This window comes from Mesorhizobium sp. L103C105A0 (assembly GCF_000502215.1).
Lineage (GTDB): Bacteria > Pseudomonadota > Alphaproteobacteria > Rhizobiales > Rhizobiaceae > Mesorhizobium.
On record NZ_AYXF01000020.1, the window covers coordinates 1 to 49,493 of the forward strand.

The window sequence follows — 49,493 nt, forward strand, 5'->3', positions numbered from 1 at the left end:
CTCCAGCAATGAAGAGACTGATCTCCCCCCTTGCGGGGGAGATGGCCGGCTGGCCAGAGGGGGGTGCTGTCCCGCTGACTTCAAAAGATCCAACACTGTCGGGGTGCGGCGTAGGAGCTGCTAATTATACAGCCGCATTGAAAATCGCAGCGAGGCCGGCAGCGGGTTCCACCAGCCGGTGCGCAGGCCGGCGGTGCGCAGGCCGGCGGCTGTCCAGGTGTTACAGCCGACAAGCGCGTTGAATTGGCCGTTCGCCTCGAAGAAGCGGTCGAAGCTGGAATAGGCGGCGTTCTCGATGACGACCGGACCATGCGGCCCTTGCTGGAAACTCGCGTCGATATAGTTGAGCAGCGCTGCAAAACGTTCCTCATCGATGTCGAAACCGGTGACAGCAGGGTGCGGCTCGGCGATGGTCCCGGCGATATCGACATGCATGACCGAGGCGTCCAGTGTCAGCGCCTTGAGGACGGGCACTGCTTTCAGCTGCGACCAGCTCGGCGTCTCCAGATAGAAGGCCCGGCCGCCCCAGCCAAAGACGATGTAGCGCACTTCCGGGGCGTCGACAGGGATGCCGGCAGCGACCAGGAAATGGAAGCGCCGGCGCACCTCGTCATCGACGGGAATGGCGATGTCGGTGTGGATCGGATTCTCCAGCACCAGAATATGGCGCGTGCCCTCACCCGCCGCTGACGCCGGCCACAGCGGACGCGGCACCAGCGTGCCGAGCGTGGCAGCGAGCGCGACCACGATAATCAGCATGGCCACGAAACGCAGGGCTTTTCTCATGCGGCGCCGGCTTTGTGTTTCAATGGAGAAGATCAACCCCGACCCCAGATAGCAAAAGAGCCCGGCCGCATTACGGCCGGGCTCTTTTGGTTCGCATGAAAATGCTCAGTGCAGGATCTGCGACAGAAACAGCTTGGTGCGCTCGTGGCGCGGATGGTCGAAGAACTCGGCCGGCGTGTTCTGTTCGACGATCTGGCCCTGATCCATGAAGATCACCCGGTTGGCGACCTTTCGGGCAAAGCCCATTTCGTGGGTGACGCACAGCATGGTCATGCCTTCCTCGGCCAGGCCCACCATCGTCTCCAGCACTTCCTTGATCATTTCTGGATCGAGCGCCGAGGTCGGCTCATCGAACAGCATGATGCGCGGGTTCATGCACAGCGAACGCGCGATCGCCACGCGCTGCTGCTGGCCGCCCGACAGCTGGCCCGGATATTTGTTGGCCTGTTCGGGGATCTTGACGCGCTTGAGGAAGTGCATGGCGATTTCCTCGGCCTGCTTCTTCGGCGTCTTGCGCACCCAGATCGGTGCCAATGTGCAGTTCTCCAGGATGGTCAGATGCGGGAACAGGTTGAAGTGCTGGAACACCATGCCGACCTCGCGGCGCACCTCGTCGATCTTCTTGAGATCGTTGGTGAGTTCCTTGCCGTCGACGATGATCTTGCCCTTCTGGTGCTCTTCCAGCCGGTTGATGCAGCGGATCATGGTCGATTTGCCCGAGCCCGAAGGACCGCAGATGACGATGCGCTCGCCGCGCATCACCTTGAGGTTGATGTCCTTCAGCACATGGAACTCGCCATACCATTTGTGCATGCCGATGATGTCGATTGCGACATCGGTGGTCGAGATGTGCATCTTCTTGGCATCGACCTTGATCTCTTCGGCGCTGACGGCGTTTTCTATGACCATGGCAGGTTCCCCTTTTTGTTCTGTCTTTTAGCTATGATGCATGTCGTTGTCCCAAAACCGCTAAACACTTTTGGGCGACATGCATCAACGTTTGTGGCCGGTGTCGAGCCGGCGTTCCGTGTACATCGAATAGCGCGACATGCCGAAGCAGAACAGCCAGAAGACGAAGGCTGCAAAGATGAGGCCGGATCTCGCGGTCTGTGGCGTCGCCCAATTGGCGTCCGAGAAGTTCTGCTTGACGACGCCAAGCAGGTCAAACATCGAGATGATGATGACGAGGCTTGTGTCCTTGAACATACCGATGAAGGTATTGACGATGCCGGGGATGACCAGCTTCAGTGCCTGCGGCAGCACGATCAGCACCATCTTCTGCCAGTAGCCCAGGCCAAGCGAATCCGCCCCCTCATACTGGCCCTTGGGGATCGCCTGCAGGCCGCCGCGCACCACTTCCGCCATATAGGCGGCGGCAAACAGCGAGACGCCGATCAGCGCCCTGAGATATTTGTCGAACGAAACACCGGCGGGCAGAAACAGCGGCAGCATGACGCTGGCAAAGAACAGAACGGTGATCAGCGGGATGCCGCGAACGAACTCGATGAAGACCACGCACAGTGTCTTGACGATCGGCATCTTGGAGCGCCGGCCGAGCGCCAGCACGATGCCCATCGGCAGCGACACGGCAATGCCGACAAAGGACAGGCTCAGTGTCACCAGCAGCCCGCCCCATAGCTGGGTCTCCACTTGCGGCAGGCCGAAGATGCCGCCGACCAGGAGCACGAACGCGATGATCGGCAGTGCCAGGAATAGAAGAATGGCGTTCAACCCCTTCCGCGGCACACGTGGCATCAGCAACGGCACCAGCAGCGCCACGAACAGGACGGCGACCAGGATCGGCCGCCAGCGCTCTTCCAGGGGATAGCGGCCAAGCATCAACTGGCCGAACTTCGCGTTGACGAAGGCCCAGCAGGCGCCTGACCAGCCGTCCGGCTGGATGCCGCCTTGCGCCACCGTGGCGCATACAGTCCGGTCCGGCCCCGTCCACTGGGCGTTGATGAAGGCCCAGTTGACGACGGGCGGCACGATCATCACCACCAGCGCAATAGCCACTACAGTCAGGATGACGTCGCCCACCGAACCGATCAGGTTCTTGCGAACCCAGGCCAAAGGCCCCCGCACGCCGGCCGGGGCTTGTTGAGCGAGTGCCATTTCGGTCCGCACCCAGGAGGTATCATGTTCCTGCATGGTCTTACCTCTCCACCAGCGCCATCCTGGCGTTGACCACATTCATCACCGCCGACGTCACCAGGCTGATGATGAGATAGACGACCATCATGATCAGCACACCCTCGACCGCTTGACCGGTCTGATTCAGCACTGTGCCGGCGATCGCCGTCAGGTCGGGGTAACCGATGGCAATGGCCAGCGACGAGTTCTTTGTCAGGTTGAGATACTGGCTGGTCAGCGGCGGGATGACGATCCGCATGGCTTGGGGAACGACGACAAGCCGCAGGATAGATCCCGGCCGCAGCCCCAGGGCGCCAGCCGCTTCGGTCTGACCCTTGCTGACGCCGAGAATGCCGGCGCGCACGATCTCGGCGATGAAGGAGGCCGTGTAACAGGACAGCGCCAAATAGAGAGACAGGAACTCCGGCCCGATCTGAAAGCCTCCGGTCAGGTTGAAGGTCGATTGCTTTGGAAAGTCGAAGCTCAAGGGAAAGCCGCTCAGCGCATAGGCCAGGAGCGGAAGGCCGACGATCAGCGCCGCCGAAGTCCAGAATACGGGAAACTGCTGGCCGGTTGCCATTTGCCGCTGGCGTGCCGTGCGCGCGACAAAAAAAGCCATGGCGATGCCGACAAGCAAGGCGACAAACATCAGCCAGGAGCCGTCGCCCCAGATAGCGCGCGGAAAATAGAATCCGCGTTGGTTGAGGAAAGAGCCGAACGGCAAATTGAAACTGTCGCGAGGCGCCGGCAGTACCGCGAGCACGCCTGAATACCAGAAGAAGATCACCAGCAGGGGCGGAATGTTGCGGAACACCTCGACATAGACCGTGCAAATCTTGCGAACCAGCCAGTTGCGCGATAACCGGCCGACGCCGACAATGAAGCCAATGATGGTCGCGGTGATAATGCCGGCAACGGCGACGATAATGGTGTTGATAAGCCCGACGACAATGGCCTGGCCATAGGTCGAATCAGAATCATAAGCGATGGGCCTGACTGGAATGTCAAAGCCTGCTCGGTTGTTCAGGAAGCCAAAACCGGAAGTAATATGCAGGCGCTGCAGGTTGACGATGACGTTGTGGACGATCCACCAGACGCCCGCCACCAGCAAGATGACAACCACCGCCTGGAAGAAAAACCCGCGGACTTTCGGATCGTTGATGAAGGAACCGCGGCTCGGCTCCTCGCGAAGAACTTCCTGCGATGCCATTGCTTCATCCCCTGGAAAGAGAAACCGGAAGGCAGATGATCTGCCTTCCGGATCACATTTCGATCAGCGGATCGGCGGTGCGTATTGCAGGCCGCCCTTGGTCCACAGCGCATTGATGCCGCGCGCGATCTTCAGCGGGCTGCCGGTGCCGACATTGCGCTCGAACATCTCACCGTAATTGCCGACTGCCTTGACGATGTTGACGACCCAGTCATTGCTAACGCCGAGATCGGTGCCGATCTTGGTTTCGGGTTCCTGGCCGAGCACGCGCTTGATCTCCGGGTTGTCCGAGGTCTTCATCTCGTCGACATTGGCCTGGGTGATGCCCAGTTCCTCTGCCTGCAGCAGCGCGAAATAGGTCCACTTGACAATGTGGTACCACTGGTCGTCCCCCTGGCGCACGGCCGGGCCGAGCGGTTCCTTGGAGATGATCTCGGGCAACACGACATGGTCTGCCGGCGCGCTGAGCGTCAGGCGGATGCCGTAGAGACCCGACTGGTCGGTGGTGTAGACATCGCAACGGCCCGCGTCATAGGCGGCGTTGACCTCTTCAAGCTTTTCGAAGACGACCGGGTTGTACTCCATCTTGTTCGCCTTGAAGTAGTCGGCGAGGTTGAGCTCGGTCGTGGTTCCGCTCTGCACGCAGACTGCCGCACCCGAAAGCTGCAGCGCCGAATTGACGCCCGGCAGCTTCTTGGCGTTGATCATGAAGCCCTGGCCGTCATAATAGGTGACGCCGACGAAGTTCAGGCCAAGTGCCGTATCCCGATTGATGGTCCAGGTGGTGTTGCGCGACAGGATGTCGACTTCGCCCGACTGCAGCGCGGTGAAGCGCTCCTTGGCGCTGAGCGGCGTGAACTTGACCTTGGTGCCGTCGCCGAAGACGGCGGCCGCGACCGCGCGGCAGAAATCCACATCGATGCCTTTCCATTCACCCTTGTCGTCAGGCGCAGCGAAGCCGGCAAGACCTGTGTTGGTACCGCACTGGATGAAGCCTTTCGCCTTGACGTCGTCGAGCGTTGTCGCCGACGCGGCCGAAGCCATCCATCCAAGCGCAGCGGCACCGAGAATGCCAATTGCAATGTGTTTCATAACCCACAGACCCTTTTCTGTTTTCAGGTAAACCCTGATCCTCAGGCAAATCCTGATCTTTTCCCGCGTGAACCCGGCTCCCATCCGGCTCATTCCCGGAACCCCGCGTCGTAACCGACGCCCGGCCCCTCCCATTCACGAACTGCATCGAAGGCGATTATCTCTGTGAGGTCAAGGGAAATGACCGTTTCACGACAGCTTTGAAAACCAATTGCCGCAAATGCCTGAATTGCAGACAACAGCATCAGGAAAGCAGCAAGCCCCGCAAATAAAACCGGCAAAGTCCGTCGACGCTAATCCACATCCACTCATGAAATCCGCGGCTCTGGATCGCCACGCATTCCAGACTATTCATGGGGGAATTGGCCTATGCAAAGGGCACCGCCTGGCGGGCGCCCGCTGTTGCACGGCCAATGCCGCCGCTCTATGGCTAGCGCTTTCACCACAAGGCGAAGAGCAATGGCGACTGACGGCAACGAAATGGGTATCAACACGCGGCTTGCCCATTCGGGCAACAATCCGCACGACTATTTCGGCTTCGTCAATCCGCCGATCGTGCATGCCTCGACCGTGCTCTATCCCAATGCGTCGGCGATGGCGGCGCGCAGCCAGAAATACACCTATGGCACACGCGGCACGCCGACCACCGATGCGTTGGCGCATGCGATCGACGCGCTGGAAGGCTCCGCCGGCACCATAATCGTGCCGTCGGGCCTGGCGGCGGTGACCGTCCCGTTGCTGGCGTTTCTCTCGGCAGGCGATCACATCCTGATTGTCGATTCCGTCTACCATCCGACCCGCAATTTCGCCGACACGATGCTGAAGCGGCTGGGTGTCGAGGTCGAGTATTACGCTCCGCATGCCGGCGCCGGCATCGCCAGCTTAATCAAGCCGAACACCAAAGTCGTGTTTACGGAATCACCGGCCTCCAACACCTTCGAGGTGCAGGACGTTCCGGCGATCGCCAAGGCCGCGCATGAAACGGGCGCCATCGTCATGATGGACAACACCTGGGCAACGCCGCTCTATTTCCGTCCGCTCGACCACGGCGTCGATATCTCGATCCATGCGGCGACGAAATATCCGGCCGGGCATTCGGACGTGCTGCTGGGCACAGTGTCTGCCAATGCCAACTGCTGGAAGCAGCTTTGCGAGACGTTCTACACGATGGGCTGCTGCGCCGGCCCCGACGACGTCTACCAAGTCCTGCGCGGCCTGCGCACGATGGGCGTTCGGCTGGATCACCATCAAAAGAGCGCGCTTGCCATTGCCGTCTGGCTTGAAGGCCAGCCCGGCGTGGCCCGCGTGCTGCACCCGGCGCTTCCCAGCCACCCCGACCACGCGGTGTGGAAGCGCGATTTTTCCGGCTCTAGCGGCATCTTTTCCATCGTGCTCAAAGGCGGCGGCCAGAGACAGCAGCATGCCTTCCTCGATGCGTTGAAAATCTTCGGTCTCGGCTATTCCTGGGGCGGCTATGAGAGCCTCGCCGTGCCGGTCTTCCTCGGCGACCGTACCGTCGCCAAGGGCCCCTATGACGGCCCGCTGATCCGGCTGCAGATCGGACTCGAGGATGTCGAGGACCTCAAGGCCGATATCCTGCGCGGGCTGGAAGCGGCCGCTGCGGCATGACACCAGCAAACTTGCGAAGCTGATTCCGCTGGTCCGCCCAACCCGTTGAAAGGATTGGCGAGCGACTTTCGCAGGCGATCGACGTCGCAAAGCCGCTCATGGGTCGACCAAGCGCAATGTTATTTCCCCAATGCGCGCTTTTTCGGATCGGTTTGACTTTCAAAATCGTCGGTCCAACGCCATTGCAGGCGCTGCGCGCACAATTCCAGCCGGACTGAGCTTGCCATGGCCTTTCGTCTCTTTGTCCCCATTCTCGCCGGCGCGACGCTGCGCGAGCGCCTCATCGCCTGCATCGGGGCGATGATCGGCATTGCGCTGACCGGCGCGATCGGCGCGCTGGTGCTTGGCAATGGCCCGCACGTGCCGCTGCTGGTGGCGCCGATGGGGGCGTCGGCGGTGCTGCTGTTTGCGGTGCCTGCAAGCCCGCTGGCGCAGCCATGGTCGATCATCGGCGGCAATACAATATCGGCGCTGGTCGGCGTGATCGTGGCCCATTTCGTCCATCAGCCCGTTCTCGCCACGGGCATTGCCGTGGCGATGGCGATCGCCGCCATGTCGTTCTCGCGCTGCCTGCATCCGCCGGGCGGAGCCGCCGCACTGACCGCCGTGCTCGGCGGGCCGGCCGTGATCGGTGCGGGCTTCCTGTTTCCGTTCGTGCCGGTGGCGCTGAACTCCATGATGCTGGTCGCGCTCGGCTATGCTTTCCACAGGCTGTCGCGACGCAGCTACCCGCATGTGCCGGCCCCTGCCCCGAAAAGCACGCACGGAACCATCGATCCGCCGGCTCAGGAGCGCATCGGCTTCCGGGCCGAGGACATCGATGCCGCGCTGGCTGCGCTCGACGAGACCTTCGACATCGACCGCAACGATCTCGAACAGCTGCTGCGACAGGTCGAACTGCAAGCGACGATGCGCGCACACCGAACCATGTTGTGCGAGGACATCATGTCCCGCGACGTGATTTCGGTCGATGAACACGCGTCCGCCGATCGGGCGCGTCATCTGCTGCTCGACCACAATATCCGCACGCTGCCGGTTGTCGACAAGGACGCCAGGCTGGTCGGCACCGTTGGATTGAGGGAATTGGCGCGAGCCGACGAAGCCGTCGGAAGCGTTACGTCGACAGCGTCGACCGCCGCCGCCGGTACGCCCGCCATGGCCCTGCTACCGGTGCTCACCGACGGCCGCACCCATGCAGTCATCATCGTGGACGGGGACAGCCGCATCCTTGGCCTGATCACGCAGACCGATCTGCTTGCGGCAACGGCGCGAGCGCAGGCTACTGACAAGCCGCTGGCGGAAGCAGTATTCTAGGCGCCGTCGGAGCCGGGCGAAAATGGCCGGGAACCTTTTGCCGGCGATGTAATCCAATGTCTTGATCGAGGTTTCGGACGGGGATTGGATCGAGGAACTGGCCATGCCTGCTATGTCTCTACCAATGCCCACTGCTGCTTCAAGCGAGATGCTTCTCGTGCGCCGCGCGCTGGCACGCGAAGGCAACGCCTTCCGCATCATCATGAGGACCCATAATCAGCGGCTCTATCGCATCGCTCGCGGGGTGGTGCGCAACGATGCTGAAGCCGAGGACATCGTCCAGGAGGCCTATGTCAGAGCCTTTGCCCATCTCGATGCCTTTCGCGGGGAGTCCTCATTGGCCACCTGGCTGTCGCGCATCGTCATCAACGAGGCGCTCGGCCGTCTGCGCAAAAGGCGGCGGACGGTGGCGAAAAACCCGCAAGCCGAAATCATCCAGTTCCCCCTCAATCCCAGCGACGATCCGGAGCGGACGATGGCGCAGCGGCAGATCCTCGAGTTGGTGGAACGGGCGACCGACAGCCTACCCGATGTTTATCGGACGGTGTTCGTGGCGCGGGTTATCGAGGGGCTCAGTATCGAGGAGACCGCCGAGCTGCTTGGCGTGCGGCCGGAAACCGTCAAGACAAGGCTACACCGCGCCCGCGCCCTGGTACGCAATGCACTCGACGACCAGATCGGGCCGGTGCTGCTCGACGCCTTCCCGTTTGCCGGCCGGCGCTGCGACAGGCTGACCAGCGCCGTCATGCAGCGGCTCGGCCTGGAGAGCTGATCATCGGCTGATTTGGCCGATTTCCTCGGGAACGTTTGCCGCCGCTGCGCATCCAATGACCGTCAACTGAAAAACATGGCCCGGCGCGATCCCGCGTCCGGGCGAAGGAGATGCCATGCTTACCCGACACACCGCCACCCTCGCAGCCTTGCTGCTGCTTGGCGCCGCCCCGCTTGCACAAGCCGCCTACAAGCCGACGGACCCGCAGATCGCCCACATCGCCTACACCGCAGGCGTCATCGATGTGGAAGCCGCCAAGCAGGCGATCAAGAAATCGAAGACCAAGGAGGTCGTGGATTTCGCCAACGACATGGTGCGCGACCACGAAGCGGTCAACGCGCAGGCACTGGAACTGGTAAAGAAGCTGAAGGTGACGCCGGAAGACAACGCAACCAGCCAGGCGCTGACCAAGGCTGCGGCCGAGGAGCGGGCGAAGCTCGCCAAACTCGACGGCGCAGCCTTTGACAAAGCCTATGTCGACAACGAGATCGCCTACCACAAACAGGTCGACGGCGCGCTTGAAACCCTTTTGATCCCATCGGCCAGCAATGCCGAGTTGAAGAGCCTGCTGCAGACCGGCCTGAAGATTTTCCAGGGCCATGAACAGCACGCCGAGCATGTTGCAGGTATGCTGAAGTAAGGACCAGGCCATGTCGAAACGGCTGCTATGGATTGCACTGGCGCTGGTCTTCGGGACCTCACCCGTGCAGGCCGAAACCATCCAGGTCACCATCGACAAGCTTGTCTTTTCGCCGGCCACCGTCGAGGCGAAGGTCGGCGACACGATCAAGTGGGTGAACAAGGACGTGTTCGCACATACGGCTACCGTCAAGGGTGGCTGGGAAGTGATGATCCCGCCGAAGGCAACAGCGAGCCTGACCCTGCGGAAGGCGGAAGCGGTCGAATATTTCTGCCGCTTCCACCCCAACATGAAAGGTCATGTGGCCGTGACGGCGCCTTGATCCCGGTCCGCAAGCCCGTCCTGCTGCGTTGAGGCTCGCCTGGCTTCATCCGGCCGGGTGATGTGCGTCCACGAGCCGTGACAGCCCGGCTGGCGGCGTGCGATCCAGGCATCCAGCCCTTCGCGCAGATCAGCGGTCGGAGCCATGCGGGCGAACTGCTCGGCCTCGACAGCCAAGCCTTCCGCGATGCTCTGGTTCAGGCCCCGCGCCACTGCTGTGAGGATTGAGGCAATTGCTGCAGGAGAATGTCTGGTCATGCGCCGGGCAAGATCAATTGCGGTGGACATCAGCTCCTCATGCGGCACCACCTGGTTGACGAGGCCGAGTTCGACGGCGCGCGGCGGCGGGAACCAATCGCCGGTCAACAGCAGCTCGAGCGCCCTCTTGCGCCCTGCCAGTCTCGGAAGCCGCTGCGTGCCGCCGAAAGCAGGCGGCATTGCAAGGTTGATCTCAGGCTTGGCGAACAAGGCGCGGTCGCTGGCGATAGCGAGCGGCACGGCTTCGGTGATCTCGCAGCCGCCGCCGAAGGCGATGCCGTTGACGGCGGCGATGACGGGCTTGCGGAATGCCTCCAGCCTTGCCGTCAGCCGCTGTCCGCGCATGACGAAGTCGCGCAGGGCAACGTCGACGCCGATGGCCACGCTGCCTGAGAATTCATGGATGTCGCCGCCGGCGGAGAAGGCGCGCTCTCCTGCTCCAGTGAGGATGACGGCGCGGATGGCGTCGTCGGTCTCGGCGGCATCGAGGAGCGCAAGCAGGCGATCAATCAGCGCATAGTTCAAGGCGTTGAGCTTTTCCGGCCGATTAAGTGTGAGGATGGCGATCCCGTTGCGGGCCTCGGTGAGCACAAGCTCGGTCATGTCTTTTCCTTCCCTGTGTTTGTCGACGGAGAGGATCAGGCTTTCGGTTGTATGTATATTCACTAGTCGGTATACTTGCGTATGAGCCAAGCACCAAGCCCTACCCGCAAACGCATTGTCGATGCCGCAACGAAGCTGTTCTATGCCGAGGGGATCGGCCGCGTCAGCGTCGATGCAGTGGCGGAAAAAGCCGGGCTGACCAAGCGCACGCTCTACTATCATTTCAAGAGCAAGGACGATTTGATCGCGGCCTATCTCGACGGTCGCGACCAGCCGAACCTCAAGCAGATGGCCGGCTGGTTCGAGATGACCGAAGGCGATGTCGAGCGCAAGGTCGAGGCGATTTTCACCAATCTGGCGCGCGTGGCGAAGCACCCGAAATGGAGAGGCTGCGGCTTTCTGCGCACGGCAGCCGAACTCGCTTCCATGCCCGGACACCCGGCCGTTAAAGCGGGGGCGCGGCATAAGCAGAATTTCGAGACCTGGCTGGCCGGCGAACTCACAGGCCACGGCGTCGACGAGCCGCAGACCCTGGCGCGCGAAATCGTGCTTTTGATGGACGGCGCGTTCTCGATCATGCTGATCCACCGCAACCCCGACTATGTCGAGGCGGCCGGACATGCCGCTGCAACGCTGGTTCGGGCAAGGTCAGGATCGGCGACTATCCGCTAGAGCGTTCACCGTTTAATGAAGACGGCGAAACACGCTATTTCTTTGACGCAATTCCGGACGGAGAACCGCTTCACACTTTTTCCTGGAATTGCTCTAGAATCCAGCCGCCAGCCATGCCGTCCCGACGGCAAGGGTCAGCAGCGTCAGTGGCAGGCCGACCTTGAAGAAGGCTGAGAAGGACAGCTGCGTGCCGGCCGCCCGCGCCTGTTCGGCGACGATCAGGTTGGCGACTGAGCCGAGCAAGGTGAAGTTGCCCGCCAGCGTCGAGCTCATCGCCACCACCAGCCAGGCACGCCCGGGGTTTTCAAGGCCGGGTATGAATGGCCGCAGCGCCAGCACGGCCGGAACATTGCTCATGATGTTGGAGAGCACCGCGGTGAAGCCCGATAGACGCCAGACGTCGTCCAGCCCGAGGTTCTTGGCCGAGGCGATGATGTCGGGCGTCAGCAGCGTCGTTTCGGCGCCGGCGACAACGATGAACAGGCCGGCGAACATGAACAGCAGCGGGCCGTCGATCTCGCGGTAAATGCGTGCCGGCTTGATGGCGCGGGTGAGCAGCAGGATGGCGCCGCCGATGAGCGCTGCCTTGGCAACCGGAACGCCGGCGAAGAAGGCGATGGCCAGGCCAATGCAGACAACCACCGCCTTCAGCACCTGTCCCGGCAGCATGCGGCCGCGATAGACTTCCGGGTTGAGATCGGCGGTGCGGGCGAATTCGGCGCGGTAGACGATGCGCACGATGACGACGACCGCGACGAGGCCGAAGAGGGCAACCGGCGCCAGGGCGGCCGAAAAGGCTGGATAGGAAATTCCCGACAGCGCGCCGATGACCATGTTCTGCGGGTTGCCGGTGATGGTGGCGACGCTGCCGCAGTTGGACGCGGTGGCGGTGGCGATCAGATAGGGAATGGGATTGCGATTGATGACACGGGTGACGTGGACGACGATCGGCGCCATGACCAGGCAGATGGCGTCGTTGACCAGGAACGCCGACAACACGCCGGTCAACAGCGTCACCATCACCAGCAGCACGAAAGGCGCGTGCGCATGCTCGATAGCGTAGGCGCCAAGCGCCCGGAAGGCGCCGGACACCTTCAGATGCGCCACCACGATCATCATGCCGAGCAGCAGCGTAATGGTGTCGAAATTGATGGCGCGATAGGCATCTTCCATACTGAGTGCGCCGATGGCGATCATCGCCGCACCCCCCAGCAAGGCGATCCCTGCCCGGTCGAGACGGAGGCCTGGAATACGCCCGATTGCGACGCCGACATAAGTCAGGACCAGGATCAAAAGTGCCGCTGCGCCCATCAATGTCATTGGCAGACATCCTTGTCCGAACGAACCGACGCAGGAACGGACTGTTCCCGCTCGGGCATTTGCTGGGCAGCTTTAACGCCGCTCCAGCAAAGCGAAAGCCTATAACGATCCGAATGCGAAAATCGGTGGGCAAAATCGCGGGTCGACCGATGCCGGGAGCAACCGGAGCTTGATCTTGAGACGGCCGAGATTGGGAATGAGACACGCGCGGCGGACTGCGGCGGACTGAGATCGCCATCCGCGAAACTTCCCCCTCGGGAGGCTCGTGGCTTATGTGATTAAATTCTAATTTAGGCTTTCCGGGTATGGATAGCTTAGCTATATTTCGGCCTTGGGGTTTCAGATGGTCCAGGTTCTTGAGAGGGAATGCCGTGTCTCGGAGAACGAGGCTCTGCTGGCGCGTCCGATAGAATGTCCACAATGCCACGGAACCCGCAAGGTGTTTGTCTGTGCCCGGTGGGCGAGCTCGAACGGCCATTGCTGCCCCGGAGGAACACACCGGCTCAGTTGCCCCGGTCACAGCGTCGCGTGCATGGAGTGCGAAGAGAACCTTGAGCCTATCTGAAAGCGAGCGCGACTATTTCCTGTCGGGAAAACGCAAAAAGCCCGCTCCGGCGAACCGGAGCGGGCTTTGCAACCATACGCCAAGAGTACCCTGCTGAGACCAGTACCCTGCCGAGAGCCGACCCGCTTTGCGTTTCCGCCACCGCAATAAATTGGTAGCGGCACTTCCAGAAAAAGCGATTGTTGGCTAACCGCCGTCGAATTACTCGCCCGACTGGCCGTCGCCAGTCACACTGCTGCCCAGAATTCCAAAGTCCTGAGACTTAGTTCCTTGTCCCGCAGTCAGGAATCCATCCGCATCCAGGCCGCGCCGCAGCAGTTCCCGCACTGCCGCGGACCGGCTTGGCATGCGCTTTTCGAAGCGCCAGTTTTCCAAGGCAGCCAATTCCTCGGCTGTCAGCATGATCTGCAGTCGCTCGGGTCGTTCCAGCTCGGCCATTCGCGCCTCCAACCGTCAAGACCAAAAATATGGTGAGTTAGTATGTGTCTCAATTGCAGTATAGCTAGGGGTCCCCGTGCAGCGCGTCAAGAGAGGCTGATGGGTGACTCACATACAAGACCAACGATGAGGAAGACACGCCGATAGCACAACCCTCGCAGTCTGCTAACTACTTGATTTACTTGAGAATATTTTATATTCTTCTTGCCATCTGAAGGTCGTTGGCGCATCTTGATCACGACGGGACAACCGGCTCCTGAAAGGAAGGTTTCCATGCGCTACGGATATTCGGCTCGGCTACGGGAGGATCTCAATTCACGGGTCCTGGGCGCGCTGCGCTCGCGCGGAATGGTCAATATTGCGGTGGTTGCCGAGGACATACGATTGCGTAACCTGGACGAGAACGTCGCCCTTGAAGACGTCGAGCGGCTTGTGATGCAGACGGCCCAACTCTACGGCGCGGTGATGGAATTGGACGGACTGACCTCCGTCGAGGCGGGGAGATTGACTTCGCTTGCCGACGATAAGCACGAACTGTCTGGCATCGGCAATTCCGACACCACAGGCGGCCAAACCGCTCCCCTGCTGGGATTGTCCTAAGCGCGACCCTCTCTTTCAATCGACAAAATCCGCGAGAGAGATTTGGACCGAACTCGGCGGCGCTTTGAGCGTCCAGACGACGCCTTGTCCCCAAATTCCAGTTGTCCGGTGCCGCTAAGCGCTTGTGGCGCAACCCGCTGGAGCACGACGGAGCCAAAACCGCGGCGCGTCGTCCCACTCAAGTTCGGCGGCCTCGTTGTAGAACGTGATGCGGCCCCGTGTGTCGATGGTGTAGGCTGCAACGGGCAACGCTCCCAACAAACTGGCGGGCCCGACACCTGGGATTCCAATCCCCGCATGTTGGATGACGTATTTCCCTACCCCAAATTCCCCACCTGCTCGATTTGCCCGTTCCGCGGTACCTGAGATGCACGTGCGAGGTTTCGGTTCCCGTCGTCCCCTTGGGACGGCAATTGTTCTCCTGCGAAAAGGCGATCACCCGCCGGGCGGCGCCGGATCTCAGGGCTCGCGCAAATGTCGACAACGAAGCGCAACTCAGGCCGTCTTTGTCGGAAGCTCGTCAACCCGAGGCGGTTCTCCCGTTAGCCCCGCCTGACGCCAGCAACAAGTTGCCTGGGACTGTGTCGCCGATGGCAAACGACAACCATTGCGGCAAACAGGCCCTGATCGGCATCCAGCTTCAAAGGCTGCGGAACGTTGTTTCGCGGCCTTTACGCTGCGCCGATGGCTTCGCATCGACAGGAACCAATCAAGGGCCAGAGCGTTTGCCGCTGCGTACTCTTCTCAGACGTAGCCAGACGGAGTGAGGGACATGGCTTCATCGGTACTTATCGGCATTCTGATCACTTTCCTGGTGATCATCCTGGTGCTCTATCTCATCCAGCGTCTGCCGCTCGATGGCCGCACGAGGCAGATCGCGCAGATCGTTGTCATCATTATCGGCATCATTTCGCTGTTGAAATACCTGGCCGTATTTTAGGATAAGGATCGCCATGACATCCCAAACAATCGCATGGATCATTGGAACGGCGTTGTTTGCAGCAACAAGCACGGCCTACGCCCGACCCGACACGCGTTCGATGACCTGCGAGGAGACGCAGCGCCTGATCCAGAGCCATCACTCGGCGGTGTTGACGACCGGCCGGAATACTTACGATCGCTATGTCCGCCAATACGGCAACGAGTGCGACTGGCCGGAGGTGCCGGTCGGTGCCTCCGTTCCGACACGTGATGGCCAGTGCCGTGTCTATTGGTGCCGGGAACCGGTGTTCGATTTCCCGAACTGACATATCCAGCAGCCTTGCGGCGGTCGTTGCCATGGCGCTCCCGGGTTCAGACGATGCATTGCGCGAGGCGACATGGAACCCTTGCGCCGCGCGTGAATTGATTGTGCGCATGGCGCTGCAAGATGTAGCGGTGTGATGCCCAACCAGATGGAGGAGCGGTCATGCCCAATGATACAAGGCGGAGCGGCAGCTGCCTGTGCGGCGGCATCCAGTTTTCGGTGACGGGAGATCCCTTTCGGATTGGCCTTTGCCATTGCAAGGACTGCCGCAAGGCTAGCGGGTCGGCTTTTTCGGCGTTTGCAGTGTGGCCGCTCGAGGCGTTCGAAACGACGGGTATCGTCAACAGCTACGGCGACAGAAGTTTTTGTCCCACCTGCGGCGGCCGGGTGCCTTTGGTTCGTGAGAATGAGGTGGAAGTGACGATTGGCAGCCTCGATGAGGTGCCCACCGAAGGGCTGGAGCCCAGCTATGAACTCTGGGTCAATCGCCGTGAGCACTGGTTGCAACCCTTGCCTGCTGCCCGGCAATTCGAGCACGACCGGGTCGATGACGAGCCGACAAACCGGACAGCCGAACCGATTTCTGACGGTGTCGAAACGCCGTCTAGCTTGCCGCAACGCAAGTCGGCCTAGCGCGAGCGGCGCAGACAGCCGGCAGGCAGGAAATCATTCTCGACACCGCCCGATGCCGACAGGACCGGGTCCGACAACATTTCACCCGGTAGAAGCCAAACGCAAAAAGCCCGCCTTGGCGTCAAGCCAAGGCGGGCGGTAGATCATCCGGCCTGCGCTGCCGTGGAACGATGGGTTGGCCAAAGCCCTGGGCTGAGACACGGTGCCGTTTGTAACCGGCGATTGACTACGGAGCGGCCCCGGTTAGCTGGAATTCGTCTTGTGGTTGCAACGATGCTAGATTTTGTTTGGAAACGAGAGCTTAAGACCACGCAATATCGTTACGTCAACTATGCTGTCCAAGTATCTCGTGGTGTGAACTGAAGGAATCTTGCTGTCTTGTACAAAAGAACGCTTTGTTTATTTTCTTTCCGTCACATAGTGTAGCGAATCTTGAAGCCGGATGGGGCGATTTTCGTGCAGCCAGCGCCTTCGCAGGATCGCGGTCCGCACGTGCAATATCCACTTCACGGCAATCTTCATGCAGCATAGCCAGCGCAAAGTTCATACGCAGACGTTGGGGGGCACCAATGGACCAGCCGAGCAAAATGGAGAACCTGCAGTTCGCGCAAGGGATACTGCGGGAGCTTCGGCAGAAAGCCGAAGCCGACGGCCAGAAGCTTCTGACCTACCTCATCGACATGGCCTACCTTGAAGCCAGCGACCGCATCCGTGCACATTGGGTCGGCAATCACGAGCCCGAAAACCGCAGGGCCAAGGGGTAGGTGTCAAGGGGTAAACCCGAAACGGGGCGATGGTTGCCCCCACGGAGCGTTTGATCAGACGCTTGGGGCCGGCGAGGCCACCGGTCAGTTGGCAATACCGGCTGAGAGGTCAGCCAGAACCTCCCTCACCCGAGTTTCGCTGACGCCGCGCGTGTCCTTGACCCAGCTGGGCGTCGAAAGCGGCGGTTCGATAAAGCGAACATGGTTGTTTACGGGCCCATGCACATAGGGGCGATTCAGCCCGTAGATGAGCGCGCATGGGACGTTCAGGGCAGCGGCGGCGTGGGAAATCCCGCCATCAACCCCGAGGAACATGGTCGACGCAGCGATTTGGCACATCGCGTCAGCAATCGACGGGGTCGAGGTGAAGTCGATTGCCTCAGGAATGGCGGCGCGGATTTTTGCGGCACCGGCGTGCTCGCGCGGTCCGCCTACAATCCAGATTGCCCAGCCGCGATCATGATGGTCTCTGGCGATCGAAATGAAGCGCTCGACGGGCCATGAGCGGAAATTCTCAATGTCGGCAGTATAGAGCGCCAGTGCCGGTCGGTCGGCATCGATCTTCTTGTGCTGGCGCCATTCGTCCAGTTCGGCCGGATCGACCACAAGCCGGGGCGCCGGCCACTCTGCGCCCGCAGCCGGCTTTTCGCCAAGCGAGGCAATCGAGCAGACTTCCTCGAACAGCCGCGTCTTGCGGGGTCCGAAGGCCCATAGATGGGCCAACCAGCCGGCGGGGAAGCGATTGAGGAGGCCGAATTGCAACTCCTGCGGATAGCCGATGCGCTCCTCTATTCCGGCCATGAACGCCATCAGCGCCGCCTTGGTGCTGCTGGTCATCAGATAGGCCGTACGGTAATTTTCCTTGCGCAACTCGCCAACCAGGCGGCTGCGCTCGCCAAAACCGGGGCGCTGATGACGCTTGGCAAGCGCCCAGCCCTTCCTGACATGCGGCATCAGGCGCGCCAGCGGCGCTGCAACGGGCGAGGTGACGACATCTATGGGGCGATCAGGAAATCGCGCGGCAATGATCTGGATGGCGGAATGGCAACGGACGAAGTCGCCGACCGCGGGGAAGCCGACGAAGAGGATTGGATCGCCGGTCGTCAAGGAAGCGCTTCGCCGTCAAGGATGCGGGCATAGAGATCCAGATAGCCGCGCGCCGCTTTTTGGATGGGAAATCTCGTCGCGGCCGATTCGCGGCATTGCTGAGGCGTAAGGTCGGCGACGGCCTCGAAAGCGGCCGCAAATTCTTCATCGGTCTCAAAGAAGCGCCCGCTGTCGGCATCGACCGTCTCGGGCAATGCGCCTCGCGTCGTCGTCAGCACCGGAGTGCCGCACAACATGGCTTCGACCGGTGCGTTGCCGAACGGCTCCTCCCAGGCGATGGGGTTGAGGAAGGCTCGCGCTTCGCCGAGAAGGCGAAGCTTCGGCTCGCCGTCAACGATTCCGTGGAAACGGTATCGCCTGCCAAGGCTCTTGAAAAACAACCCTTCGCGGCGGGTCTGACTTCGGCCCAGCAGTTTCCAACGCGAGCCACCGGCGATATCGAGACCGAAATCGAATTTTTTGGCGAGATCGACGGCGCGGTTGAGGCCTTTGCTTGATCGTGCAATGCCGGCGAGAAATAGCAGGCGGTCGCCCTTTGCAGCCGACAAACGATAGGCGTCCACCGGAAAGCCATTGTAGACGAATGTCTCGCGCCCATGCTGGCGGGCATGATTGGCGCTGATAAAGCTCCAGTTCGCAACTGGCATGGGCTGGTCCGGCATAAAGCCGCGCTGCGTATTCAGCGTTGGAAATGGCACCTCGACGGGCCAACTATGGGTGTGGACGATTTGCGTGTCCCGCGGAATGGCTGCCCGGCATTCGGCATCGGTCGAAGCGTGCCGGACTTCGAAGAGCGGGTGGCTGGAGCCAGGGCCAGCGATCACCACGACTTCGTGTCCGAGACGAACCATCTCCGTGGCCAGCCATTCGACCTGACGCTGAATCCCACCGTAACCTCGGCAGGGTATTACGCCCTTCAAAACGAGCGTCACCCGCATTGACCTTGCCTCACAATGCTCTCAAAGACGGCCCAGTTGCGTCACGGGCTGGGCATTGTCAAGGTCGCGCCAGAAACGCAAAAAGCCGCGGCGGCCTCGATCGGGTTACGGAATCGTTAATCAGCGCTTGCTACTATACCGGATGACCAAGAATCTCGGCAATGCACCCAGGACCATCTCCAGGCAACAGCCAAAGACCTCCGCTCTTGGTGGGCTGACGCCCGCCCTGTTTCCCCTTGTGGTCGTCGCGCTCGGATACATGATCGGTCGGCAATTCTTCGGCTTCTAGGGCGACTCGTCTAGGCGCGCACGGTAAAGGCTCGCGCCACGCGGGGGACGCCGTCAATGTCCACCCAACCTCCAAAACCAACCGGCGGCACCGTACGCCGCTACCCACTGCCCCGCACGTAAGCAAATTTTGTGCAATCACGGGAACGTGATATTCACTGATCACCGGACAAGGGGGCGCTGATGAGGTGTCTGGTGATCAATCTTGATCGTTCTCGCGATCGGCTGGCGCATGTCGCGTCCGAGTTCGGCCGGATCGGAGTACCATTTGAGCGTGTCTCCGCCATCGATTGCCCCGATTGCTGCTCTGTCGCCAAAAGCCCGCTGAGCGCTGCTGAGGTTTGCTGTTTCCTGAGCCACCGCTCGTGTTGGGAGATCGTTGCGAACGGCGCGGATCAATATGGCGCGGTTTTCGAGGACGACGTCGTTTTCGGCGCGGGCGCCGGCTCGCTGCTTGCTTCCGATCGATGGGTGCCGCGCGATGCCGATGTGATCAAGCTGGAAACGCATTTTGCCAAAGTGAGGGTCGGACGCAAGGAAGTCGCTCTCGATGATGGGTTTTCGCTTGCCAGACTTTATGGCCTGCACGCGGGCGCCGCAGGCTATGTCCTCTCCAGATCGGCAGCGCAAAGATTGCTGCGCGGGACCATGCATCTGAGAGGAGAGGTCGACTTCGTTCTTTTTCACCCAGGATTCATGACCTGCTCGCTCAACCGAATCTATCAGATCATGCCGGCGCTTTGCGCACAGCACCATTTTGTTTCGGGACGAGAGCGCTTTCCAAGCCTAGTGCGACGGCCCGGGAGGCGGGCAAAACCGTTTCTCGATCGAATTGTTGGAGAAGCGGTGCGAACCTTCGCCTATCTTCGAAACCAGAGCCTGACCGGAACAAAGAAGATCGAGGCCGTCGCGTTCTCAGGCTCTGAGGTCGACGGCAAACCCGTCCACGGCGCGTTCGTCTATGGGCAGCCCGAGCACGGCCACCTCTACGAGGCGGCCGGCATACCGATCGCGCGGAAGAATAGTTCGACCGCCAGATAAGCAGACGATAGCGGCTGCGTTACGAAACAGCCTTTTCGCGGACCGGAAGCTTCCAGCCCGGCCTGACAAAGTGGCAGGTATAGCCGTTGGGGCATTTCTCGAGATAGTCCTGATGCTCTGGCTCCGCCTCCCAGAAATCGCCCGCCGGCGCAAGCTCGGTGACGACCTTGCCCGGCCACAGTCCAGAGGCATCGACATCGGCGATGGTGTCTTCGGCGACGCGCTTCTGCTCGTCGCTGGTGTAGAAGATCGCAGAGCGATAGCTCATTCCGACATCGTTGCCCTGGCGGTTCCTGGTGGTCGGATCGTGGATCTGGAAAAAGGATTCGAGCAATGTGCGAAAGCTGATCCTGGCCGGATCGAAAACGATCTCGATGGCTTCGGCATGGCTGCCGTGGTTGCGATACGTGGCGTTGGGCACATCGCCACCGCTATAGCCGACGCGGGTAGAGATCACGCCGGGATAGCGCCGGATCAAATCCTGCATGCCCCAGAAACAGCCGCCGGCAAGGACTGCACGTTCGGTGGACGTCGCCATATCATACCTCCATTGGATTGCTCCTTAGGTAGGCATTGTCGCTGGCTTTTTCCAGCATCTCAAGTGCATCACTCGTTGCCGGCCGAGCCGAACCGCCGCACGATGACCTCGAAGACGATGTCGGAAAGGCGGCGACGATCGCGGCGCGCTCGTCAGGCGAATAGTGTTCGACGTCGTCTATGGTCATGAAGGTGACGTGACGGGTCATGCAAGCATGCTCCAATAGAGTGTGGCCATTGATACCAGCGCTCATCAATGCGAAGCTGACCCAAGACTTGGGGGAACACATGATTCGGATTGCAATCGTTGTCGGCATTGCCGCCAGTGCATCGGCATGCACCAGCCAGGCGAATGTTCCTTACGATACTAGTAAAAAAATCTGCAGAACCCGTACCGATCCAGGAACAGGGTTCAAACGCGAGGTCTGCGTCCCCGACACTCCCAATCAATCCTGTATGCTCTATATATATCGGTATACCGGTCGAGAGAAAATATTGTGCGGCCCATTAACGCGCAAATCGCCAACCGCCGAGGGTCGTGCCAGGCAGCTTGCGGGCACCAAATATCCCTGATTGGACTCATCAACTGCCTTTGATGCGGATCACCTTTGGCGCCTGCGCATCCATGAACATGTAGCACCTGCCGAGCAGCGCCTTTTTGCCGAGCTCATCGAACACATTCTGCCCCAGCGGCGTGATCAGCACCTCGCCCGTAGCCAGCCCATCCTGGGGCGGGCCTCGATCTCTTGCCAATGCGCATTCGCAACGTCGGAAAGCACGACATTGAAGGCTGGATGATTGTAGCTGACCAGCACGTTGCCATCATCCATGTCGGACGGCTTCATGTCCGGGTGATAGTTGGAAATCATGGCAAGCGTCTGGATGGCGGCCATGGCTTCCGCCTCATCGGACAGGCCGGCTTCCGCCAGCACGCAGGTGCCGTTTTCAAGGATGGCAAAGTCACGGCCTCTGTCGAAGTAATAGCCGAACCGTTCCTCGATGCGATCGATGGGTTGTGAAAACGAGGGTCGCCATTTGGGCACCTGGGGCTTTGATACCTCAGCACCACCCGCCGGCGACACGACAAGCGACGACAAACCGCCTGTCAATACCTGCCGCCTGTTCATGGACTTGGTTCCTCGACAACCTGGCCACCAGTCTAGTCGCGGTTCGCGATTCCGCAACGCGCCGAAACGGGAAAGCTTCGCTCTCATCTTTTCCTTTATCGCTTTATGCGGTAGGTCTTGCCGTGCATCGGCGACATCGATGCGTCTGGGCTGGTTCTGCGCGGCCTGTACTCTACGCGGGTGGGACAGCCACTCTTTGCCATGACAGATCTATTCGAGGCGATGCGCCTGTCCGCCGAGGACAGCGAGGTTGCTCATCTTTTTTTCAGCGAAGGCGGTAAGATCCTGCTACCACTCGGCAAATCGACAAATGCCATGACAGGTCAGGAGATGCTGGAGCGGCTTCTGTCGTCCCCGCATGATGACGATGGCGCGCTTGCCAACGACCTTCTCGGCGAGCTCGGCAAGACGGTGCCGTTGGAAAGCCTTCGTCTCCTGCTGACATCTGCCAATGCTGAGACGCGAGCGGCGGGTGCGTTTATTGCCACCTTTCAAAACCAGAACATAAGTTCGATGGTGGGTGAGCTGGCCGCGCTGCTTGGGGACAGCAACCCGCGCACGCGCTTCGATGCCGTGGAGTCTATCTTACGATGCAGTACGCGGAACGATGGTCAGCATCTCGCGCAGGCGTTGTTTGCCCTTGATGATTATCACGATGGTGTACGCATGGGAGCCGTCAAATTTGTGCGCTTTGCAAAAGACTGGCAGTTGAAGCTTGCGCGTCAGCACGCCGCGTTGCTCAGGCCGCAAACGCCGTTTTCGGCGATCGCCGATATCTCCGGGCAATGGCGAGATGATGCATCAGGCATGATCCGTGCGATGCTCGACAATTCAGAGCCGGTAGTGCGCCGTTACGGCCTGGGGCTGGCCAGCCGGGCGAGGTTGGTCGTTGTTGACGCGTTCGTCGAATGGGCGCAGGCGTCCGCCGATCCTGAAATCAGCAAACTGGCAACCGATTGCATCGAGCACAACCAGATATCGCACCACGCCGTATGGCAATCATCATTGCCGGCAATCGCCTGAGGCACCGCTGATCTCGAGGTCAAGATAGCGACGTGACAGGACGTAGAGCCTGCCGAACTGATTCAAAGTAATGTCGTATGATGTTGTCCGCGCACGATATTTGCGCCGGGCGTGGCGGTTCTTACCTTCTCCCCTTGTGGGGTGAGAAGCGGTCCGCGTGGCGGACGAAAAGCCAATTGCTTGGCTTTTCGAGCTTCGAACGCCCTGAGCCTGCGAAGGGCCGGGTGGTGGCCGATCCAACCTGCCGGGTCCCCGCCGCTCCGCAGCGTCCCGGCATTCGCCGGCCTTTCGTCGTGCCACTGGCACGACGATTCGCTTCGCGAACCAGCTGCTCACCCCACAAGGGGGGAAGGGAGAACCTCCTGCGCCGTCAAGAACCGCAACACCACGTCGCTCATGCCCAGCAGCGGCGTGAACGTCACGATGGTGATGCCGCCCGTCGCGTTGGTGCGGGTCAGGCCTTCGGAATAGATATCGAGCGGCGGCTCCTCGTCGAACCAGACGCCGTGCAGGGTTTCGCCCTGCCACTTTTCGCGGCCCTTCTCATAGCTCTTGAACGACAGCACCGATTCATCGGCCTGCACGTCGCCGCCGCCGCCCCAGCGCACCACGATGCTGTCGAGCGCGCCCGGCGCGCCGCGGCCCATCGTGGTCTGGCGGATGGCATCGGCGGGGATCATGCCGGTGCCCCATGCCGCCTGCTGCTGCGGCGGGCCGACCAGCACGCGCTGCGGGTTGTCTCGCGTGCCCTCGCCGGTCACGCCGGCAGCCCATAGCCTGACGGCGGCGTCGAAGGTCTTGCCCTGCCACCACGCGGGATAGCGGCCGGTGAGATGCATGGCCCATTCGGCGCCGCCGGCCCTGGTCTTGCCCAGCTGGTTGCCGGCCATGAACAGACGTTCCCGGTTCTGCGCGCCGGCGGCGTGAAACTGCGCCTGCCTGGGATAAGGCCGGTAGGCGGCAAGCTGGTTAGTCCTGCGCCTGCGGTCCAGCTCCTGCAGCAGCGCCAGATAGTGGCGGCGCGTCTTCAGGCTGGTCGCCAAACGGCCCGAGGACGGCTTCGAGGCCACGGATGCGGCGGCGGATCTCGTCATCGCTCAGGGCTTCCAGATTGTCAGATGAAACATGCAAATCCTTGGCCAGATCCTTGGGCAGCACCGATTGCACGATCTTCAGATACTGGTCGGGCTTGTCGGCCCGGACCGCGGCAATCACGCCGGCGCCATGGGCGCGGAAATCGGCGCGAACCGCGTCGAGGAAATCATCGCCAAGCGTCTTCTTCGTCCGCTTCGGCTTGGCAGCGGCGGCAGTCGCCTTGCGGCCAGGACGAGAACGCGGCGCCGTCCGGTCAGCCATGATCCGAGATCCCGGCGGGCTCGGCGGTCGCTGCCTGCTTCGCCTGCTTTGCCGGCCTTGCCCGCTTGATCTTGCCGGACTTGATCTTGCCGGACTTGCGCCGTGCCGATTTTGGCCCTGACCGTTTTGGGGCGGCCTTGCGGGCTGCATCAGCGGCCGGCGCGTGGCGCTTTCCGGCAGACGCGGCTTTCAGGCTTGAACTGGCGATCGCCCTTGCGTCGTGCGCGCCGCGCGGAAAACCGAAGCCGCCGATGGCATCGACGGGACCGCCGCGAACCATGCCGATCAGCACGCCCGGCACGACCGGCTCGATGCGGCCGATGCGCGCCTGCGGGGCAGCGCCCTCGAACACGCCAATGGCGCTGACGACCTCGCGGCCGTCATCGTCGGTGATGATGGTGGCATAGCGGTTGGACATGGGGGCCTCGCGGATAAGGCAGAATGAACCGAGGATAGCGTTCCTTCACGCCCCCCTCTGTCCTGCCGGACATCTCCCCTCAAGGGGGGAGATTGGCAGCTCCAGGGTCGCGACCAATTTGCAGCGCTGACGATTGGCGAAAGCAAGGCGGCAGTCCGATCTCCCCCTTTGAGGGGGAGATGGCCGGCAGGCCAGAGGGGGGTGCTGTCCCGCCGACATCCGATATCCGCACGTTGTGGCATCAGGAAAACAAAACCCGCCTCGTGGGCGGGTCGGTGGCGCAAATCAGCACCATGGACAAATCATAGCAAAGCTGCCCTCACCCGTCAATGCAGATAAGAAATAATTCCTACTCCAGTCAAAGCCTCGTCCTTTGGCGCCGCCAGCATTGCGCGAGGGCCGCTTCGATGGGATGCTGGGCCTCGTCGGAGAGCGCAATGAGCAATGTGACCAGTCACTATGGCAGCGGCGGCATCGTCGAGCGCATCCTGTCGGCTGTGCCGGACGCCAGGGCCGGCAGCCTCGCAGCCAAACAACTCTATCCGTTCGATCAGCTTCATGGCCGCGAGCTGATCGCCACGCAGGAGCATGCCGCGCGTCTTGCGCCCTCCGCTGGCGATCGGGTTCTGGACATCGGCAGCGGCATTGGCGGCCCGGCCCGGTTCCTTGCCGAGACCTATGGGTGCAGCGTCGACGGCGTCGACCTGACGCAGGCGTTCGTCGAGGCATCCCGCCGATTGACCGAGCTCTGCGGCCTCGGCGACAAAGTGCGTTTCCATGAGGCCGATGCGACAAGGCTGCCTTTTGCGGACGACACATTCGACGCGGCAATCTGCTTCTATGTCGGCATGAATATCGCTGACAAGGCGGCGGTCATTGGGCAAGCGTGGCGCGTGCTGAAGCCGAAAGCCAGGCTTGTCTGGACCGAGGCGGTGCTGGCGGACGGCGAGCCTTACTATCCCTTGCCTTGGGCGGTGTCGTCGGCGGCCAGCCATCTTGTCGACGGCGAGACCCTGAAGGCTGTGTTTGCTTCAGCCGGATTCCGGGTCGACGATGTCATCGACGAAACCGGCGATCACGTCGAGCTGGCGTTGAAACGGGCAAATTCCAGCATCGTGCCCTCGCCCGCCCAGCAGCAGGCCAATGAGATCGTGCTCGGCGCCGAGTTCGTGCATCGGCGAAAAAACTACATAAGCAGCCTGAGCGAGGGAAAACTCGCGTCACTGGCCGTCATCGCTTCCAAGCCGGCCTGAAAAACAAAACCCGCCTCGGCGGCGGGTCGGCGGCGCAAATCAGCACCATGAACAAATCATAGCATAGCTGCCCTCACCGGTCAAGATATGTCAGGAAAGAATTCCTACATCGACATCGATCGGAGACTCGGCGATGCTAGCGCTACCACATCCGGCGTCAAGTCATATGCATATGTTCTAAAGTGCCATGCCGTCGGCGGATGTTGTCTGATAATTTGCCCTTTGGCATCAAGGGGGCAAAAGAAGCCATGTCTGAGGACAAAATCCGAAATATAAATCTGACCGCCGACATCGTCGCGGCATTCGTGCGCAACAATTCAGTGCCTCCGGATAGCCTGCCGGCGTTGATCGAGAGCGTCAATGCAGCGCTCGCGGCCGTGGACAATCCCGTTGCTCCGCCGCAACCTGCGCCTGAGCCCGCGGTCAACCGCAAGCGCTCGGTAACGCCGAATTTCATTTACTGCCTCGAGGATGGCAAGAAGTTCAGGTCGCTGCGGCGTCATCTCGGCTCCGCCCATGGCATGACGCCGGAAGCCTATCGCGCCAAATGGGACCTGCCCGGCGACTATCCGATGACGGCGCCCAGCTACGCCGCCAAGCGATCGGAGCTGGCAAAGGAGTTCGGGCTCGGCATCAGGACACCCGAGGCGCCGGCCGCCAAGGCGCCGGCCAAGAGCAAGACCAAGGCGTAAAGGCACGCCCCCTCCGTGCCGTACGCCTGCTGGAGGACGATCGTGGTGGCCGGAGAGCCCAATGACGTTCGCGTGGAACGTGTCGACCGCCGCCAATGGGCGGTGCTGGTTGCCGAGAATGGCACGGTGACCCAGCATCTGTTCATGGCCCAGGAAGCGGCCGAGGAGTTTGCCGACGGCGAGCGGACAAGGCTCGGCCTTCCCGCCAGGCCGCCGGCGGCGGATCCGCTGGCCTGAACAGTCCTTCAACCGGCTGCAGGATACAAGACGCAGCCTTCGACAGGCCGTCTAGCGACTGGTCATTAGCTGGCTCTTATGGAATCATTCCACTCCAACTCGGGGGAGAGCGGGATGGACAAACCAGCCATGGCATCCGTGTTCAGGATGCGGCAAGCGCCAGCCACTGTTTCGGGCGTTCGCAGCGTCGGCCAAGGCCAGGCCGATCCGGTCATCGGCAGAAGGCCGCTCGGCGAGGCGATCCGCTTCGTCATCGACGCCCATCCCCATTACGACATCAGCGGCGTTTCGATCGCCTATGGCGACGGCTCGGCCCCGCGCCTCGGCAGCCGGGAGGTCAAGGCGCTGTGGGCCGAATATGGCCGCCGCTGGATGGAAGAGTAGCGCAGGCCATCGGCCGACGCCTATCGCTTGCATCCCCGTCCGGATCGTAACAGCGGCTCATGCGTTGAGCGTGAGCCAAATGGGAGCAACAGCCATGAACGTCGCCAATCTGCAACTCGAAGGCCTGCTGATGGCCGTCGCCTCGATCAATCAGGTGCTGGTGCGCAAGGGCCTGCTCACGGTGGAGGATATCGACATTGCGCTGCGCAAGGCCGAGGCCATCGAAACCGGCGAGGAGCGGTCCGACGGCATGTCGGAGTCCAACCGCGACGCCGTCAACTTTCCGATCCGACTGCTGGAACTGGCCAATCAATGCCAGCCGGAGGCGGACATGCCGTCCTTCTCGAAACTGGCCCGCATGGTCGGTCAGATGAAGGAACCCTACAACGACCAGATGTGAGGCGGTCTGCCGACGCGGGGCCTCACCCTCGGCCAATCTTCGAGGCCAGCACGCTGCCCGGTCCATGCACGGCGGCGAACAGCAGGCCGGCGGCGAACGGGAAATGGGACATGAAGGCGCCGAACTCGGCCTGGTTGCCGGTCCAGTGCGACGGACCGTGGAAGGCAAAGCCGAGGAAGACCACGTAGACGGCGGCGACCAGGGCGGCCGGCGTGAAGAACGCTCCGGTCAGCAAGGCGATCACCAGCAGCGTTTCGAGGATCGCGGCGCACCAGGCCAGAAACAGCGGGAACGGGAAGCCGGCGGCGGCGATGTAGCCGGCGGTCATGTTCATATCCATGAACTTGAAGGCTGCTCCCATCGCGAACATGGCGGCCAAGGTCAGGCGGGCGATGAGAATGGCCGCGGTCTGCCACGGCGATTGAACGGCTTCCATGATGTGCTCCAAAGGTTTGCAACGGGTTTCGCCCCAAGGACGGGCGCCACGCCGCCGATCCTACACCAGCCCGCGAAATTCTTTCGCGGCAAAGCCGGACCTCGCAAAAGGAGGCGCTTGCAATCCTCTTGCCGCGCGTGGCCGCTCAGAGCTTCGCCATCAGCTCCCGCCCCAACCGTTTCGGCGGCTCGGCGCGCAGCACCACATTGGTGGTCACCGCGCCGTAGCGGCCGATGGCATCGACGATGCTTTCGAGGTCGGGCGGCGACGGCACGACCACCTTGACCAGAAAACAATCCTCGCCGGTCACCCGCAGCACCTCGACCACTTCCGGCATGGCCGCGAATTTCTTCAGGCAGGTCTGGATGTGCTCATGCGTGGTGCGCAGGCGGATCATGGCCATGGTGCCGAGACCGAGGGCGGTGGGATCGATCGCGGCCCGGTAGCCGGCGATGATGCCGCGCTCCTCCAGCCGCTTCACCCGCTCCGACGTCGCGGGCTGGGACAGGCCGACGCGGCGGCCGAGTTCGGAAATGCCGATGCGGCCATCCTCCTGCATGATCTCGATGATTGCCATGTCGGTGGGGTCGAGCCGTGGCCGGTAATCGCCGTTTGCCATGAACACCTTCAATCCATCGGAATTCTTCATCGCTTTCCGATGATCTCTCATTCCGCGAACAAGGAGAAGCCCTAGGATTGGGACATCATCTGCGGCGAAGAAACAGGATTTTCCATGACCGACTTCATCATTCTGCCGGGCAGCGGCGGATCGGGCGAGGCCCACTGGCAGACACGCTGGCAACAGGCCGACCCGGCGATGCGCCGCTTCAGCCCGGCAAGCTGGGAGCTGCCGGATTTCGACGACTGGGTGGCGGCGCTGGACGTCGCGGTGTCACAGGCACAGACCCCGCCGGTGCTCGTCGCCCACAGTCTCAGCTGCCTGCTGGTCGCGCATTGGCAGGCGGTGTCGAGCCGTCGGATCGGCGGGGCGTTTCTGGTTGCGGTTCCCGACCCGGCCTCGCCGGTCTATCCCGCTTACGGAATTCCCTTCGCCGATACGCCGCGCGGGCCGCTTCGCTTCCCCTCGCTGATCGTGGCCAGCACCGACGATCCCTATGATCCGAACGGCTATGCCGGTGAGAAAGCCACACAATGGGGCAGCGAACTGCACATCGCCGGGCCGCTTGGTCACATCAACAGCAATAGCGGGCTGGGCGACTGGCCGGCGGGAATGGAGCTGCTGACGGCCTTCGTGAGAGACAGACAGGCCGACCACGCAATCGCACCGTAGGCGCCCGAAGCGTGCGCGCGGGCTTGCCCCGACTTGTCCCGCCAGCTATCTCTCGGGAGGGGCGTTTGTGAGGGAGCCTGCGAATGGTGTCCGTCCGATATCTGGTCCGCGATGTCGATCTGTCCATCGCGTTTTATACGAGCTATCTGGGCTTCGCGCTGAAGCAGCAATTCGGTCCGGCGATGGCCATCCTGACGCGCGGCGACCTCTCGCTCTGGCTCGCCGGTCCCTTGGCGTCGGCAGCCAGGCCGATGCCGGACGGCCGGACACCCGAGCCGGGCGGATGGAACCGCTTCGTGCTCGAGGTCGAGCAATTGCCGTCAATCGTGACTAAGATGGTCGAGGCCGGCGTGCGGTTCCGCAACCAGATCGTCGAAGGTCCGGGCGGGCGACAGATTCTTTGTGAAGACCCGTCCGGCAACGTGATCGAGCTGTTCGAGCCCAGCTAGACTTCGGCCGTCGCCTCGGATTCGGCGCCGGGCTTTGCCTGGCCTTCCCACTGCCGCTCCGCCTCTGCTTTACGCTTCGGACAATCCTCGTAGTCATGCTCTCGCGAACCGCAATAGGAGCAGCATTTTGCCGGCGTGTCGGTTCGAAGCATTGTGGCCATGCACAAGAATGCACGAAAATTCATCCGGTTGCAGCAGCGTCCGCGACGTCGCTGCTGGGATGCGTGACCGCCAGCCTGGCACCGCCCTCAATAGCCGCCGCCGAGGATCGGCAGAATCTCGGCGGCAGACATTGCGCGCGGCGCGTATTCGTCCGGCCTATATCAAAGTTAAATGCGGATGCTGGGCGTGAGGTGGTAGGTGATCGCGATGGGGGGACTCTCAACGCGCTCGAGGTGTCCCATGGACGTTCGAAATCTGATTGCCAAATTGTCAGCCGCGGTATTGCACCGCCGCGCCGCGTCTTCGCCGATACTGTTCAGGCCGATCCGCAACTCGCTCGCCGACATCCCGTTGAAGCCGGCGCCGCGGCCGCCTTATCGTCCGCATCGGCCGATCTGGCCGGCAAGCAACATGTAGCTCGCCGGGCTGCAACCAGTTTGTGATTTCCTCGTTTATGGCGATCCCGTTTTCAAGGAGGCAAGTGATGAGATCGATCCGGGCGAGGCGCGAATGGTTTGGATGGTGAGCGCATGAGCCGTTTTCTGCCCCTGACGATCAGATTCGTGGACGGCAGCGCGATGACGGTGTCGTCGATCGCCGACGCCAGGAGGGCGCTAGGCGGAACATGGAAGAACAAGCAGACGGCGGCCTACAAGGCGGCCGACAGGCTGGTGGATGACGCGTTGAACGGCATTTGCCGCCCGGACATCGCCTTTGCCGCTTTCCAGAATGCCGCCGCCCAACAGGGCTTGCTGAAGCCGGCGAAGCCAAGTGCCGCCCTTGCCATGCTCGACGAATTGGCGTCGCTGGATGGGCATCGTTGAAAGACCGGCTGACGGATTGCCTGCGATGTCATGGCGAACGCCGGATAGCCTATCTCGGCTCGCGGTTCATGCTGAGATAAGTCGGGTCGAACTCGGCGATTTCCACCAGCTGCTGCCAGTCCAGAATGGTCACCATGTAATTTGCCCAGCCGATCACACCGATCTTGCGCAGCGCGCCGATGACCCGGTTCATGTGGACGACCGAAAGCCCAAGCACATCGGCCAGTTCCGCCTGCGACAGGGGAAGCCGGAAACTCATGCCGTTGGTCTGCTTGACGACCTGGAGCCGCACGAACAGCTCGCACACAAGATGCGCCAGATGCGAAGTCTTGGACCGCCGGCCCATGGCCACGATCCATTCCCGATGGATGGCGCCATCGACGAGCGTGTCCAGCCAAAGCAAGCGGCTGAGATGAGGCGCCTGTTCGGTGATCGTCCTTAGCCGACTGTGGTCGGCGGCGATCACCCGGCATGGCGACAAAGCTATAATGCCATGGTCCATTGTCTTGAGCAGGAAGGCGTGCAAATCGACAAAATCGCCTGGCACCTGCAACGAGGTGAACTGGCGGCCGCCATCCTCCAGCACCTTGTAGCGCGCCGCCAGACCCTCGATGATGAGCGTGCTGTAGCCTGGCCTCGATCCCTCTGAAACGATGTCCTGACCGGTGGCAAAATCCATCTCGATGGTCATGGCGGCGGCCAGCAGCCCCTTTTCCTGCTCGGACAAAGCGTCATGCTGGCCAAGGTTGAGATAAAGCGGTTCTAGCATCGAGGATCCAGTTCGAGATTTCGTGGACATTCGTGGCCTAGCCAAACGCCGGAGATCGGGTGCGGTTGCAATCGGCCGGCACGGCGACGGCTCCTGGCAGGAAATCTGCTCAGGGCACAGTCGCATGGAACCATGGGTGCGGGTTGGGATTTAATCCATGTCGCTCAAAAATGGCCCCGATTTTGAGACAACGACATGCATAAAAACACAGACCTGAAGCGCGTCGCCTGCGTCCTTCAACCGCGATGCGCCTTAGCGTTCTCACGCAGGGATCCTTGCACACATGGAACGGTTCTACTTCGACTTGTACAACGCCGAGACCCAGATTGATGAAGAGGGGCAGCTTTTTCCCAGCCGGGAGCGTGCGGGAGCCGAAGCGCTGCGCATATTGCACGATGTGGCGCGCGACGAGATACCGGAGGGCGACCACCGGCGGATCACCGTCAAGATGCTGAACGAGAACAGGGAGCAGATATTCGAAGCGTCGCTGACCATGGCGTCGCTGTGGAGTTGAACTCGTCGACCCTGTCGAGGACTGTATGGAACCTCTTGCCCTCCCCTCTGTTTCCTAAGGAGGGGCCAGCGGCAGAAGCTGCACGGCTGATTGACTGGAGGCATCTATGTCCTTGCAAAAGCTTCATCCCGAGCAGGTCGACGACACACGCAGGCTTGCCTATTCGACCTTTGCCCCGGCGCTGATCGGTTCGCTCACCAAGCGTCTGGCGCGGTGTCAGGGCGTCAAGGAACTGGGCGCCCTGGAAAAGTCGCTCATCCGCCTGATCGAAGACTCTGATGTCGATGGGCCGCAAGCCGAGGCGATGAAAGAGTTCGCCATCGAGCTGGTGGTGTCGACGATATCGGAAGCCCGCGCTCACCCCGACACCAAGAGCGATGTCGAAGCCGTTGGCGAGCGCCGCGCCGAAGGCCGCTCCGAGAACCCGCAGACGCTCGAGGAGCAGTTGCAATCAGGCCTCGAAGACAGTTTTCCGGCCAGCGATCCGCCCGCCGTCCTCTCGACCGCCATTTCCGGCGGCTCGAAGGACCTTGTCGGCACCGACGAGGTGTTGCGCCGCAAGAAGGAGGCGGCGCAGCGAAAGCAGGAGAAGGCCGACGCCGGTTAGCCGGACAAGTCGCGCCAGCTCGGGCGATGAGAAGCCGTCAGCCGAAGCGCTTTTCCGGTGACTGTCCGCTGGATGGTGACTGTTCGCCGGCCCGCGCGACGATCGCCTCGAGCGGCTCCGGCCGGTGCAGCAGAAAACCCTGGCCATAGGCCACGCCCATGCCGCGCAGAATGTCGAGCGCTTCCTGCTGCTCGATCTTTTCGGCCACCACCGCGCAGCCGAGACTTTTGGCGATGCCCGCTATGGCCGAGACGATCTCGCGGTCGAAACGGCTTTCCGCGATATTCTCGATGAACGAGCCGTCGATCTTGATCTGATCGACCGGAAAGCGCCGCAAATATTCGAACGAGCTCATGCCGGCGCCGAAATCGTCGAGGCTGACACGGCATTGCCGCTCGCGCGCCTTGCGCACGAACTGCTCGGCGGCGTCGAAATTGGTGACGGCCGCGGTCTCGGTGATCTCGAAGCCGATGCCGGAATGCGGCGCCCCGGTCTCGGCGATGACGGCGTCGACGAAATCCCATAGCAGCGGATCGCTCAGCGTCTGCGCCGACAGGTTGAAGCCGAGCATGATGGCGCCTGACCGCATCGCCGCGCCATGCTGCGAAAGCGCTGTCCTGATGATCCAGCGGTCCAGCCGCGAGGCAATGCCGAAGCGCTCGGCGACCGGAATGAATTCGTTGGGCGGGATCAGCTTGCCATTGCGCCCGGCAAGCCGCGCCAGCACCTCGACGTGGCGGCTCTCCTGCCAGGGCTGGCCGAGCAGATGGATTTCCTGGCCGAACAGTTTCAGCCGCCCGTCATCCATGGCGTCGACCGTGTCGGCGGCGACACGCGCCGCGTTGAGGCCGCCGGAGCCCGACGCCGCGTCGGCCGAAAACACCGCGAAGCGATTGCGCCCGGCCGCCTTGGCGGCATAGCAGGCGTCGTCGGCGCAGGCCAACGCATCGGCAACCGTGGTGGTGGTGTCCTCGACGAAGGCGATGCCGATGCTGGCCGCGAGTTTTCGCGAGGTCGCCGGCAGTCCGAGGTCGGCGTCACGGACCGCCGCAAGAATCGCGCCGGCCAGCGCCTCGGCCTTGGCCGATTGGCAATTGGGCACCAGCAGCGCGAACTCGTCGCCGCCGAGGCGCGCGGCACGCGCCGATGCCGGCAGGCAGCCCAGAATACCGGCGGCCACACCCTTCAGCGCCAGGTCGCCGGCGGCGTGGCCGGCGAAGTCGTTGAGCGCCTTGAAGTAGTCGAGATCGACGTAAAACACCGCCAGCGGCAAAGCCCGCTCGGTGGCGATGTGCACGGCCAGCAGCCGGTCGAAGGCGGCACGGTTCAAGAGGCCCGTCAGCGCATCGTGGTGAGCGGCGTAGGCGAGTTCCCGCTCGCGTTTCTTGTCCTCGGTGATATCGCGCACGGTGCCGAGAATCTGGCCCGCTGTCTCAGGCGCCGCGATGAAGCGCACCAGCGATTCGACATGGCGGATTTCGCCGTCGCGCCTGACGATGCGGTATTGCGCGGCGACGACGCCGTCGGTCGAAAGCGGCGCCAGATGGGCGCGCTCTGCGGCATCCTTGTCGTCGGGGTGCAGATAGGAATGCCAGAGGTCGGCGGCCACCTCGTCGGTGTCGGCGACCAGGCCGAATATCTCCCTGGTGCGGGCGTCCCAATAGCTCTTGTTGGCGTCGATATCGTGATGCCAGATGCCGGTGCCGCTGGCCGCCAGCGCCAGGCGAAAGCGCACATTGACCCGCTCCAGTTCGGCTTCCGCCTCTTTCTGCCGGCTGATGTCGGTCTGTACGCCCATCAGCCTGACCGGCCTGCCCGTCTCGTCACGCTCGACAATGCCGCCGCGGTCCAGCACCCAGATCCAGTGGCCGTCCTTGTGCTTGAGGCGTAGCTCGGTCTCGATCGAGGCGGTCAGGCCGGAAATGTGCCGCTCTCCGCTGGCCAGCGCCCGCTGGCGGTCGTCGGGATGCGTCAGCTTCAGCCAGAGGTCGTCGCTGTTGGCAAGCTCGCCATCCTCATAACCCAGCATGTGCGACCAGGTTGGCGAATAGAAACAGTCGCCGCTCAAAATATCCCAGTCCCATACGCCGAGATGAGCGCGTTCGAGCGCAAGCGCCCAGAATTCGCCGTTGCGTATTTTCTCTTCAGCCATGCCCTGGTTTCGCTCACTCCGTCGCCGCCACTATGCACGCAAGCAGAGAAGAAAGCGTTACCGGGTGCGCCGCGCCCACAGTGCGGACAAGGCCTGCAATCGTGCCGGACCATGCCGTAAGGCGTCATCATGCGATTGGGGCTCGTCATGCCATTGGCGCCCTGATTGGAACCGCCCTGCCCGGGCCTGGCTCGACGATCCTTATCGCGCGGCGGCGCGCATTGTCCTCGAGCAGGCCGCGCAGTTCCTCACGGCCGCGCGCGATGCGCGACATCAGCGTGCCGGCCGGCACGCCGAGCATCTCGGCGGCCTCGGCATAGGAGAAGCCCTCGATGGCGACCATGGTCAGCGCGGCACGGCGGTCGGGGCTGATCGCCTGCAGCGCGTCGATGATCTCGCGGGCCGCGACATTCTCCAGCTGGTCGGCGGGAGAGGCCTGCACCTCGCCGGCCTCCAGCGGCAGCATCGAGGCCTCGCCTCGCCGGTTCACCTTGCGCATCTGGTCGATGAACAGATGATGCATGATCGTGAACAGCCATTTTCGCGGGCTCTCTCCCGTCTGCCAGTTGTCCAGCCGCAGCAGCGCCCGCTCCAGGCAGTCCTGGACGAGATCGTCGGCGGAATCGCGGTCGCGCAGCAGCGAGCGCGCATAGCGGCGCAGGCGCGGGATTTCGTCGAGAATTGCTCTCTGCTTTTCGTCCATGACCTTTTGTCTTCGTTTCGGCATGCCGTTGCCGCAAAACCGCTGCGCCCCCGGGTGAGGACAGCTTTGGCTGATCTGAAAAATTCCTCTGTTCATGCCTGTCGTCGGCTCCAAAAACGCTGGGCACTTTTGGGCGACAGGCATGACGCGCTCAGCGCGGCGCGGCGTCGATGGTGACCCGGTGTGGGTAGAAGGCACCGTGGTCGCGAATTTCAGTCATCTCGTCGAAAGGCTGCTCATAGGCCCACATCGCGTCGTTGCCGGTTTCACCCGCCGGCAGCACGTTCCAGTAGCTGGCGTCACCCTTGTAGGGGCACAGCGTCGACCGCTCCGTCTTCTTGAGCTTGCGGAAGTCGATGTCCTCGAACGGGATGTAGAAGGAGAAGGGATGGGGCGGCTCGGTCACCATTTTGGCTTTTGCCGAGGAAGCGATGATGGTGCCGTTTGCAAACACGACGACACGCCCGGTGAAGGGCTCGACGGTGATCACCTTGCCCGGATTGCGCCTGAAGCCGGGTGACGGGTTCGCATGCTGATCCATGACTGCTCTCCTTGTCCGCTGGTGGTTCGATGCCGGTCGACGGCGTCAGCTCTCACTGGTCACTGATGGGCCGGCGACAGCGGTCACACGCGACAGCTTCTGGCGCTTTTCGAGCTGTGGCTTTTCATAGGTCTTCTTCATCGTTCTTCCTTTTCTGACGTCTGGCAGCCGGTCCGCGCGGCTGCCGGTCGTGGATCATGGCTCCAAGGGACAACAGGCGCATCTCCCGTCCGGCCGATGCGCCGCCGAAGGAAATCCGGGCCAGCGTGGCAAGAACGATTCGCATGTGTTTCGCCGCGATCCGACGGCGGTGGATTTATCTCAGCCGGGACGGCCATGCTTGGGCCGGGCGGAACACGGTTTTGGCGAATGCGGCCCTGTCAGCACGACCGCAAGGCTTGGACAGGCGCGAACAGCTACCGGCGCGGCTATGGCGATGGCTGCTTGGCGCCGGTGCACGCCGCGAAATATCGATAATAAAGGACGACAGGTGAGACTCTACAAAATCAAGATGATTTGCCAGATATTTCGCCTTTTCGGCACGAGAAGCAAAATAAATTTTCGACAGACAAACTTTCACTTCGGAAAAATGTCCATTTCATCTCTGTTAACCAAATATTAACCAAAATTATCCGATACATACCGAAGTTATTCGCTGTCGCAATCCGAATCTAAGTTGTAATAATCATTGCACAGTTCGCTTATGACATTACTGTATCGTTGATGTCTTGCGAAGCATGCAACGGAGGAGCTGTAGGAGTGAAATCCGGGTCAAGACTGTGTTGCGAGGAACGGTCTGCCCGACGGAGGAAACACGCATGAGATTGCTGAAATATGCGCTGCTGGCGGGAGCGTCGCTGCTTCCCATCCTGCCCGCGATCGCCGCGACCGCGACGGGCAGCATGAATGTCCGCATCACGATTACCGACGAATGCAAGGTGCAGACGGCGAGCGATCTCGATTTCGGCTCGCACGGTGTCATTGATGCGAATGTCGACCAGACCAGCACCATCAACGTGCAATGCACGACCGGCAAGTCCTACAATGTTGGTCTGAGCGCCGGAGCGGGCGCGGGCGCAACGGTTGCTGTTCGCAAGATGACCGGGCCGGCGTCGGCGACGATCGACTACACCATCTACAGGGAAAGCACCCGGACGCAGCTTTGGGGCACCACGATCCCCACCGACACGGTCGGCGGAACCGGCAACGGCGCCATTCAGCCGCTGACGGTCTACGGGCGTGTTCCACCGCAGACGACACCGGCGGCGGGCCTCTACACCGACACCGTTGCGATCACCATAACGTACTGACAATCGATACCAACACGAGGACGATCATGCGATCCATGCTTTCACGCATCGGAGCCACGGCTGTTCTGTTGCTGTGCGCCGGTCTCTCACAAGCCGCTTCGCTCAGGGTGGCGCCGACAGGTCTCGAGCTGATCTCGCCCGACGCCTCGGCGGTTCTCAACCTCAGCAACGATGACCCCAAGCGGCCGATCAATGTGCAGATACGCGTCTTCGCCTGGAGCCAGGCTGGCGGGATCGAGACGCTGACGCCGACTACCGACGTCGTCGCCAGCCCGCCATCGACCAAACTCGGACCCAATGCCCAATACGTGGTTCGCGTCGTGCGCGTCAGCAAGGCGCCGGTGCGGGCCGAGGAAAGCTACCGCGTCATCGTCGACGAGTTACCCGACCCGTCGCGCAAGAAGGCCGGTACGGTCGCGCTCGCGCTGCGCTACTCCGTGCCGGTGTTTTTCCGCGACGCCGATGCGGCCGCGCCGGCAGTCGCCTGGAGTGTTTCGCGCAAGGGCGGCAGTCTTGTGCTGACAGCCAGCAATACCGGTGAAAGTCGTCTCCGCTTGTCCAACCTATCCCTGACCCAGAACGGCAAAAAGCTCGGCAACCGAAACGGGCTCGTCGGTTATGTCCTGGGCGGCGCGACCATGCAGTGGCCGATCGGCAGCGGCAAATCACTGTCCGCGGGCTCCGTGCTTTTGAAGGCACAGAGCGATCTTGGACCCTTCGATGCCAACGTTGCCGTCAAGGGCAAGTAGCGTCGCTGTCATCGTCGCGGTTGCGACTTTCACACCTTGCTTGGCGGTGCGTTCGCAGGAATTTCCGGCCGTGACGAACCTCGAACAGCCGGCTTCCGTTTTACCAGCGGGCCGCAGCCTCTATCTCGAGGTGTTCATCAACGACGTTTCGACCAAGCTGGTCGGCAATTTTATCGAGATGCCGGATGGTGGGCTGGCGGCGGCGCCCCAAGAGCTGAAGGAGGTCGGCCTGAAACCGCCGGAGGACATAGCCGACGCCGGCGGCCTGGTCAGGCTCGACCAGTTGGCCGACGTTTCGTTTCGGATCGATGAGGTAGCCCAGCGCCTCTACGTCACCGCCGCCAATGACAGCCGCGAGGCGCGCATGGTGGATCTCGGCTTGCGCTTGCAGGACCGGCCGGCGCCGCAATCGGGCTTGGGCGCGGTTCTCAACTATTCGCTGTTTGCCAGCTCCAACACATTGTTCGACAAGGACGTCGAGCTGTTCCAAGGCGTTTCCGGCGGCTTCGATGCGCGCGCGTTCAGCCCCTATGGAACGCTCAGCCAATCCTTCATCGCCGGCTATTCCGACGGCAGGCTGGGCGGCTTCACGCGGCTCAACACGACATGGAGCTATTCCGACCCCGACCGGCTGATGACCTACCGCGCCGGCGACTTCATCTCCGGTGGATTGTCGTGGACGCGTCCGATCTATCTCGGCGGCATCCAGGCGCAACGCAACTTCCACCTGCGATCGGACCTGGTGACGCTACCCCTGCCCTCCTTCGGCGGCACGGCGGCGGTGCCGTCGACGCTCGAGGTCTACACGCAGAACGTGCGCACCTATTCCGGCGACATCCAGCCCGGGCCGTTCCAGGTCACCAATCTGCCGGTGTTCACGGGCGCCGGACAGGCGCAGGTGGTGCTGCGCGACAGCCTCGGCCGCGAGACCACGGCCACCTTGCCGTTCTATGCCTCCAGCATGCTGCTGCGCCAGGGACTGCTCGACTTTTCCGTCGAGGCAGGGATGGCGCGGCGCAATTTCGGCATCTCCTCCGACGATTATGACGGCCGCGTCATGGGGGTCGCCAGCGCGCGTTACGGCGTGACCGACCGGCTGACATTGGAAGCCCATGCCGAGGGCGGCGCCGATCTGATCAATGGCGGCATAGGTGCTGCCTTCCCGCTCGGGGCATATGGCGCGGCTTCGCTGGCGGTCGCCGGCAGCCATCATGACCGGCGCACCGGCTCGCTGGTCGATGCCAGTGTCGAATTCGGCTATGACGGCTGGGCGATCAACGCCCACATGCAGCGGGCCTTTGGCGGCTATGAAGACATCGCCTCGGTGACGGCGGAGCCGGTTCTCGACCCCGACGACTTCACCCCTTTCAGCGCTGGCGTGCCGCGCTCGGTCGACCAGGTGACGCTCAGCGTGCCGATGCCGATCGATTTCTCCAGCCTCAACCTGTCCTATACGCATTTGAAGAGCGCCGAGGGCGAAAACAGCCAGATCGTCGGCCTGTCCTACAGCCAGGCGATCTTCAAGCGCAGCACGCTCTATGCCACCGCCTTCGCCGATCTCGACGACGACAGCAGCTATGGCGTGTTCGCCGGGATTTCGATCCCGTTCAACGACGAGATCTCGGCGTCGACAGGCGTCGAGCAAGGCCCTGAGGGCCTCAATGTCACTGCCGACCTCGCCAAATCGGAGCGGGCCGAGGACGGCAGCATCGGCTGGCGGCTGCGCACCTCCGAAGGCGAGGTTCCCAACCGTTCGGCAGCGGTGAGCTACCGCGCGTCGTTTGCGCGTTTTGAGGCCGGCGCCCAGCAATTCGACAAGGACTTTCGCGTGACCGGCCAGATGGACGGCGCCATTGCGGTCGCAGGCGGCGGGGTGTTCGCCACCAACCGCATCGACGATGCCTTTGCCGTCGTCGATGTCGGCACGCCTGATGTCGAGGTCTTGCATCAGAACCGGCCGGTAGGCAGGACCGACAGCAAAGGCCGCATCCTGGTCACCGGGCTCAACTCCTATGAGCTGAACACGGTCTCCATCGACCCGAAGAATCTACCAGTCGACGCGGATGTCCCGGCTACCAAGGAGACCGTCGTCCCAGCCGACCGCAACGGCGTCGTGCTGAAGTTCGGCGTGTCCGAGGCGGCGCAGGCCGCGCTGGTGACGCTGGTCGACTCGAGCGGAACGCCGCTCGAAGCCGGACTGTCGGGACGCGTCGATGGCGGCACCGAAGACTTCGTCGTCGGCTATGACGGGCAGGCCTATATCAAGGGCCTCGGCAAGCAGAATTCCGTGCAGGTCGAGCGCGCGGACGGCGGTTCATGCCGGGCAGAGTTTCCCTTCGAGGCGGTGCGCGGCCGGCAGGTGGTGATCGGGGACGTGGTGTGCCAATGAACATCCGACGCCAGGTGCTGCGCGCAACGTTCATCATTGTCCTTATGCTGCTGCCGTCGCTCGCCCGCGCGCAAAGCTGCAGTTACACCGTCACCAGTATGAATTTCGGCCTCATCGACACACTGTCAGGCACGGCGGCGACATCGACCGCGACCCTCAGCATGAATTGCAGCGGCAGTTTGCCGTTTCTGCTGCCCGTCCTGGTCTGTCCGCACTTCGCCTCCGGCACAGGCGGCGCTTCCTCGGCGGCCGCCAGGCAGATGGCGAACGGCGCCAACAGCCTCAACTACCAGCTCTATTCGGATCCTGGAATGAGCGTCGTCTGGGGCTCCTACAACTGGGCCTATGCCTCGCGCCCGCCGCCGCAGACGCTGAACCCCAATCTCTTCGGCAACTCATCGGGCACGGCGACCATCTATGGCCGCGTGCCCGGCGGCCAGTCGACCGTTCCGCCCGGCACCTATCTCTCGACGTTTTCGAGCACGCATGTCGAGATCCTCTCCCGGACGACCCTGTTGGGCAGCAGCTGCAGCGGCGGCTTGGGCAACCCCGACACCAATCCGACCTTCACCATCAACGCGACGGTTGCGGCCAATTGCCTGGTCACCACCCAGAACATCGATTTCGGCTCCAAGGGCGTGCTCACCGCCAATGCCGACGCCACCGGCCAGGTCTCGGTCACCTGCACGCCGTCGACCGCCTATACGGTGTCGCTGAATGGCGGCACGACAGGCGGCACGCCGACCAACCGAAAGATGTCAAAGGGGGCTGAGCGGGTGACCTACGGCCTCTACAAGGACGCCGCGCGCTCGCAGCCCTGGGGTGACGCCGGAACGCCGGGAAGCACGGTGGCCGGTACCGGAACCGGTACGGCCCAGGCGCTCACCGTCTATGGCCGCGTGCCGCCGCAGACGACGCCCTCGGCCGGCGTCTACACCGACACGGTGGTTGTGACCATCACCTATTGATCGCGGCCCGCCTCGCCGTTGGCCGGCGCCAGCCAGCGCGCGTAAATCTCGCCGACGATGCCGCGGCGAAAGACCAGCACGCAGATCATGAAGATCAGGCCGGTGGCGATGGTCACCGGGAAGCCGGAGGTGGCGAGCGTGTTTTCCAGCCCGACGACGAGGCCGGCGCCGACGACAGGACCGACCATGGTGCCGATGCCGCCGAGCAGCGTCATCAGGATCACCTCGCCCGACATCTGCCAGGTGACGTCGGTCAGCGTCGCGAACTGGAAGACGATCGCCTTGGTCGCGCCGGCAAGCCCGGCAAGGGCTGCCGACATGACGAAGGCGACGAGCTTGTAGCGGCCGACCGAATAGCCCAGCGAGATGGCGCGGTTCTCGTTCTCGCGGATCGAACGCAGGATCATGCCGAACGGCGAGTTGACGATGCGCCAGACGGCGAAGACGCCGATGAGGAAGACGGCAAGCACGACGAAATACATGTTGAGCGTGACGTTGAGATCGACGATGCCGAACAGATGCCCGCGCGGCACGCCCTGTATGCCGTCCTCGCCTTCGGTGAACGGCGCCTGGACACAGAAGAAATAAAACATCTGCGCCAGCGCCAGCGTGATCATCGAGAAATAGATGCCTTGCCGGCGGATGGCGAGGAAGCCCATGACCAGGCCGAGCACGGCCGCTCCGGCGGTGCCGAGCAGGATGCCGGCCTCGGGCGGCCAGCCCCATGCCTTGACGGCGTAGGCGCAGAAATAGGCGGCGGCGCCGTAGAAGGTGGCGTGGCCGAACGACAACAGCCCGGTGTAGCCGAGCAGCAGGTTGAAGGCGCAGGCAAACAGCGCGAAGCACAGCATCTTCATCAGGAAGATCGGATAGACGAAGAAGGGCGCGGCTATCAGCGCCAGTATGGCCAATGCCAGCAATACCCGCTCCAGCCGCACGGAGGCGGCGGTGCGCTGTTGGTGAAGGGTTGCCTCGCTCATCTCAGGCGTCCCTTCCGAACAGGCCGGCGGGGCGCAGGAGCAGCACGACCGCCATGATGACGAAGACGACGAGGTTCGACGCCTCGGGATAGAACACCTTGGTCAGGCCCTCGGCGAGGCCGAGCATATAGCCGGTGACGATGGCCCCGAGGATCGAACCCATGCCGCCGACCACGACGACGGCAAAGACGACGATGATGATATCGGAGCCCATCAGCGGACTGACCTGGTAGACGGGCGCGGCGAGAATACCGGCAAGGCCGGCGAGCGCCGCGCCGAGCCCATAGGTGAGCGTCAGCAGCAGCGGCACGTTGACGCCGAAGGCCTGCACCAGCTCCGGATTCTCGGTCGCGGCGCGCAGATAGGAGCCGAGCCTGGTCTTTTCGATCAGGAGCCAGGTGCCGATGCAGATAATGAGTGAGGCCACCACCACCCAGCCGCGATAGTTGGGCAGGAACATGAAGCCGAGATTGGTGCCGCCGGCAAGCTGCGCCGGAACGGCATATGGGTTGCCTGACACACCGTAGTAGAAACGGAACACGCCTTCGATGACCAGCGCCAGTCCGAAGGTGAACAGCAGCCCGTAGAGCGGATCCAGGCGGTAGAGCCGCGACAGCGCCACGCGCTCGACCGCCATGCCGAAGACGCCGACGATGAGCGGCACCAGGAGCAGCGCCGGCCAGTAGCCGATGCCGAGATGGACGAGCAGCAGGTAACCGATGAAGGCGCCGAGCATATAGAGTGCGCCATGGGCGAAATTGATGATCCGCAGCAGGCCGAAGATGACGGCCAGGCCGAGGCTCAGCATGGCGTAGAAGGAGCCGTTGATCAGCCCGACCAGCATCTGGCCGAGCAAGGCCTGGACGGGGATGCCGAAGATCATGGTCATGGCGTCACCGATGGTGTTGCAAGGGGGATGCGTCTGTGCGGCACGTACCCCCACCCGGACCTTCGGTCCGACCTCCCCACAAGGGGGAGGTAGGGCGGTGGCCCTCCACCCTCACCCTTATGGGGAGGGTCGCTGCGCAGCAGCGGGTTGGGGGTACTGCCGTGGGCTGTCGTCATCATACCCCCAACACCTCGTGCAGCTGTTGCGTGTGAGCGGCAAGCTCGCTTACGGCAAAACCCTCCACCACCTTGCCGTGCTCCATCAGGTAGAAGCGGTCGGCGATGCGGGCGGCGAAGCGGAAATTCTGCTCGACGAGCAGGATGGTCATGCCGCGCTTTTTCAAGGTCGCCAGCAGTTCGCCGATGCGCTGGACGATGACCGGCGCCAGGCCCTCGGTCGGCTCGTCGAGCAGCAGCATCTGCACGCCCGTCCGCAGGATGCGGGCGATGGCCAGCATCTGCTGTTCGCCGCCGGAGAGTTTGGTGCCGGGGCTGTTGCGGCGCTCCTTGAGATTGGGAAAGAGATCGAAGATCTCGTCGACGCTCATGCCGCCCTTGGCCACCACCGGCGGCAGGATCAGGTTCTCGTCGACGGTGAGCGTGGCGAAGATGCCGCGTTCCTCCGGCACGAAGCCGATGCCGCGATGGGCAACACGATGCAGCGGCAGGCGCATCAGGTCGCTGCCATCGAAGGCGACGCTGCCGCTGCCCTTGCGGACCAGCCCCATGATGGCGCGCAGCGTTGTGGTCTTGCCGACGCCGTTGCGGCCGAGCAGCGTCACGGTCTCACCGCGAAAAACGTCGAGGTTGACGCCATGCAGCGCATGGCCCTCGCCATACCAGGCATGGAGATCGCGCACGGCAAGCAGCGGCTCACTCATGCTCGGTCCCCCTGCTCGGTCCCCATGTAGGCGACCCTGACGCGCTCATCGTTGCTCACCGTCGCGTAGTCGCCGGCGGCGAGCACCTGGCCGCGCTGCATGACGGTGATCCAGTCGCAGAGGTCGGCGACGACGGTGAGATTGTGCTCGACCATCAGCACGGCGCGGTCCGTTGCCAGCGAGCGGATGATGCCGGAAATGACGCCGACATCCTCGTGCCCCATGCCGGCCATCGGCTCGTCGAGCAGCAGCACTTTCGGGTCGAGCGCCAGCGTGGTGGCGATCTCGAGCACGCGCTTTCGGCCATAGGAGAGATCGCCGGCCGGACGATGCGCGACATCGTCGAGACCGACGACGGCAAGCAGTTCGCGCGCCCGTGGAGTCAGTTGGTCAAGCGCGGCCAGCGAGCGCCAGAACTGGAAGCCGAGCCCGCTCGGCCGCTGCAAGGCGACGNGATGCGGAAAGATCGCCGATATCTGGAACGAGCGGACGAGACCCATGCGCGCCACCCTGGCCGGCGCGGTGCGGGTGATGTCGTTGCCCAACAGTTCGATCCTGCCGCTGCTCGGCTGCAGGAACTTGGTCAAGAGGTTGAAGATCGTCGTCTTGCCGGCGCCGTTCGGCCCGATCAGTGCATGGATCTGGCCGTGATGGACGTCGAGGTCGACATTGTTGACGGCGACGAAACCGGCAAAATCGCGCCGCAGGCCGCGGGCGGAGAGCACCACCCGCGGCTTGATTTCGGCACCGTCCGGCTGGACGGCCACGGCTTGCGCCAGCGTCACTTGGTGACGAGCGGGCAGCCGCTGTCTTCAGCCTTGATGAAGGCCTTGTCGCCCGGAATGGTCGCAAGGTAGGTGTAGTAGTCCCAGTCCTTCTTCGACTCCTCGGGCTTTTTGACCTGATAGAGATACATGTCGTGCACCATCGAGCCGTCGGCCTGTACCTTGCCGTTGGCGTTGATGATGTCGTCGACGGGCATTTCATGGAGTTGCTTGGCGACCGCCTCGGTCTCGTCGGTGCCGGCCTTGTCGATGGCCTTGAGATATTGCAGCACCGCCGAATAGGTGCCGGCCTGGATCATGTTGGGCATGCGGTTGGTGCGCTTGAAGAAGCGCCCGGCGAAGTCGCGGCTCTTGTCGTCGCGGTCCCAGTAAAACCCTTCGGTGAGCACCACGCCCTGCGCCGCCTGCAGTCCGAGGCCGTGCACCTCGGCAAGCGTGAACAGAAGTGCTGCCAGCCGCTGGCCGCCGGCGACGATGCCGAACTCGGCCGCCTGCTTGATGGTATTGGAGGTGTCGAGGCCGGCATTGGCAAGGCCGATAACCTTGGCGCCGGAGGACTGCGCCTGCAGCAGGAAGGAGGAATAATCCGTCGATCCCAAGGGGTAACGCACCTCGCCCAGCACTTTGCCGCCGCTTGCCTCAACAACCTTTGAGGTCTGCTCCTTCAGCGAATAGCCGAAGGCATAGTCGACGGTGATGAAATACCAGCTGTCGCCGCCCTGCTGCACAAGCGCGCCGCCGGTGCCGACCGCCTGCGAGTGGGTATCGTAAGCCCAGTGGAAACCGTAGGGCGAGCATTGCTTGCCGGTCAGGTCGGCCGATGCCGCTCCGGTAACGATGTCGATCTTCTTCTTTTCCTTGGACAACCCCTGGACGGCGAGCGCCACCGAGGATGTCGTCAGTTCCATGATCGCGTCGACCTGCTCGGTGTCGTACCACTGGCGCGCAATGTTGGAGGCAATGTCGGGCTTGTTCTGGTGATCGGCGTTGACGATCTCGATTGGCGCGCCCTGCACCTTGCCGCCAAAATCCTCGACCGCCATCCTGGCGGCCTCGACCGACCATTTGCCGCCGAAATCGGCATAGACGCCCGACTGGTCGTTGAGGATGCCGATCTTGACCTTGCCGTCGGAAATTTCGCCGGCCGCCGCCGGCATCGCAGTCGCCGCAAGCAGCACGGCTGAGACGAGATAGGATGCTTTCACAGGTGGTTCCTCCCTTGTGGCCGACGCTGGAAAACGCGGCGGCCTTGCAATGGTTCAACAACTCCGTCCGGTTCTCGCTGAAATCCGGGCCAGCGCCCGCCACTTCTCCTCTTGGCAACCCCTCCGCCCTGGGTGCGCCGGGAACCGTAGCATCACATTTCGCGAGGCGAGAATGCTATTTTCGTAGCATGGCGTGCTAGCGCGGCCGCTACCAGTCGGGCTCAATTGGAGAGTCTTCGGAAAAGCCGCTCGGGCCAGGCAGAGAGAGCGTTGCGGCCGCAGCGTCCAGCAGTGCCCCCGGAAGCCCTTTGAGATGCTCGCTGTCCAGCGGAAGCGCAAGATAGCCCGTGGCAATGCGTGCAGCCGCTTCCGCCTGTTCACGATCTCTCATTGCCTTGACCGCAGACCGATCAGGCCGCGTGGCCAGCCAAGCCTTGTGCAGAGCGAACATTCGAGGGTCGACCGTCGGCATGCTTACGGGATAGCCACGCTCATCGATCGCCACAGCCTCCACCTTCGGGGCGTTGATGAGCCATTGCAGCCCCTTCATGGGTGCGCTGTCGAGGTCGTCGGCAAGCTGTGTAATCGAGGTAGTGGCGTTGTCCTTGAGGACATGTCTTGCCCGCGGACGGATCAGGTCGACCAGATAGCCATCACGGTTCGCTGCCCTGAAGGCCCGGGGCTGGAGCGGCTTGAAGGACCTGTCCACTTTACGCAACACGCCTATCAGGCCGGACTGGCTTACCCTCTCGCCGGTCACGAAGCTGATGCGGCGTCGGGAATCGAAGAGCAGGTCGATGTCGCCGGTTGCCGTGAGACCGCTGGTGATCTGGACGCCCGCCAGAGCCTCGTAAGCGAACAGCGCATTCGTGCCGACGACCAGCAACTGCTTGCCCAGCGGGTCTGTTTCGGCGCACCGCCGCAATATCCGTGCGGCGATGGCCGGTACCCTGCCCAACCCCATTGCCACATTGACTTTCGCCAGGCCGTTCAGGCGATCGGCCAGACCTGCCAGCAGATCCTTGTTCTGCACCCTGCACTCGGAAAACGCAGCGAACGCCTTCTCCGTCTGGCTGCTTTTCGGCCCGAGTGAATTCTCGACCTGCCGGACCTTCCGCAGCAGGTATTCAGCACCGCTGCGCTCAACCCAGCGCATGCTGCCTGCAAAGCGCCTTTGGCGCTGGTCATCAGCACGCTGCCAGGCCTCGTAGACCTGTTGCGTATCTATGAGTTGGCGCCGCTGCTCGCCGGTCAACTCTCTCAGCATCGTTTTCCACTCTTAAGCCAGGATCAAGTTAACATAGTGGAAAACTCTTAATTAACAATATGTTGTTACTTTTTTCCACTATCGCAGCTATCATCCGCACGACGAGTGGAAAATACCGTAAAGACAATATGTTATGTCCGGGCAAGCGAGGCCAGAACCTCACAAGCGGGTTTTTAGCTGCGCGCACCATGGCAGCCGCTTGCCGTCGCCTCACCGCTTCTGCGGATAGATCGTCTCGCCGCGCTTCAGCATCGCGACGAAAGCCTCGATCTTCTTCTTGCGCCCCGCCTCCGTCTTCATGTTGTGGGTGCGGAAGGCGAGCGCGAAGCGGTTTTGGGCGGAAAGCTTCGCCAGCATCTCTTTCGCCTTTGGCTCGGCATCGATGGCGGCCTGCAGATCGTCAGGGATCTTCATGTCCTTGCCTGAGGCATAGGCGCGGTCCCAGCGGCCGTCGGCCTTGGCAGCCTCGACCTGTTTCAGCCCGTGTTCAGTCATGCGGCCCTCCTCGACCAGGCGGGCGACATTGTCGATGTTGATCTTGCTCCAGATGCTCTTCTTGCCGCGCGGCGTGTAGCGCTGCAGAAAGCTCTTGTCGTCGAGCGGCTTGCGTATGGCGTCGATCCAGCCGAAGCACAGCGCCACGTCGATAGCCTGCTTCGGCGTGATCGAGGCGAGGCCCGAGCCGACCTTGTGGACCTTGATCCAGACCTCGCTCTCGCCGGCATGATTTTCGCGCAGCCAGGCGTAAAAACTGTCGGGATCGGGGAATTCATGAACCTTGTCGGGATCGACCTTGAACGGCGCCATCATCACCTCGTTGTTGCCGGGCCGGCTGTATCGGCTGTCGATGCCAGTTTCCGTCATCGGCGTCGATACCCCCTAGCCTATTGCGAGCCGGCTTGCGCCCAAGCCGGCGCTCATGGCAGTTTCCCGGCTGGTCGAGCCGGGCAAGGCAGACTGCAATTCGGGGGAAATGCCATGCGATCGATGTTACTCGGCCTCATCCTTCTGCTGCCGGCCTCGGCGCTCGCCGAACCCATCGAAACCCAGAAGATCATCACCGCGCTGACCGGCGACTTCAATGGGGACGGCGCCGCCGATCTGGCGATGATCGTCGAGACCGAGCCCGAAGATAGCACCATGGACATGCATTTCTTCCTGAGGGACAAAAAGTACAATTTTCTGAAACCCGCCGGCGTCGTGCATGAGCAGGTCTACGGCGAATGGAACGACTACGACCAGCCGCATTATGAGGGCTCCGGCATCGAACCGGAGTTGACCTTGCTGCCCAACGGCTCGATCAAGATCTATCTGCCGGGGCTGATCGGCCCCGGCGAGCGGACCGACATGACGCTGACCATCGCCTGGCGCAACGAGGCCTTCGTCGTCGCCGGCGTTGCCTATGACCATTACAAATACCAGTCTGTTGTCGTCTACAGCAGCTGCGACTACGACGTGCTGACCGGCAAGGGCAAAAGTATGCAGACGCAGGATGATGACAGCAAGGTGAACAGTATCGTGTCTGTCGAAGGCCAGGTCGTGCCCTTCGCGGAGTGGGACACGGGGACGCCTTTTAGGGTATGCGGGGATTGAGGGGGCAGCCAATCTCCCCCTCGTGGGGAGATGGCCGGCAGGGGGGCCGCTGTCCCGCCAACGCACCGGCCAGTGTCAGCCACGTTTATCCCGCGATTCTTGTCAGAAAATAGATCGAGAGGTCGCGATCCTTCGCGCCCCCCCCCTCTGCCCTGCCGGGCATCCCCCCCACTTGGGCATAGGCGCTAAGATAGCTTTGGCATGGACTGAAATTTGCGCTTTCGTGGTGGTTC

Annotated in this window: 59 protein-coding genes and 1 pseudogene; 29 read left to right on the top strand and 31 right to left on the bottom strand. The window is 62.3% G+C overall.

The window, feature by feature from the left end; genetic code table 11:
* Positions 1 to 120: 120 nt before the first annotated feature.
* The 6 genes from X727_RS136740 to X727_RS1000000168245 all read right to left on the bottom strand — a co-directional run bounded on the left by X727_RS136740 (position 121) and on the right by X727_RS1000000168245 (position 5,502).
* Entirely contained in the window at positions 121 to 786 is a 666-nt protein-coding gene (locus tag X727_RS136740) for a TIGR02117 family protein (RefSeq protein WP_023743967.1), read from the bottom strand.
* Positions 787 to 891: 105 nt separating this feature from the next.
* Positions 892 to 1,695 carry an amino acid ABC transporter ATP-binding protein gene (locus tag X727_RS136735; protein ID WP_023671483.1) on the bottom strand — a complete coding sequence of 268 codons (804 nt, stop codon included), beginning with the start codon at positions 1,693 to 1,695 and terminating at the stop codon, positions 892 to 894.
* Between the two features lie 84 nt (positions 1,696 to 1,779).
* Complete coding sequence (locus tag X727_RS136730; protein WP_023743966.1) at positions 1,780 to 2,937, bottom strand: amino acid ABC transporter permease; 1,158 nt, start codon at positions 2,935 to 2,937, stop codon at positions 1,780 to 1,782.
* Positions 2,938 to 2,941: 4 nt separating this feature from the next.
* Positions 2,942 to 4,129, bottom strand: a complete 1,188-nt coding sequence (locus X727_RS136725) for an amino acid ABC transporter permease (protein ID WP_023671481.1) — start codon at positions 4,127 to 4,129, stop codon at positions 2,942 to 2,944.
* Positions 4,130 to 4,192: 63 nt separating this feature from the next.
* Positions 4,193 to 5,221, bottom strand: coding sequence for an amino acid ABC transporter substrate-binding protein (locus X727_RS136720; RefSeq protein WP_023689900.1), 1,029 nt, complete (start codon positions 5,219 to 5,221; stop codon positions 4,193 to 4,195).
* Between the two features lie 89 nt (positions 5,222 to 5,310).
* The gene (locus X727_RS1000000168245) at positions 5,311 to 5,502 is read right to left on the bottom strand and encodes a hypothetical protein (RefSeq protein ID WP_023684328.1); all 192 of its coding nucleotides are present in this window, start codon (positions 5,500 to 5,502) and stop codon (positions 5,311 to 5,313) included.
* Positions 5,503 to 5,680: 178 nt separating this feature from the next.
* Here X727_RS1000000168245 and X727_RS136715 point away from each other — a divergent pair, with 178 nt between their 5' ends.
* From X727_RS136715 to X727_RS136695, 5 genes are all read left to right on the top strand, one after another.
* Positions 5,681 to 6,850: a cystathionine beta-lyase gene (locus X727_RS136715; protein ID WP_023824488.1), complete on the top strand. Its 1,170-nt coding sequence runs from the start codon at positions 5,681 to 5,683 to the stop codon at positions 6,848 to 6,850.
* A 225-nt stretch (positions 6,851 to 7,075) separates the two neighbouring features.
* Positions 7,076 to 8,164 carry an HPP family protein gene (locus X727_RS136710; protein ID WP_023835335.1) on the top strand — a complete coding sequence of 363 codons (1,089 nt, stop codon included), beginning with the start codon at positions 7,076 to 7,078 and terminating at the stop codon, positions 8,162 to 8,164.
* A gap of 103 nt (positions 8,165 to 8,267) precedes the next feature.
* Positions 8,268 to 8,936, top strand: coding sequence for an RNA polymerase sigma factor (locus X727_RS136705; RefSeq protein WP_050591334.1), 669 nt, complete (start codon positions 8,268 to 8,270; stop codon positions 8,934 to 8,936).
* A 115-nt stretch (positions 8,937 to 9,051) separates the two neighbouring features.
* Complete coding sequence (locus X727_RS136700) at positions 9,052 to 9,576, top strand: DUF4142 domain-containing protein (RefSeq protein WP_023804982.1); 525 nt, start codon at positions 9,052 to 9,054, stop codon at positions 9,574 to 9,576.
* A gap of 10 nt (positions 9,577 to 9,586) precedes the next feature.
* Positions 9,587 to 9,898 carry a cupredoxin family copper-binding protein gene (locus tag X727_RS136695; RefSeq protein WP_023671475.1) on the top strand — a complete coding sequence of 104 codons (312 nt, stop codon included), beginning with the start codon at positions 9,587 to 9,589 and terminating at the stop codon, positions 9,896 to 9,898.
* Here the strand turns inward: X727_RS136695 and X727_RS136690 are convergent.
* Positions 9,874 to 10,758: a crotonase/enoyl-CoA hydratase family protein gene (locus X727_RS136690; protein WP_023835337.1), complete on the bottom strand. Its 885-nt coding sequence runs from the start codon at positions 10,756 to 10,758 to the stop codon at positions 9,874 to 9,876. The genes X727_RS136695 and X727_RS136690 overlap by 25 nt on opposite strands.
* Positions 10,759 to 10,839: 81 nt before the next feature.
* Between X727_RS136690 and X727_RS136685 the strand changes: the two genes are divergently transcribed.
* The gene (locus X727_RS136685) at positions 10,840 to 11,430 is read left to right on the top strand and encodes a TetR/AcrR family transcriptional regulator (RefSeq protein ID WP_031204798.1); all 591 of its coding nucleotides are present in this window, start codon (positions 10,840 to 10,842) and stop codon (positions 11,428 to 11,430) included.
* A gap of 93 nt (positions 11,431 to 11,523) precedes the next feature.
* On the opposite strand, the gene X727_RS136680 is transcribed toward X727_RS136685, so the two are convergent.
* Both X727_RS136680 and X727_RS136675 read right to left on the bottom strand, forming a co-directional pair.
* Complete coding sequence (locus tag X727_RS136680; RefSeq protein WP_031204800.1) at positions 11,524 to 12,750, bottom strand: anion transporter; 1,227 nt, start codon at positions 12,748 to 12,750, stop codon at positions 11,524 to 11,526.
* A gap of 766 nt (positions 12,751 to 13,516) precedes the next feature.
* The gene (locus X727_RS136675; RefSeq protein ID WP_023671471.1) at positions 13,517 to 13,753 is read right to left on the bottom strand and encodes a hypothetical protein; all 237 of its coding nucleotides are present in this window, start codon (positions 13,751 to 13,753) and stop codon (positions 13,517 to 13,519) included.
* A 273-nt stretch (positions 13,754 to 14,026) separates the two neighbouring features.
* Between X727_RS136675 and X727_RS01000000165240 the strand changes: the two genes are divergently transcribed.
* The 5 genes from X727_RS01000000165240 to X727_RS136660 all read left to right on the top strand — a co-directional run bounded on the left by X727_RS01000000165240 (position 14,027) and on the right by X727_RS136660 (position 16,996).
* Positions 14,027 to 14,353 (top strand): hypothetical protein, encoded by a 327-nt coding sequence (locus tag X727_RS01000000165240; RefSeq protein ID WP_023727873.1) that lies wholly within the window; start codon positions 14,027 to 14,029, stop codon positions 14,351 to 14,353.
* Positions 14,354 to 15,125: 772 nt separating this feature from the next.
* Entirely contained in the window at positions 15,126 to 15,293 is a 168-nt protein-coding gene (locus X727_RS1000000167310) for a Thivi_2564 family membrane protein (protein ID WP_023671469.1), read from the top strand.
* Positions 15,294 to 15,306: 13 nt separating this feature from the next.
* On the top strand, positions 15,307 to 15,600 hold the full coding sequence (locus X727_RS136670) for a hypothetical protein (RefSeq protein WP_023835340.1): 294 nt from the start codon (positions 15,307 to 15,309) through the stop codon (positions 15,598 to 15,600).
* A gap of 161 nt (positions 15,601 to 15,761) precedes the next feature.
* Entirely contained in the window at positions 15,762 to 16,232 is a 471-nt protein-coding gene (locus tag X727_RS136665) for a GFA family protein (RefSeq protein WP_023715175.1), read from the top strand.
* A 569-nt stretch (positions 16,233 to 16,801) separates the two neighbouring features.
* Complete coding sequence (locus X727_RS136660; RefSeq protein WP_023835341.1) at positions 16,802 to 16,996, top strand: hypothetical protein; 195 nt, start codon at positions 16,802 to 16,804, stop codon at positions 16,994 to 16,996.
* Positions 16,997 to 17,080: 84 nt separating this feature from the next.
* Here X727_RS136660 and waaF read toward each other — a convergent pair whose 3' ends face one another.
* Together waaF and X727_RS136650 are read right to left on the bottom strand one after the other, a co-directional pair.
* Complete coding sequence (gene waaF / locus X727_RS136655) at positions 17,081 to 18,103, bottom strand: lipopolysaccharide heptosyltransferase II (protein WP_023671465.1); 1,023 nt, start codon at positions 18,101 to 18,103, stop codon at positions 17,081 to 17,083.
* Positions 18,100 to 19,041 carry a glycosyltransferase gene (locus X727_RS136650; RefSeq protein ID WP_023808296.1) on the bottom strand — a complete coding sequence of 314 codons (942 nt, stop codon included), beginning with the start codon at positions 19,039 to 19,041 and terminating at the stop codon, positions 18,100 to 18,102. The genes waaF and X727_RS136650 overlap by 4 nt, the downstream gene beginning before the upstream one ends.
* Positions 19,042 to 19,524: 483 nt before the next feature.
* On the opposite strand from X727_RS136650, the gene X727_RS0134895 reads away from it, so the two are divergent.
* Complete coding sequence (locus X727_RS0134895) at positions 19,525 to 20,370, top strand: glycosyltransferase family 25 protein (RefSeq protein ID WP_023835342.1); 846 nt, start codon at positions 19,525 to 19,527, stop codon at positions 20,368 to 20,370.
* A 19-nt stretch (positions 20,371 to 20,389) separates the two neighbouring features.
* On the opposite strand, the gene msrA is transcribed toward X727_RS0134895, so the two are convergent.
* The 4 genes from msrA to X727_RS136635 form a co-directional block, all read right to left on the bottom strand.
* A complete protein-coding gene (msrA, locus tag X727_RS136645) occupies positions 20,390 to 20,908 on the bottom strand; it encodes a peptide-methionine (S)-S-oxide reductase MsrA (RefSeq protein ID WP_023835343.1) in 519 nt (172 codons plus the stop codon).
* A 1-nt stretch (position 20,909) separates the two neighbouring features.
* The gene (locus tag X727_RS1000000169295) at positions 20,910 to 21,116 is read right to left on the bottom strand and encodes a hypothetical protein (RefSeq protein WP_023835344.1); all 207 of its coding nucleotides are present in this window, start codon (positions 21,114 to 21,116) and stop codon (positions 20,910 to 20,912) included.
* Positions 21,117 to 21,489: 373 nt separating this feature from the next.
* Positions 21,490 to 21,612 (bottom strand): hypothetical protein, encoded by a 123-nt coding sequence (locus X727_RS1000000169680; protein WP_023835345.1) that lies wholly within the window; start codon positions 21,610 to 21,612, stop codon positions 21,490 to 21,492.
* The gene (locus X727_RS136635) at positions 21,606 to 22,034 is read right to left on the bottom strand and encodes a hypothetical protein (protein ID WP_023835346.1); all 429 of its coding nucleotides are present in this window, start codon (positions 22,032 to 22,034) and stop codon (positions 21,606 to 21,608) included. Before X727_RS136635 ends, X727_RS1000000169680 begins: the two co-directional genes overlap by 7 nt.
* A gap of 201 nt (positions 22,035 to 22,235) precedes the next feature.
* Here X727_RS136635 and X727_RS136630 point away from each other — a divergent pair, with 201 nt between their 5' ends.
* Entirely contained in the window at positions 22,236 to 23,057 is an 822-nt protein-coding gene (locus tag X727_RS136630; protein ID WP_155923634.1) for a hypothetical protein, read from the top strand.
* Between the two features lie 332 nt (positions 23,058 to 23,389).
* On the opposite strand, the gene X727_RS0134900 is transcribed toward X727_RS136630, so the two are convergent.
* Genes X727_RS0134900 through X727_RS136625 form a run of 3 tightly spaced genes read right to left on the bottom strand, consistent with a single transcriptional unit; the run spans position 23,390 to position 24,831 of the window.
* A complete protein-coding gene (locus X727_RS0134900; RefSeq protein WP_245274234.1) occupies positions 23,390 to 24,127 on the bottom strand; it encodes a terminase family protein in 738 nt (245 codons plus the stop codon).
* A complete protein-coding gene (locus X727_RS1000000167320) occupies positions 24,027 to 24,413 on the bottom strand; it encodes a hypothetical protein (protein ID WP_023819036.1) in 387 nt (128 codons plus the stop codon). The genes X727_RS0134900 and X727_RS1000000167320 overlap by 101 nt, the downstream gene beginning before the upstream one ends.
* Positions 24,406 to 24,831, bottom strand: coding sequence for a hypothetical protein (locus X727_RS136625; protein WP_023740014.1), 426 nt, complete (start codon positions 24,829 to 24,831; stop codon positions 24,406 to 24,408). The genes X727_RS1000000167320 and X727_RS136625 overlap by 8 nt, the downstream gene beginning before the upstream one ends.
* 437 nt (positions 24,832 to 25,268) lie before the next feature.
* On the opposite strand from X727_RS136625, the gene X727_RS136620 reads away from it, so the two are divergent.
* The 5 genes from X727_RS136620 to X727_RS136600 all read left to right on the top strand — a co-directional run bounded on the left by X727_RS136620 (position 25,269) and on the right by X727_RS136600 (position 27,797).
* A complete protein-coding gene (locus X727_RS136620; RefSeq protein ID WP_023835349.1) occupies positions 25,269 to 26,084 on the top strand; it encodes a class I SAM-dependent methyltransferase in 816 nt (271 codons plus the stop codon).
* Between the two features lie 248 nt (positions 26,085 to 26,332).
* Positions 26,333 to 26,776, top strand: coding sequence for a MucR family transcriptional regulator (locus X727_RS136615; RefSeq protein ID WP_023671447.1), 444 nt, complete (start codon positions 26,333 to 26,335; stop codon positions 26,774 to 26,776).
* A gap of 42 nt (positions 26,777 to 26,818) precedes the next feature.
* Positions 26,819 to 27,013 (top strand): hypothetical protein, encoded by a 195-nt coding sequence (locus tag X727_RS136610; protein WP_023689866.1) that lies wholly within the window; start codon positions 26,819 to 26,821, stop codon positions 27,011 to 27,013.
* A gap of 114 nt (positions 27,014 to 27,127) precedes the next feature.
* Positions 27,128 to 27,397 (top strand): hypothetical protein, encoded by a 270-nt coding sequence (locus tag X727_RS136605; protein ID WP_023697755.1) that lies wholly within the window; start codon positions 27,128 to 27,130, stop codon positions 27,395 to 27,397.
* Positions 27,398 to 27,491: 94 nt separating this feature from the next.
* The gene (locus tag X727_RS136600) at positions 27,492 to 27,797 is read left to right on the top strand and encodes a hypothetical protein (RefSeq protein ID WP_023671444.1); all 306 of its coding nucleotides are present in this window, start codon (positions 27,492 to 27,494) and stop codon (positions 27,795 to 27,797) included.
* A gap of 22 nt (positions 27,798 to 27,819) precedes the next feature.
* Here the strand turns inward: X727_RS136600 and X727_RS136595 are convergent, their stop codons facing one another.
* Positions 27,820 to 28,233: a DoxX family protein gene (locus X727_RS136595; RefSeq protein ID WP_023700688.1), complete on the bottom strand. Its 414-nt coding sequence runs from the start codon at positions 28,231 to 28,233 to the stop codon at positions 27,820 to 27,822.
* Positions 28,234 to 28,378: 145 nt separating this feature from the next.
* Complete coding sequence (locus X727_RS136590) at positions 28,379 to 28,882, bottom strand: Lrp/AsnC family transcriptional regulator (protein ID WP_023671442.1); 504 nt, start codon at positions 28,880 to 28,882, stop codon at positions 28,379 to 28,381.
* 84 nt (positions 28,883 to 28,966) lie between these two features.
* Here X727_RS136590 and X727_RS136585 point away from each other — a divergent pair, with 84 nt between their 5' ends.
* The 4 genes from X727_RS136585 (at position 28,967) to X727_RS136575 (ending at position 30,959) form a co-directional block, all read left to right on the top strand.
* Entirely contained in the window at positions 28,967 to 29,524 is a 558-nt protein-coding gene (locus tag X727_RS136585) for an alpha/beta hydrolase (RefSeq protein ID WP_023697757.1), read from the top strand.
* A gap of 83 nt (positions 29,525 to 29,607) precedes the next feature.
* Positions 29,608 to 29,973, top strand: coding sequence for a VOC family protein (locus tag X727_RS136580; protein WP_023697758.1), 366 nt, complete (start codon positions 29,608 to 29,610; stop codon positions 29,971 to 29,973).
* A 402-nt stretch (positions 29,974 to 30,375) separates the two neighbouring features.
* On the top strand, positions 30,376 to 30,552 hold the full coding sequence (locus X727_RS1000000168255; RefSeq protein WP_023671438.1) for a hypothetical protein: 177 nt from the start codon (positions 30,376 to 30,378) through the stop codon (positions 30,550 to 30,552).
* Between the two features lie 113 nt (positions 30,553 to 30,665).
* Positions 30,666 to 30,959: a DUF982 domain-containing protein gene (locus tag X727_RS136575; RefSeq protein ID WP_023685943.1), complete on the top strand. Its 294-nt coding sequence runs from the start codon at positions 30,666 to 30,668 to the stop codon at positions 30,957 to 30,959.
* 49 nt (positions 30,960 to 31,008) lie between these two features.
* On the opposite strand, the gene X727_RS136570 is transcribed toward X727_RS136575, so the two are convergent.
* Positions 31,009 to 31,728 (bottom strand): Crp/Fnr family transcriptional regulator, encoded by a 720-nt coding sequence (locus X727_RS136570; RefSeq protein WP_023671436.1) that lies wholly within the window; start codon positions 31,726 to 31,728, stop codon positions 31,009 to 31,011.
* Positions 31,729 to 32,011: 283 nt separating this feature from the next.
* On the opposite strand from X727_RS136570, the gene X727_RS136565 reads away from it, so the two are divergent.
* Both X727_RS136565 and X727_RS136560 read left to right on the top strand, forming a co-directional pair.
* Positions 32,012 to 32,242 (top strand): hypothetical protein, encoded by a 231-nt coding sequence (locus X727_RS136565; RefSeq protein ID WP_023671435.1) that lies wholly within the window; start codon positions 32,012 to 32,014, stop codon positions 32,240 to 32,242.
* 106 nt (positions 32,243 to 32,348) lie between these two features.
* Positions 32,349 to 32,753 (top strand): annotated as a pseudogene (locus X727_RS136560) (hypothetical protein); the annotation flags it as partial.
* Between the two features lie 133 nt (positions 32,754 to 32,886).
* Here X727_RS136560 and X727_RS136555 read toward each other — a convergent pair.
* The 3 genes from X727_RS136555 to X727_RS136545 all read right to left on the bottom strand — a co-directional run bounded on the left by X727_RS136555 (position 32,887) and on the right by X727_RS136545 (position 36,245).
* A complete protein-coding gene (locus tag X727_RS136555; protein ID WP_023835350.1) occupies positions 32,887 to 35,001 on the bottom strand; it encodes an EAL domain-containing protein in 2,115 nt (704 codons plus the stop codon).
* A 145-nt stretch (positions 35,002 to 35,146) separates the two neighbouring features.
* The gene (locus X727_RS136550) at positions 35,147 to 35,704 is read right to left on the bottom strand and encodes an RNA polymerase sigma factor (protein WP_023693751.1); all 558 of its coding nucleotides are present in this window, start codon (positions 35,702 to 35,704) and stop codon (positions 35,147 to 35,149) included.
* Between the two features lie 151 nt (positions 35,705 to 35,855).
* Entirely contained in the window at positions 35,856 to 36,245 is a 390-nt protein-coding gene (locus X727_RS136545) for a DUF427 domain-containing protein (protein WP_023693752.1), read from the bottom strand.
* Positions 36,246 to 37,063: 818 nt separating this feature from the next.
* Here X727_RS136545 and X727_RS136540 point away from each other — a divergent pair.
* The 4 genes from X727_RS136540 to X727_RS136525 are packed head-to-tail and all read left to right on the top strand — an operon-like array spanning position 37,064 to position 41,661.
* The gene (locus tag X727_RS136540; protein ID WP_023685937.1) at positions 37,064 to 37,555 is read left to right on the top strand and encodes a spore coat U domain-containing protein; all 492 of its coding nucleotides are present in this window, start codon (positions 37,064 to 37,066) and stop codon (positions 37,553 to 37,555) included.
* 26 nt (positions 37,556 to 37,581) lie between these two features.
* Complete coding sequence (locus tag X727_RS136535; RefSeq protein WP_023715167.1) at positions 37,582 to 38,304, top strand: molecular chaperone; 723 nt, start codon at positions 37,582 to 37,584, stop codon at positions 38,302 to 38,304.
* Entirely contained in the window at positions 38,276 to 40,693 is a 2,418-nt protein-coding gene (locus tag X727_RS136530; RefSeq protein WP_031204806.1) for a fimbria/pilus outer membrane usher protein, read from the top strand. The genes X727_RS136535 and X727_RS136530 overlap by 29 nt, the downstream gene beginning before the upstream one ends.
* Positions 40,690 to 41,661, top strand: a complete 972-nt coding sequence (locus X727_RS136525; RefSeq protein WP_023835352.1) for a spore coat protein U domain-containing protein — start codon at positions 40,690 to 40,692, stop codon at positions 41,659 to 41,661. Before X727_RS136530 ends, X727_RS136525 begins: the two co-directional genes overlap by 4 nt.
* Here the strand turns inward: X727_RS136525 and X727_RS136520 are convergent.
* From X727_RS136520 to X727_RS136490, 7 genes are all read right to left on the bottom strand, one after another.
* Positions 41,655 to 42,641: a branched-chain amino acid ABC transporter permease gene (locus X727_RS136520; RefSeq protein ID WP_023671424.1), complete on the bottom strand. Its 987-nt coding sequence runs from the start codon at positions 42,639 to 42,641 to the stop codon at positions 41,655 to 41,657. The two genes, X727_RS136525 and X727_RS136520, sit on opposite strands and share 7 nt — an antisense overlap.
* A 1-nt stretch (position 42,642) precedes the next feature.
* Positions 42,643 to 43,530 (bottom strand): branched-chain amino acid ABC transporter permease, encoded by an 888-nt coding sequence (locus X727_RS136515; protein WP_023671423.1) that lies wholly within the window; start codon positions 43,528 to 43,530, stop codon positions 42,643 to 42,645.
* 175 nt (positions 43,531 to 43,705) lie between these two features.
* Positions 43,706 to 44,410 (bottom strand): ABC transporter ATP-binding protein, encoded by a 705-nt coding sequence (locus X727_RS136510; RefSeq protein WP_023835353.1) that lies wholly within the window; start codon positions 44,408 to 44,410, stop codon positions 43,706 to 43,708.
* Positions 44,407 to 45,177, bottom strand: a complete 771-nt coding sequence (locus X727_RS136505; RefSeq protein WP_031204810.1) for an ABC transporter ATP-binding protein — start codon at positions 45,175 to 45,177, stop codon at positions 44,407 to 44,409. Before X727_RS136505 ends, X727_RS136510 begins: the two co-directional genes overlap by 4 nt.
* 14 nt (positions 45,178 to 45,191) lie before the next feature.
* Positions 45,192 to 46,400, bottom strand: a complete 1,209-nt coding sequence (locus X727_RS136500) for an ABC transporter substrate-binding protein (protein ID WP_023685930.1) — start codon at positions 46,398 to 46,400, stop codon at positions 45,192 to 45,194.
* A 208-nt stretch (positions 46,401 to 46,608) separates the two neighbouring features.
* On the bottom strand, positions 46,609 to 47,667 hold the full coding sequence (locus tag X727_RS136495; protein ID WP_023835354.1) for a nucleotidyltransferase domain-containing protein: 1,059 nt from the start codon (positions 47,665 to 47,667) through the stop codon (positions 46,609 to 46,611).
* A 210-nt stretch (positions 47,668 to 47,877) separates the two neighbouring features.
* A complete protein-coding gene (locus X727_RS136490) occupies positions 47,878 to 48,474 on the bottom strand; it encodes a YdeI/OmpD-associated family protein (protein WP_031204812.1) in 597 nt (198 codons plus the stop codon).
* Between the two features lie 171 nt (positions 48,475 to 48,645).
* Here X727_RS136490 and X727_RS136485 point away from each other — a divergent pair, with 171 nt between their 5' ends.
* A complete protein-coding gene (locus X727_RS136485; protein ID WP_023835356.1) occupies positions 48,646 to 49,260 on the top strand; it encodes a hypothetical protein in 615 nt (204 codons plus the stop codon).
* The last annotated feature ends 233 nt before the right edge of the window (positions 49,261 to 49,493 follow it).

What these genes read in the sequence shown, in the direction of transcription:
- X727_RS136740 (WP_023743967.1), bottom strand. Translation starts at nt 786, where the DNA reads ATGAGAAAAGCCCTGCGTTTCGTGGCCATGCTGATTATCGTGGTCGCG.
- X727_RS136735 (WP_023671483.1), bottom strand. Translation starts at nt 1,695, where the DNA reads ATGGTCATAGAAAACGCCGTCAGCGCCGAAGAGATCAAGGTCGATGCC.
- X727_RS136730 (WP_023743966.1), bottom strand. Translation starts at nt 2,937, where the DNA reads ATGCAGGAACATGATACCTCCTGGGTGCGGACCGAAATGGCACTCGCT.
- X727_RS136725 (WP_023671481.1), bottom strand. Translation starts at nt 4,129, where the DNA reads ATGGCATCGCAGGAAGTTCTTCGCGAGGAGCCGAGCCGCGGTTCCTTC.
- X727_RS136720 (WP_023689900.1), bottom strand. Translation starts at nt 5,221, where the DNA reads ATGAAACACATTGCAATTGGCATTCTCGGTGCCGCTGCGCTTGGATGG.
- X727_RS136715 (WP_023824488.1), top strand. Translation starts at nt 5,681, where the DNA reads ATGGCGACTGACGGCAACGAAATGGGTATCAACACGCGGCTTGCCCAT.
- X727_RS136710 (WP_023835335.1), top strand. Translation starts at nt 7,076, where the DNA reads ATGGCCTTTCGTCTCTTTGTCCCCATTCTCGCCGGCGCGACGCTGCGC.
- X727_RS136705 (WP_050591334.1), top strand. Translation starts at nt 8,268, where the DNA reads ATGCCTGCTATGTCTCTACCAATGCCCACTGCTGCTTCAAGCGAGATG.
- X727_RS136700 (WP_023804982.1), top strand. Translation starts at nt 9,052, where the DNA reads ATGCTTACCCGACACACCGCCACCCTCGCAGCCTTGCTGCTGCTTGGC.
- X727_RS136695 (WP_023671475.1), top strand. Translation starts at nt 9,587, where the DNA reads ATGTCGAAACGGCTGCTATGGATTGCACTGGCGCTGGTCTTCGGGACC.
- X727_RS136690 (WP_023835337.1), bottom strand. Translation starts at nt 10,758, where the DNA reads ATGACCGAGCTTGTGCTCACCGAGGCCCGCAACGGGATCGCCATCCTC.
- X727_RS136685 (WP_031204798.1), top strand. Translation starts at nt 10,840, where the DNA reads ATGAGCCAAGCACCAAGCCCTACCCGCAAACGCATTGTCGATGCCGCA.
- X727_RS136680 (WP_031204800.1), bottom strand. Translation starts at nt 12,750, where the DNA reads ATGACATTGATGGGCGCAGCGGCACTTTTGATCCTGGTCCTGACTTAT.
- X727_RS136675 (WP_023671471.1), bottom strand. Translation starts at nt 13,753, where the DNA reads ATGGCCGAGCTGGAACGACCCGAGCGACTGCAGATCATGCTGACAGCC.
- X727_RS01000000165240 (WP_023727873.1), top strand. Translation starts at nt 14,027, where the DNA reads ATGCGCTACGGATATTCGGCTCGGCTACGGGAGGATCTCAATTCACGG.
- X727_RS1000000167310 (WP_023671469.1), top strand. Translation starts at nt 15,126, where the DNA reads ATGGCTTCATCGGTACTTATCGGCATTCTGATCACTTTCCTGGTGATC.
- X727_RS136670 (WP_023835340.1), top strand. Translation starts at nt 15,307, where the DNA reads ATGACATCCCAAACAATCGCATGGATCATTGGAACGGCGTTGTTTGCA.
- X727_RS136665 (WP_023715175.1), top strand. Translation starts at nt 15,762, where the DNA reads ATGCCCAATGATACAAGGCGGAGCGGCAGCTGCCTGTGCGGCGGCATC.
- X727_RS136660 (WP_023835341.1), top strand. Translation starts at nt 16,802, where the DNA reads ATGGACCAGCCGAGCAAAATGGAGAACCTGCAGTTCGCGCAAGGGATA.
- X727_RS136650 (WP_023808296.1), bottom strand. Translation starts at nt 19,041, where the DNA reads ATGCGGGTGACGCTCGTTTTGAAGGGCGTAATACCCTGCCGAGGTTAC.
- msrA (WP_023835343.1), bottom strand. Translation starts at nt 20,908, where the DNA reads ATGGCGACGTCCACCGAACGTGCAGTCCTTGCCGGCGGCTGTTTCTGG.
- X727_RS1000000169295 (WP_023835344.1), bottom strand. Translation starts at nt 21,116, where the DNA reads ATGACCCGTCACGTCACCTTCATGACCATAGACGACGTCGAACACTAT.
- X727_RS136635 (WP_023835346.1), bottom strand. Translation starts at nt 22,034, where the DNA reads ATGAACAGGCGGCAGGTATTGACAGGCGGTTTGTCGTCGCTTGTCGTG.
- X727_RS136630 (WP_155923634.1), top strand. Translation starts at nt 22,236, where the DNA reads ATGACAGATCTATTCGAGGCGATGCGCCTGTCCGCCGAGGACAGCGAG.
- X727_RS1000000167320 (WP_023819036.1), bottom strand. Translation starts at nt 24,413, where the DNA reads ATGGCTGACCGGACGGCGCCGCGTTCTCGTCCTGGCCGCAAGGCGACT.
- X727_RS136625 (WP_023740014.1), bottom strand. Translation starts at nt 24,831, where the DNA reads ATGTCCAACCGCTATGCCACCATCATCACCGACGATGACGGCCGCGAG.
- X727_RS136620 (WP_023835349.1), top strand. Translation starts at nt 25,269, where the DNA reads ATGAGCAATGTGACCAGTCACTATGGCAGCGGCGGCATCGTCGAGCGC.
- X727_RS136615 (WP_023671447.1), top strand. Translation starts at nt 26,333, where the DNA reads ATGTCTGAGGACAAAATCCGAAATATAAATCTGACCGCCGACATCGTC.
- X727_RS136605 (WP_023697755.1), top strand. Translation starts at nt 27,128, where the DNA reads ATGGACAAACCAGCCATGGCATCCGTGTTCAGGATGCGGCAAGCGCCA.
- X727_RS136600 (WP_023671444.1), top strand. Translation starts at nt 27,492, where the DNA reads ATGAACGTCGCCAATCTGCAACTCGAAGGCCTGCTGATGGCCGTCGCC.
- X727_RS136595 (WP_023700688.1), bottom strand. Translation starts at nt 28,233, where the DNA reads ATGGAAGCCGTTCAATCGCCGTGGCAGACCGCGGCCATTCTCATCGCC.
- X727_RS136590 (WP_023671442.1), bottom strand. Translation starts at nt 28,882, where the DNA reads ATGAAGAATTCCGATGGATTGAAGGTGTTCATGGCAAACGGCGATTAC.
- X727_RS136585 (WP_023697757.1), top strand. Translation starts at nt 28,967, where the DNA reads ATGACCGACTTCATCATTCTGCCGGGCAGCGGCGGATCGGGCGAGGCC.
- X727_RS136580 (WP_023697758.1), top strand. Translation starts at nt 29,608, where the DNA reads ATGGTGTCCGTCCGATATCTGGTCCGCGATGTCGATCTGTCCATCGCG.
- X727_RS1000000168255 (WP_023671438.1), top strand. Translation starts at nt 30,376, where the DNA reads ATGGACGTTCGAAATCTGATTGCCAAATTGTCAGCCGCGGTATTGCAC.
- X727_RS136575 (WP_023685943.1), top strand. Translation starts at nt 30,666, where the DNA reads ATGAGCCGTTTTCTGCCCCTGACGATCAGATTCGTGGACGGCAGCGCG.
- X727_RS136570 (WP_023671436.1), bottom strand. Translation starts at nt 31,728, where the DNA reads ATGCTAGAACCGCTTTATCTCAACCTTGGCCAGCATGACGCTTTGTCC.
- X727_RS136565 (WP_023671435.1), top strand. Translation starts at nt 32,012, where the DNA reads ATGGAACGGTTCTACTTCGACTTGTACAACGCCGAGACCCAGATTGAT.
- X727_RS136555 (WP_023835350.1), bottom strand. Translation starts at nt 35,001, where the DNA reads ATGGCTGAAGAGAAAATACGCAACGGCGAATTCTGGGCGCTTGCGCTC.
- X727_RS136550 (WP_023693751.1), bottom strand. Translation starts at nt 35,704, where the DNA reads ATGGACGAAAAGCAGAGAGCAATTCTCGACGAAATCCCGCGCCTGCGC.
- X727_RS136545 (WP_023693752.1), bottom strand. Translation starts at nt 36,245, where the DNA reads ATGGATCAGCATGCGAACCCGTCACCCGGCTTCAGGCGCAATCCGGGC.
- X727_RS136540 (WP_023685937.1), top strand. Translation starts at nt 37,064, where the DNA reads ATGAGATTGCTGAAATATGCGCTGCTGGCGGGAGCGTCGCTGCTTCCC.
- X727_RS136535 (WP_023715167.1), top strand. Translation starts at nt 37,582, where the DNA reads ATGCGATCCATGCTTTCACGCATCGGAGCCACGGCTGTTCTGTTGCTG.
- X727_RS136530 (WP_031204806.1), top strand. Translation starts at nt 38,276, where the DNA reads ATGCCAACGTTGCCGTCAAGGGCAAGTAGCGTCGCTGTCATCGTCGCG.
- X727_RS136525 (WP_023835352.1), top strand. Translation starts at nt 40,690, where the DNA reads ATGAACATCCGACGCCAGGTGCTGCGCGCAACGTTCATCATTGTCCTT.
- X727_RS136520 (WP_023671424.1), bottom strand. Translation starts at nt 42,641, where the DNA reads ATGAGCGAGGCAACCCTTCACCAACAGCGCACCGCCGCCTCCGTGCGG.
- X727_RS136515 (WP_023671423.1), bottom strand. Translation starts at nt 43,530, where the DNA reads ATGACCATGATCTTCGGCATCCCCGTCCAGGCCTTGCTCGGCCAGATG.
- X727_RS136510 (WP_023835353.1), bottom strand. Translation starts at nt 44,410, where the DNA reads ATGAGTGAGCCGCTGCTTGCCGTGCGCGATCTCCATGCCTGGTATGGC.
- X727_RS136495 (WP_023835354.1), bottom strand. Translation starts at nt 47,667, where the DNA reads ATGCTGAGAGAGTTGACCGGCGAGCAGCGGCGCCAACTCATAGATACG.
- X727_RS136490 (WP_031204812.1), bottom strand. Translation starts at nt 48,474, where the DNA reads ATGGCGCCGTTCAAGGTCGATCCCGACAAGGTTCATGAATTCCCCGAT.
- X727_RS136485 (WP_023835356.1), top strand. Translation starts at nt 48,646, where the DNA reads ATGCGATCGATGTTACTCGGCCTCATCCTTCTGCTGCCGGCCTCGGCG.